At 68.9% G+C, this 56276-nt stretch carries 49 protein-coding genes; 13 read left to right on the top strand and 36 right to left on the bottom strand.

Annotated features, from left to right (window positions below):
* Positions 1-12: 12 nt before the first annotated feature.
* A complete protein-coding gene (locus H5407_RS17250) occupies positions 13-1239 on the bottom strand; it encodes an NnrS family protein (RefSeq protein WP_183105720.1) in 1227 nt (408 codons plus the stop codon).
* A gap of 396 nt (positions 1240-1635) precedes the next feature.
* Here H5407_RS17250 and H5407_RS17245 point away from each other — a divergent pair, with 396 nt between their 5' ends.
* Positions 1636-1842, top strand: a complete 207-nt coding sequence (locus tag H5407_RS17245) for a cold-shock protein (RefSeq protein ID WP_269630551.1) — start codon at positions 1636-1638, stop codon at positions 1840-1842.
* Positions 1843-2069: 227 nt separating this feature from the next.
* A complete protein-coding gene (locus H5407_RS17240; protein ID WP_183105718.1) occupies positions 2070-2288 on the top strand; it encodes a hypothetical protein in 219 nt (72 codons plus the stop codon).
* Positions 2289-2803: 515 nt separating this feature from the next.
* On the opposite strand, the gene H5407_RS17235 is transcribed toward H5407_RS17240, so the two are convergent.
* The 6 genes from H5407_RS17235 to H5407_RS17210 all read right to left on the bottom strand — a co-directional run bounded on the left by H5407_RS17235 (position 2804) and on the right by H5407_RS17210 (position 11407).
* Positions 2804-3853, bottom strand: a complete 1050-nt coding sequence (locus H5407_RS17235; RefSeq protein ID WP_220800658.1) for an MvdC/MvdD family ATP grasp protein — start codon at positions 3851-3853, stop codon at positions 2804-2806.
* Between the two features lie 18 nt (positions 3854-3871).
* The gene (locus H5407_RS17230; RefSeq protein ID WP_183105717.1) at positions 3872-4870 is read right to left on the bottom strand and encodes an MvdC/MvdD family ATP grasp protein; all 999 of its coding nucleotides are present in this window, start codon (positions 4868-4870) and stop codon (positions 3872-3874) included.
* A gap of 112 nt (positions 4871-4982) precedes the next feature.
* Positions 4983-5240: a microviridin/marinostatin family tricyclic proteinase inhibitor gene (locus tag H5407_RS17225; RefSeq protein ID WP_183105716.1), complete on the bottom strand. Its 258-nt coding sequence runs from the start codon at positions 5238-5240 to the stop codon at positions 4983-4985.
* A gap of 253 nt (positions 5241-5493) precedes the next feature.
* A complete protein-coding gene (locus H5407_RS17220) occupies positions 5494-6891 on the bottom strand; it encodes an efflux transporter outer membrane subunit (RefSeq protein WP_183105715.1) in 1398 nt (465 codons plus the stop codon).
* Positions 6892-6973: 82 nt separating this feature from the next.
* Complete coding sequence (locus H5407_RS17215) at positions 6974-10132, bottom strand: efflux RND transporter permease subunit (RefSeq protein WP_183105714.1); 3159 nt, start codon at positions 10130-10132, stop codon at positions 6974-6976.
* Positions 10133-10147: 15 nt separating this feature from the next.
* Positions 10148-11407 carry an efflux RND transporter periplasmic adaptor subunit gene (locus H5407_RS17210; RefSeq protein ID WP_255501296.1) on the bottom strand — a complete coding sequence of 420 codons (1260 nt, stop codon included), beginning with the start codon at positions 11405-11407 and terminating at the stop codon, positions 10148-10150.
* 244 nt (positions 11408-11651) lie between these two features.
* On the opposite strand from H5407_RS17210, the gene H5407_RS17205 reads away from it, so the two are divergent.
* Positions 11652-12392, top strand: a complete 741-nt coding sequence (locus H5407_RS17205; protein ID WP_183105713.1) for a TetR family transcriptional regulator — start codon at positions 11652-11654, stop codon at positions 12390-12392.
* Positions 12393-12516: 124 nt separating this feature from the next.
* Entirely contained in the window at positions 12517-14958 is a 2442-nt protein-coding gene (locus H5407_RS17200; protein ID WP_183105712.1) for a YgiQ family radical SAM protein, read from the top strand.
* A 115-nt stretch (positions 14959-15073) separates the two neighbouring features.
* On the opposite strand, the gene H5407_RS17195 is transcribed toward H5407_RS17200, so the two are convergent.
* Complete coding sequence (locus H5407_RS17195) at positions 15074-15517, bottom strand: hypothetical protein (RefSeq protein ID WP_183105711.1); 444 nt, start codon at positions 15515-15517, stop codon at positions 15074-15076.
* The gene (locus H5407_RS17190) at positions 15510-15914 is read right to left on the bottom strand and encodes a phage holin family protein (RefSeq protein WP_183105710.1); all 405 of its coding nucleotides are present in this window, start codon (positions 15912-15914) and stop codon (positions 15510-15512) included. Before H5407_RS17190 ends, H5407_RS17195 begins: the two co-directional genes overlap by 8 nt.
* Positions 15915-16319: 405 nt before the next feature.
* Between H5407_RS17190 and H5407_RS17185 the strand changes: the two genes are divergently transcribed.
* Positions 16320-18569 (top strand): bifunctional diguanylate cyclase/phosphodiesterase, encoded by a 2250-nt coding sequence (locus H5407_RS17185; RefSeq protein WP_183105709.1) that lies wholly within the window; start codon positions 16320-16322, stop codon positions 18567-18569.
* Between the two features lie 63 nt (positions 18570-18632).
* Here H5407_RS17185 and H5407_RS17180 read toward each other — a convergent pair whose 3' ends face one another.
* The 3 genes from H5407_RS17180 to H5407_RS17170 all read right to left on the bottom strand — a co-directional run bounded on the left by H5407_RS17180 (position 18633) and on the right by H5407_RS17170 (position 21249).
* Positions 18633-18932, bottom strand: coding sequence for a DUF883 family protein (locus H5407_RS17180; RefSeq protein WP_183105708.1), 300 nt, complete (start codon positions 18930-18932; stop codon positions 18633-18635).
* 113 nt (positions 18933-19045) lie between these two features.
* Positions 19046-19756 (bottom strand): response regulator, encoded by a 711-nt coding sequence (locus tag H5407_RS17175; protein WP_183105707.1) that lies wholly within the window; start codon positions 19754-19756, stop codon positions 19046-19048.
* Positions 19753-21249 carry an ATP-binding protein gene (locus H5407_RS17170; protein ID WP_183105706.1) on the bottom strand — a complete coding sequence of 499 codons (1497 nt, stop codon included), beginning with the start codon at positions 21247-21249 and terminating at the stop codon, positions 19753-19755. Before H5407_RS17170 ends, H5407_RS17175 begins: the two co-directional genes overlap by 4 nt.
* 118 nt (positions 21250-21367) lie before the next feature.
* Between H5407_RS17170 and H5407_RS17165 the strand changes: the two genes are divergently transcribed.
* Together H5407_RS17165 and H5407_RS17160 are read left to right on the top strand one after the other, a co-directional pair.
* Positions 21368-21829: a hypothetical protein gene (locus tag H5407_RS17165; RefSeq protein WP_183105705.1), complete on the top strand. Its 462-nt coding sequence runs from the start codon at positions 21368-21370 to the stop codon at positions 21827-21829.
* Between the two features lie 51 nt (positions 21830-21880).
* Positions 21881-23155 (top strand): cytochrome-c peroxidase, encoded by a 1275-nt coding sequence (locus H5407_RS17160; protein WP_183105704.1) that lies wholly within the window; start codon positions 21881-21883, stop codon positions 23153-23155.
* A gap of 14 nt (positions 23156-23169) precedes the next feature.
* On the opposite strand, the gene H5407_RS17155 is transcribed toward H5407_RS17160, so the two are convergent.
* From H5407_RS17155 to H5407_RS17140, 4 genes are all read right to left on the bottom strand, one after another.
* Complete coding sequence (locus tag H5407_RS17155) at positions 23170-24447, bottom strand: GNAT family N-acetyltransferase (protein WP_183105703.1); 1278 nt, start codon at positions 24445-24447, stop codon at positions 23170-23172.
* A 371-nt stretch (positions 24448-24818) separates the two neighbouring features.
* The gene (ald, locus tag H5407_RS17150) at positions 24819-25934 is read right to left on the bottom strand and encodes an alanine dehydrogenase (RefSeq protein WP_183105702.1); all 1116 of its coding nucleotides are present in this window, start codon (positions 25932-25934) and stop codon (positions 24819-24821) included.
* A gap of 159 nt (positions 25935-26093) precedes the next feature.
* Positions 26094-26339: a hypothetical protein gene (locus tag H5407_RS17145; RefSeq protein WP_183105701.1), complete on the bottom strand. Its 246-nt coding sequence runs from the start codon at positions 26337-26339 to the stop codon at positions 26094-26096.
* A gap of 9 nt (positions 26340-26348) precedes the next feature.
* The gene (locus H5407_RS17140; protein WP_183105700.1) at positions 26349-27860 is read right to left on the bottom strand and encodes a C25 family cysteine peptidase; all 1512 of its coding nucleotides are present in this window, start codon (positions 27858-27860) and stop codon (positions 26349-26351) included.
* Between the two features lie 231 nt (positions 27861-28091).
* On the opposite strand from H5407_RS17140, the gene H5407_RS17135 reads away from it, so the two are divergent.
* The gene (locus H5407_RS17135; RefSeq protein WP_183105699.1) at positions 28092-28616 is read left to right on the top strand and encodes a hypothetical protein; all 525 of its coding nucleotides are present in this window, start codon (positions 28092-28094) and stop codon (positions 28614-28616) included.
* A gap of 45 nt (positions 28617-28661) precedes the next feature.
* Here H5407_RS17135 and H5407_RS17130 read toward each other — a convergent pair whose 3' ends face one another.
* The 11 genes from H5407_RS17130 to H5407_RS17080 form a co-directional block, all read right to left on the bottom strand.
* On the bottom strand, positions 28662-29435 hold the full coding sequence (locus H5407_RS17130; RefSeq protein WP_183105698.1) for an ABC transporter substrate-binding protein: 774 nt from the start codon (positions 29433-29435) through the stop codon (positions 28662-28664).
* Positions 29436-29604: 169 nt separating this feature from the next.
* Positions 29605-30516 carry a hydroxymethylglutaryl-CoA lyase gene (locus tag H5407_RS17125; protein WP_183105697.1) on the bottom strand — a complete coding sequence of 304 codons (912 nt, stop codon included), beginning with the start codon at positions 30514-30516 and terminating at the stop codon, positions 29605-29607.
* Between the two features lie 19 nt (positions 30517-30535).
* A complete protein-coding gene (locus H5407_RS17120) occupies positions 30536-32536 on the bottom strand; it encodes an acetyl/propionyl/methylcrotonyl-CoA carboxylase subunit alpha (RefSeq protein ID WP_183105696.1) in 2001 nt (666 codons plus the stop codon).
* Between the two features lie 216 nt (positions 32537-32752).
* On the bottom strand, positions 32753-33853 hold the full coding sequence (gene bioB / locus H5407_RS17115; protein ID WP_183105695.1) for a biotin synthase BioB: 1101 nt from the start codon (positions 33851-33853) through the stop codon (positions 32753-32755).
* Between the two features lie 2 nt (positions 33854-33855).
* Positions 33856-34578: a dethiobiotin synthase gene (gene bioD / locus H5407_RS17110; RefSeq protein ID WP_183105694.1), complete on the bottom strand. Its 723-nt coding sequence runs from the start codon at positions 34576-34578 to the stop codon at positions 33856-33858.
* The gene (locus H5407_RS17105) at positions 34575-35804 is read right to left on the bottom strand and encodes an 8-amino-7-oxononanoate synthase (RefSeq protein WP_183105693.1); all 1230 of its coding nucleotides are present in this window, start codon (positions 35802-35804) and stop codon (positions 34575-34577) included. The genes bioD and H5407_RS17105 overlap by 4 nt, the downstream gene beginning before the upstream one ends.
* Complete coding sequence (gene bioA, locus H5407_RS17100; protein ID WP_183105692.1) at positions 35794-37125, bottom strand: adenosylmethionine--8-amino-7-oxononanoate transaminase; 1332 nt, start codon at positions 37123-37125, stop codon at positions 35794-35796. Before bioA ends, H5407_RS17105 begins: the two co-directional genes overlap by 11 nt.
* A gap of 9 nt (positions 37126-37134) precedes the next feature.
* A complete protein-coding gene (locus H5407_RS17095) occupies positions 37135-37917 on the bottom strand; it encodes an enoyl-CoA hydratase/isomerase family protein (RefSeq protein ID WP_183105691.1) in 783 nt (260 codons plus the stop codon).
* A 12-nt stretch (positions 37918-37929) separates the two neighbouring features.
* Positions 37930-38331, bottom strand: a complete 402-nt coding sequence (locus H5407_RS17090; RefSeq protein ID WP_183105690.1) for a PIN domain nuclease — start codon at positions 38329-38331, stop codon at positions 37930-37932.
* Positions 38318-38572: a type II toxin-antitoxin system VapB family antitoxin gene (locus tag H5407_RS17085; RefSeq protein WP_183105689.1), complete on the bottom strand. Its 255-nt coding sequence runs from the start codon at positions 38570-38572 to the stop codon at positions 38318-38320. The genes H5407_RS17090 and H5407_RS17085 overlap by 14 nt, the downstream gene beginning before the upstream one ends.
* A 39-nt stretch (positions 38573-38611) precedes the next feature.
* Entirely contained in the window at positions 38612-40219 is a 1608-nt protein-coding gene (locus H5407_RS17080; protein WP_183105688.1) for a carboxyl transferase domain-containing protein, read from the bottom strand.
* A gap of 173 nt (positions 40220-40392) precedes the next feature.
* On the opposite strand from H5407_RS17080, the gene H5407_RS17075 reads away from it, so the two are divergent.
* A complete protein-coding gene (locus H5407_RS17075; protein ID WP_183105687.1) occupies positions 40393-41124 on the top strand; it encodes a TetR/AcrR family transcriptional regulator in 732 nt (243 codons plus the stop codon).
* Between the two features lie 76 nt (positions 41125-41200).
* Here H5407_RS17075 and H5407_RS17070 read toward each other — a convergent pair whose 3' ends face one another.
* Positions 41201-41794 (bottom strand): chalcone isomerase family protein, encoded by a 594-nt coding sequence (locus H5407_RS17070; protein ID WP_183105686.1) that lies wholly within the window; start codon positions 41792-41794, stop codon positions 41201-41203.
* Positions 41795-42060: 266 nt separating this feature from the next.
* On the opposite strand from H5407_RS17070, the gene H5407_RS17065 reads away from it, so the two are divergent.
* Positions 42061-43065 carry a transporter gene (locus H5407_RS17065; protein ID WP_183105685.1) on the top strand — a complete coding sequence of 335 codons (1005 nt, stop codon included), beginning with the start codon at positions 42061-42063 and terminating at the stop codon, positions 43063-43065.
* Positions 43066-43195: 130 nt separating this feature from the next.
* Here the strand turns inward: H5407_RS17065 and H5407_RS17060 are convergent, their stop codons facing one another.
* Positions 43196-46048: a TonB-dependent receptor domain-containing protein gene (locus H5407_RS17060; protein ID WP_183105684.1), complete on the bottom strand. Its 2853-nt coding sequence runs from the start codon at positions 46046-46048 to the stop codon at positions 43196-43198.
* A 280-nt stretch (positions 46049-46328) separates the two neighbouring features.
* Positions 46329-46526: a heavy-metal-associated domain-containing protein gene (locus tag H5407_RS17055; RefSeq protein ID WP_183105683.1), complete on the bottom strand. Its 198-nt coding sequence runs from the start codon at positions 46524-46526 to the stop codon at positions 46329-46331.
* 146 nt (positions 46527-46672) lie between these two features.
* Here H5407_RS17055 and H5407_RS17050 point away from each other — a divergent pair, with 146 nt between their 5' ends.
* A complete protein-coding gene (locus tag H5407_RS17050) occupies positions 46673-49093 on the top strand; it encodes a heavy metal translocating P-type ATPase (RefSeq protein WP_183105682.1) in 2421 nt (806 codons plus the stop codon).
* The gene (gene cueR / locus H5407_RS17045) at positions 49090-49503 is read left to right on the top strand and encodes a Cu(I)-responsive transcriptional regulator (RefSeq protein ID WP_183105681.1); all 414 of its coding nucleotides are present in this window, start codon (positions 49090-49092) and stop codon (positions 49501-49503) included. The genes H5407_RS17050 and cueR overlap by 4 nt, the downstream gene beginning before the upstream one ends.
* Before the next feature lie 42 nt (positions 49504-49545).
* On the opposite strand, the gene H5407_RS17040 is transcribed toward cueR, so the two are convergent.
* The 5 genes from H5407_RS17040 to H5407_RS17020 all read right to left on the bottom strand — a co-directional run bounded on the left by H5407_RS17040 (position 49546) and on the right by H5407_RS17020 (position 54783).
* Entirely contained in the window at positions 49546-50565 is a 1020-nt protein-coding gene (locus H5407_RS17040; protein ID WP_183105680.1) for a hypothetical protein, read from the bottom strand.
* A 28-nt stretch (positions 50566-50593) separates the two neighbouring features.
* On the bottom strand, positions 50594-52561 hold the full coding sequence (locus tag H5407_RS17035; protein WP_183105679.1) for a GspE/PulE family protein: 1968 nt from the start codon (positions 52559-52561) through the stop codon (positions 50594-50596).
* 136 nt (positions 52562-52697) lie between these two features.
* Positions 52698-53552: a pirin family protein gene (locus tag H5407_RS17030; RefSeq protein ID WP_404935640.1), complete on the bottom strand. Its 855-nt coding sequence runs from the start codon at positions 53550-53552 to the stop codon at positions 52698-52700.
* Positions 53553-53634: 82 nt separating this feature from the next.
* Positions 53635-54054 (bottom strand): DoxX family protein, encoded by a 420-nt coding sequence (locus H5407_RS17025; protein ID WP_183105677.1) that lies wholly within the window; start codon positions 54052-54054, stop codon positions 53635-53637.
* A gap of 99 nt (positions 54055-54153) precedes the next feature.
* On the bottom strand, positions 54154-54783 hold the full coding sequence (locus H5407_RS17020) for an FMN-dependent NADH-azoreductase (protein WP_183105676.1): 630 nt from the start codon (positions 54781-54783) through the stop codon (positions 54154-54156).
* 121 nt (positions 54784-54904) lie between these two features.
* Between H5407_RS17020 and H5407_RS17015 the strand changes: the two genes are divergently transcribed.
* Complete coding sequence (locus H5407_RS17015) at positions 54905-55831, top strand: LysR family transcriptional regulator (protein ID WP_183105675.1); 927 nt, start codon at positions 54905-54907, stop codon at positions 55829-55831.
* Positions 55832-55849: 18 nt separating this feature from the next.
* Here the strand turns inward: H5407_RS17015 and H5407_RS17010 are convergent.
* Positions 55850-56276: TonB family protein (locus H5407_RS17010; RefSeq protein WP_183105674.1), on the bottom strand; the 427-nt coding region annotated here is incomplete at its 5' end.

The following is a 56276-nucleotide window of genomic DNA, read 5'->3' as shown; positions in this document are numbered from 1 at the left end:
AATGCCTGAAGCTCAGACAGCACGCCCCCGCCTCAGCCAACCCCGCAGACGCAGCGCCCAGCCGCTCATGCACAAGGCCCACAGCAAGGCCGCCAGGGCCAGCGCGCCGGTCGGCTCCGACGGCCCCAGCGCGGCCCACAGCCGCAGCAGCACGGCGAGCTGCAGCAGGAGAAAGAGGGCCATTAAGGGCCGGTCCACCGCCAGCGGCCGACCGGCATGCGCGCTGCTGACGCGGCTCACCTGGGCCATCATCAAGCTCGCCAGGCCCCCCGCCAGAACGGCATGCAGGGGCGCCAGCCCCAGGCCTGGTCGCCCAAGAGCCAGCAGCCCCGCCGACAGGGCCGACAACCCCGCCCCCAGCGCCAGCCACAGCCCGCCGCACAGCATCATTGCCATCAGGGGCAGCCGGGCCATGTGCCGCCAATGCCAGGCTTGCTTCAGCAGCAGCAAGGCCACGCCGCCCTCCAAGCCGGCCCGCAGCGCCCAGGCCCAGGGCGGCATGAAACTGGGGCCCAGCACCTGCCAGGCCCCGCCCCAGGCACAGCCCGCCAGCCCGGCCCACAGCAGGGTCCGTTCGGACGCAGGCAGGCGCCCGGCCGCCTGCAGCCAGACCGCCGGCTCGGCGAACATGGGCACCATGCGATGCAGGGCGATCAAGAAGACGGGCAGCAGGCTCCACCACAGCACAGCCTGCAGGGATGCGCGGGCCCAGTCCTCGCGCCCCGCCATCAGGCTGGCGCCCGTGAGGGCCATGCCGCAAAGCCCCAGGAGCCAAGCGCCGTGTACACCGCTCAGGTGCAGACGATCCGGCTCCTTGCTGGCAACAAGCATGCGCCGGGCCAGCCGCCACGATGCGGCCCACGCCAGCATCAGCAACATCAGGCCGAGACCCGCCAGCGGCGCCGCGGCATGCAGCCCAAGAAGGATCAGCAGGCCACCCAGCCCCGCCAGCCCGAGCGGAAGGTGCAGGGCCTGGGTCTGCGGGCCCGGTACGCGCAGCCAACGCGGCCCGGCCGTGAAAAAGAAGCCGGTGATGAACTGCGGCATGGCGCCCAGCCCGAACAGCAGGCCATGGGCTAAGCCTGGAGACACCGCCCAGGGCAACGCCCGCCCCTGCCAGCGGGCCAGCAAGACAAGGCACCACCACAGGCCGGACAGGGCCAGCATCAGCAATCCCAGTCGGAAGAAGGGGGCATGCGGCGCGGCTGGCCCGCCGGCAGGGGTCCGTCGTTCAGGCATGGAGGAGGTCCGGCATGGGGTGCGATCTTGTGACCCAAAGCGGGGCTGGCGATTGCGCAAGGGCAAAGCTCAAGGATTAGCCCAGCACATTGAGAACATTGGTGCTAGAATATGCCTCTATACATTCGCTCAAGACCGTTTCTTCAAGGTCTTTGCAGTGGTCTCCGGCATCAGACTCACACGATGCCGGCCCGCCCATCAGCCTCCAGCGCCATCACTCGGGATAGGCAGATTTCGCATCTGGCCCCCCCGCCTGAAGCGCCCGCCCCCAAGCGATCCGCTGGGTGGCTTCAATCACCGGCTTGATCTCTCTTGCGTGTCTGTACGTCCCCCCGTGTGTCGCCGCTCGCGCGCACGGCTCCTTCTTCTTTTCGGAAAGAAAACACCATGAGCAGCATCCAGAACGGTATCGTCAAGTGGTTCGACGACGGCAAGGGCTTCGGTTTCATCACCCCCGCCGACGGCAGCAAGGACCTCTTCGCCCACCACAGCGAAATCCGCAACGGTGGCGGCTTCCGCAGCCTGGCTGAAGGCCAGCAGGTCGAATTCGAAGTGAAGCAAGGCCCCAAGGGCCTGCAGGCTTCGAACATCAAGCCCCTGTAAAGCACTTCCTCCAGGCCTGGGAAGGCCTGGGCCGTCTCCCTGGACGGCCCATCCCGAACGGCCGTGGTCCCCGCGGATCACGGCTTCAGGTGCCCGACTCTCACCGGGCACCCGCTTCCGCGCCAGGCATTGCGCCTGCCCCGGACTTCATCACCATCCGCGCCAAGACGGCTCTCTGGACCTCCACGCAGGGACGGCTCCTTCAAGGCGCACACCTCGAGACAACCATGCAAAAGAACAGCATCGAGGTGGGGCGATTCCTTGTCTCACCTTTCATCAAGACTTCTGAGGACGGTGGCATCTATGCCAGCGTCTCCATCCGCTCCGGGCAAGGCTCAGCCAACCATGACCGCGTGATGCGCTTCACCCCGCGCTTCACCGGGCGCCGCCAGGCGCTGAACTACGCCCAGGCACAAGGCCGCGCATGGGTGGCGGCGCAAGATTGACGCCCCCTACCGACTTCGCCAGCCCTGCAGGCCGTGCCAGACCAGAGCCCAGGCCCTTGGGGAGGCACAAACCGCTCGCCGTTTGCGTCCGGCCTCAGCCCCCACAAGGGGGCACGCTTGGCTGCCCGGCAGCGCCGGATCAGCCTGAGTCGCTCTGAGCGAGAAGGCCCGGCTGCTGTGCAGTGGGTCTTTTCTTTTTTCTTGACCTCGCTGTGACCGGAGCCCACACCCCTGCGCGCGACATGCGCCACGTCAAGGGGCAAGGTGGGCGGTCCGGCAGAGCCAGGTCAACGTGAGTCGATCTAGGCGAAAAGGCCACGGCCCGGTTTTGCCGGGGCCGAGAGGCGTTGCCCCCTCCTTCATGGGACCATTCCGCCGGCAGGCCCGATTCCCCCATGCCCGGTCGATGCCACGCGCCCTTGGACCTCGCGATGCGGCCAAAGGCAAGCCAGTTCAAACGCGGGGGGACTGTGAGCCGGCCTGGGGGCCGGCAGTACGACCGGGCCTCAGGCGGCTCAGGCAGCCTGCGCTTCCTGAGCCCGCTTGCGGCCAGCAAAGAAGTCAGGGGCCAGGAGGCCCGGCACGCCTCGGCGCGGGGCATGCCCGATCAGCACGTCGGCCAGGGCATCGGCGATGGGCAGGCCAGGGTGCTGCTCCAGCCACATGAACTCGCCGGCCGGATTGAGCTCGAGGAAAACGTGGCGACCGTCCGGCGTCAGGATGAGGTCAATGGCGCCGTAGTTGAGCCCGAAGGCATCCATCAGGGCCAGCAGCCGGGCCTGGATGTCTGCGGGCAGGACGTGGTGCTGCCAGTCCCGCAGCATGCGACGACCCTCGCGGCGCCAGTCGGTCCGGGCGCGCTCATTGGCCTGGGAGTCGATGGCCGCGGCGAAGACCTGCTCGCCCACGATGGTCACCCGCAGTTCCAGGGCCTTGGGCACCAGGGCCTGGAAGGTCATGGGGCCGTGCCGGAGGGCGTCCAGGTGGTCCAGATCCTCGGGGCGGATGCGATTGGTGAACATCACCTTCTCCTGCCCCTGCTCGTAGATGGCAAAGGAGCTGAGCATCTTTCCCACGATGCCCTGAGGATGCGTCCCGAAGAACTCGCGCACGGCCTGCGGGTCATTGGTGGAGAGGCTGTCCGGAATCTCCAGCCCCAGATGGGCCGCGGTCTTGAGCTGCAGCTGCTTGTGATCGGCCCGGCGCACCTTCTCGTAGCCGTCCAGCTGGAAGCAGTCCAGGCTGTGCAGCAGGCCCAGGACCTGGGCCCGGCTCTCCTTCTGTGCGGCCTCGCGGTAGACGCCGGGCACGGTGTCCGGGATGGCGCCGCCGATGCGCAGACGGCGGTAGTAGCAGGCCTGCAGCTCGGCCAGGTCCAGCTGCCCCAGGGGCGTCTGCAGCAGCAGGGTCTGCTGCTGACTGTCGGCATGCAGGCTCAGCTGCACGGACGAGGGGAACAGGTCGGTCTCGAAGCACCACGCCGTGGCGCCGCGGGCCATCAGGGCCCGGGTGATCAGGGGGGTGCAGTGGTGGTCGCGGGAATGGGTAACGATCAGGACATTCATGGCATCAGGCTCGGGTATTCAGACAGAGGGCGCCGCAGCGCAGAGGACGGGAGCATCGGCGAGCAGGGCATCGGCCAGGGCATCGGCAATGGGCAGTCCCAGCTCGCGTTGCAGCATGCCCCACTCGCCGCAGGCGTTGACTTCCAGGAAGACCCAGTCGTCATCCGGGGTGTGGATGAAGTCCGCGGCCCCGTAGCGAAGTCCCAGCCGGCGCATCAGGTCGAGGAATCTAGCGGCCACGGCTTCTGGCAGTTGGGCCGGCATCCATGCCAACCCGGCCTGCGGGCGCCAGTCGTCCACACGTCCCGCCCCGGCCTGCGGTCGGATGGCACCGCAGAACAGGTGCCCATCGACGGCGATCACCCGCAGCTCCTCGGCCTTGGCGATGCGCTCCTGGAACAGCGGCGGGCACAGGGCCAGGCCGCGATCGTCCTGCAGGTCCGCGGACTCGATGACCGTGGTGTAGAGATTGCCCGCACCTCCGCGCATGCCCGGTGCCAGCACGGTCTGCATCTTCATCACCACGCCCCGCGGCTGGCGGGCATGGAAGGCGCGGACGGCGGCGGGATCGTTGCTGCAAAGCGTGTCTGGCACGCGCAGGCCGGCCTCGCGGGCCAGGCGCAGCTGCCGCAGCTTGGCCCCGGCGCGCTCCACCTGCGCAAGGCCGTTGACCCAGCGGGCGCCTTCCAGCCGGTCCCACAAGGCACGCAGGACATGGCGGCATTCCTGGACACAGGACGCCCGATAGCGCTCGTCGATGGCGTCGCCCAGGGCCGGCGGCAGCAGTTGGCGCAGCCAGACGGCCTGCACAGCCTCCAGGGCATGCGTGCGCCCCTGCAGGCACAGGAAGCCGCCGTCATCGCCCCCCTCCAGGCCCAGGCCCAGCTGCCAGTCCAGCGGAAAACGATCGGTGTCCACGCGCAGGGGTTGAGCGCCACGGCGCAGCAAGGCGTCGGCCACCCAATCGACGGTGGTGTGGTCGGCGGCGTGGGTCAGCAGGAGAACGAGAGGCGACACATCGATTCCAGGCAGGCAAGCAATACCGCCCCGCTCCCCCGGAAAAAACGGGGTGGACGGGGCGGACAGGGAACGCAGGCGCCGGCCCGAGGGCGCGGCGCCGAAGGCACGTTCAGACTTCGTTGCCGAGGTGGTCGTCGCCGTCGGAGGGGTACTTCAGAGTAACGACGATGTCGTCCTTGAGCGGACTGGTGCTGGTGGCGTCGGCCGACAGAGTCTCGGGCAGGTGGTCATCCCCATCGGAGGGGTACTTCATGGTTTGCTCGGGCTGGTCCAGGGTCTTGGAGGTGGCAGAAGCGCCACCGCCGCTGACGGCGTCCAGTTCCTGGGCTTCCAGGAAGCGGGCGAAGAAAGGCAGTTTTTCGGACATGGGTCATTCCTCCATCGGTTGCTGAAATCAGCGGCTGGCGCCGGACCTCCCGATCCGCGTGTGACAGCCGCTGCGCATCATAGGAGCGATGCCGCCCATGGATAACCGTTATTCATCAGTGCCAACCCTGGATTGCATCAGATAGCGCCCAGCGATTGTGTCGATATGAAAAAAGGGCAGGCCCACAGGCCTACCCTTGTCATACGTCTGACACACCCGGCCCGTGCCACGGCGCCGGGGTTCTGGGGCGTCGTCAGCGCTGGGCGCGCAGCTCGGCTGCTGCGCCGCCGCCCAGGGCCTTGTAGAGCTGCACGCCCGAATGCAGCGTCGCCAGGCGCACCTGCAGGGCAGCCTGCTGCGCGGCGAAGCTGCCGCGCTGGGCGTCCAGCAGCTCCAGGCTGCTGGAGGCGCCATTGGCGAAGCGCAACTCCACCAGGCGCAGGCGCTCGGCCTCGGCTGCGGCCTGAGCTTCCTGGGCGCGCAGCTGCTCGGCCAGCGTGCTGCGGGCGGCAAGCGCATCGGCCACCTCGCGGAATGCCTGCTGGATGGACTTCTCGTACTGCGCCACGGCGATCTCACGGGCGGCCTGCGTGGCCTTGAGGTTGGCGCTGTTGCGGCCCGCGTCGAAGACCGGCATCAGCGCCTGGCTGGCGAAGCTCCAGGCCGTGTTCTTGAACAGGCCCGACAGCTCCGAGCTGGCACTTCCGATGCTGGTGCTCAGGGTGATGCTGGGGAAGAAGGCGGCGCGGGCGGCGCCCACATTGGCCTCGGCAGCCACGAGCAGGGCCTCCGACTGGCGCACGTCCGGCCGCTCGAGCAGCACGCTGGACTTCACACCCGCGGCCAGCGGTGCCAGAGCCTGGCCAGCCAGCGGGGCGCCGGCCGGCAGGTCCTGGGGCAGGGGCTGGCCGAGCAGCAGCACCAGGGCGTTCTCGTCCTGGCTGCGCTGGCGCTGGGCCTGGGCCTGGGCAGCACGGGCAGCCTCCAGCGCCGAGATCGCGCCTTGCAGCTCCAGGCTGGAAGCTGCGCCCTGGTCGAAGCGCAGGCGGATCAGACGGTGGCTGTCCTCGCGGCTGGTCAGGGTCTTGCGGGCGTAGTCCAGCAGCGCCTCGTCGATCTGCAGCGCATAGTGCGCCGAGGCCACGCCGGCGACGAGGCTCAGCTGGGCAGCACGGGCGCCGTCCTCGCTGGCCAGGTAGCGGGCCTGGGCGGCGTCGCTCTGGTTGCGCAGCTTGCCCCAGAGGTCCAGCTCGTAGGCCGTCACCTGCAGGCCGGCCTGGTAGCTGGCGGTGATGGTGTCGTCCCTGGCATTGGGCTGGCGGCTGCTGATGAGGCCGGCGGCCACGGTCGGCCAGCGGTTGGCATCGCTGACGCGGGCCAGGGCCGCGGCCTGGTCCACGCTGCGCAACGCGACCCGCAGGTCGCGGTTGTTGCGCAGGGCGATGTCAACCAGGGCCTGCAGGCGCGCATCGGCATAGAAGTCGCGCCAGGCCGGCAGGGTCAGGTCTTGCGCGCCCGACGCGCCCAGCTGCTCAGCCACCGGCAGGGCCGGCCGCTCATGCTGGGGCGCGAGATTCGCGCAGGCCGTCAGCGCGGCCAGGGCCACGACGCTGAGGCCGAGGCGCAGTCGAGAAAGTTGTGTCTGATTCATATCGCTTGCTCCGTTGCTTGCGCAACTCCTAGCAGGGCATCCCGCAGACCGGATGACAGCCGGTAGGGGGTGGGATGCTCGGTCAGTGGCCTTCTGCAGCATGACCAATCCCGTGGGCGTGCTGGGCATCAAACGCCTTCTGGCGCTCGCTCGGCTTGAACAGCTTGCGCACCACCAGGAAGAACACCGGCACGAAGAGCACCGCCAGCACCGTGGCCGAGATCATCCCGGACATCACACCCGTGCCGATGGCCCGCTGGCTGGCGGAACCGGCACCACTGGCGAACACCAGGGGCAGAACGCCCAGGATGAAGGCCATGGAGGTCATGATGATGGGACGGAAGCGCAGGTGGCAGGCCTCCAGGATCGCCTCCACCAGGCTGCGGCCTTCGGCCTGCAGGTCCTTGGCGAACTCGATGATCAGGATGGCGTTCTTGGCCGAGAGGCCGATGATGGTGATCAGGCCCACCTTGAAGAACACGTCGTTGGGCATGCCCCGCATCGTGGCCCCCATCAGCGCGCCGAAAAGGCCCAGGGGCACCACCAGCAGCACAGCGAAGGGAATCGACCAGCTCTCGTACAGCGCGGCCAGGCACAGGAACACGGCCAGCAGCGAGAACAGCAGCAACACGGTGGCCTGCGAGCCGGATATCTTCTCCTCGCGCGACAGCCCCGTCCACTCGTAGCCGATTCCCGGCGGCAGCTGGGCCACCATCTTCTCCAGCTCGGCCATGGCTGCACCGGTCGAGGCGCCGGGTGCGGCATCGCCAGCCAGGCGCATCGCGGGATAGCCGTTGTAGCGCACGGCCTGCATCTGGCCCGTGATCCACTTGGTCGTCGCGAAGCTGGACAGCGGCACGCTCTGGCCCTTGTTGTTGACGACGTTCAGGCGCAGCAGGTCCTGCGGCTGCATGCGAGCACCGGCCTCGGCCTGCACCACGACACGCTGCAGGCGGCCGTTGCTGGGGAAGTCGTTCACATAGGCCGAGCCCAGCTGGGTGCCGATGACGGTGCCCAGGTTGTCGAAGCTCACCCCCAGGGCATTGGCCTTGTCGCGGTCGATGTCCAGCTGCAGCTGGGGCGCGTCCTCCAGGCCATCCGGGCGCATGCCGGTGATGACCTTGCTCTGGCTGGCCATGCCCATCAGCTGATTGCGGGCGTTCAGCAGGGCCTCATGGCCCAGGCCGCCGCGGTCCTGCAGGCGCAGGGCGAAGCCGGTGGCCGTGCCCAGCTCAGGGATGGGCGGCGGCGAGAGCGGGAAGATAAAGGCATCGCGCACGGCCATGAAGGCGCCGAAGGCTCGGCCCGCCAGCGCCTGCGCGCTGTGCTGCGCACCCTTGCGCTCCTCCCAGGGCTTGAGCGGCACGAACACCAGCGCGGCATTCTGGCCCTGCCCCGAGAAGGAGAAGCCGATCACGCCCACGGTGTTCTGCACCTCGGGCTGCTTGAGCATGAAGTCCTCGACCTGCTTGACGGCCGCCTCGGTGCGGTTGGCCGTGGCGCCCGGGGGCAGCTGCACGTTGACGATCAGGTAGCCCTGGTCTTCATTGGGCAGGAAGGAGGTGGGCATGCGCAGGTAGACCCAGCCCACGACCGCGATCACGGCGACATAGGCGATCAGCATGCGGCCGCTGCGCTTGAGCAACCGGGCCACCCAGCTCTCGTAGCCTTTGGCCGTGGCCGAGAAACCGCGGTTGAACCATCCGAAGAAACCGCTCTTGGCATGCGCCTCGCCCTGCTTGACGGGGCGCAGCAGCGTGGCGCACAGGGCCGGCGTCAGGCTCAGGGCCATGAAGGCCGACAGCAGCATGGACGCCACCATGGCCAGCGAGAACTGGCGATAGATGTTGCCCACCGAGCCGGCGAAGAAGGCCATGGGCACGAAGACCGAGACCAGCACCACGGTGATGCCGATGATGGCGCCGGAGATCTGGCCCATCGCCTTCTTGGTGGCCTCCAGCGGCGAGCGCCCCTCCTCGTTCATGATGCGCTCGACGTTCTCGACCACCACGATGGCATCGTCCACCAGGATGCCGATGGCCAGCACCATGCCGAACAGGGTCAGCACGTTGATCGAGAAACCCATCCACAACATGATGGCGAAGGTGCCCAGCAGGGCGATCGGCACCACGATGGTCGGGATGAGGGTGTAGCGCCAGTTTTGCAGGAACAGGAACATCACCAGGAACACGAGGATGATGGCCTCGACCAGGGTCTCGACAACTTGCTCGATGGAGATCTTCACGAACTTCGAGGAGTCGTAGGGGATCTCGTAGACCACGCCTTCGGGGAAGAAGCGCTGCAGCTCGACCATGCGGTCCTTGACGGCCTGCGCGGACGCGAGCGCGTTGCCGCTGGGCGAGAGCTGGATGCCGATGCCGGTGCTGGGCTTGCCGTTCAGGCGCGAGTAGGAGCCGTAGCCCTGCCCGCCCAGCTCCACGCGGGCAACGTCCTTGAGCCGCACGGTGGAGCCGTCAGGGTTGGCGCGCAGCACGATGGACTTGAACTGCTCCACCGACTCCAGTTGGCCCTTGACCACCACGGTGGCGGACATGGTCTGCGTGCTCAGATTGGGCAGCTCGCCGATGGAGCCGGCCGGCACCAGCGCGTTCTGCGCGCGGATGGCGACGTTGACCTCGGCCGGGCTGATGTTGAAGGACTGCAGCTTGGCCGGATCCAGCCAGATGCGCATCGCGCGTTCCGTGCCGAAGAGCTGGGCCTGGCCGATGCCGGGCAGGCGCTGCAGTTCGGGAATGATGGCGCGCGAGGCATAGTCTCCCAGGGCGATGGGGTCCAGGCTGCCGGCCTTGCTGGACAGGGTCACGAACAGCAGGAAGTTGTTGCGCGCCTTGTCCACCCGCACGCCCTGCTGCACCACCGAAGCCGGAAGACGCGGCGCGGCGCGCGAGATGCGGTTCTGCACCTCGACCTGGGCCAGGTCAATATTGGTGCCGGGCTCGAAGGTCACGGTGATGGCGCCGGTGCCATTAGCCTGCGAAACGGACTCGATGTAGGCCAGATTGGGCGAGCCGTTGAGTTCCTGCTCCAGCACGGAGATGACGCTCTCGTCCAGGGTCTGGGCGGAGGCGCCGGGATAGGCGGCGCTGACCACGAGGGAGGGCGGAGCCACCGTGGGGTACTGCGCCACCGGCAGCTTGGTGATGGACACCGCGCCGAACACCAGGATGAACAGTGCGATCACCCAGGCAAAGATCGGCCGATCGATGAAGAAGCGTGACATGCCTTCTCCTTGGGATCAGTGGGCCGCGCCGGAGGCCGGCGAGGCGGGGGCGGCTGGCGCGGACGCCGCGCTGGCCGACCACGGCACCGGCGACACCGGCGCGCCCGGCACGAACATCTTCTGGAAGCCATCGACGATGACCTGATCGCCCGGCTTCAGCCCGTCCAGCACCACCCAGTGACTGCCCTGGGCGCCGCCCAGCTTGACCATGCGGGGCTCGGGCTTGTTGCCGGCGCCGATCACCAGGACGGTGTCGCCCTGCGTGCCGCGCTTGACACCCTGCTGGGGCACCAGCATGCCGGAGGGCATCTCGCCCTGGGCCAGGCGCACGCGCACATACTGGCCGGGCATGAGCTGGCCGTCGTCGTTGGGCATCTCGGCGCGCAGCAGCACCTGGCCGGAGCCGGGGTCCACGCTCAGGTCGGTGAACAGCAGCTTGCCGGCCTTGGCCGATTCATGGCCGTCGTCCATCACGGCGCGCACCTGGGCGGCCGCGCCGTCCTTGCCGGCGGCACGCAGCTGACCCGAGGCCAGAGCGCGGCGCAGCCCCTGCACTTCATTGGCACTCTGGGTGAAGTTGACGTAGACCTTGTCGGTCTGCTGGATCAGGGCCAGTTGGGTCGCCTCGACGGCGCTGACCAGGGCGCCCTCGGTGACCAAGGCACGCCCGATGCGACCTGAGATGGGGGCGCGCACGCTGGCGTACTCCAGGTTCAGGCGAGCCGTCTGCACGGCGGCCTTGGCGGCAGCCACGTCAGCCTCGGCCCCCTTGGCGGCAGCGACGGACGCCAGGTATTCCTGCTGGCTGATGGCCTTGGCATCGACGAGCGGCTTGTTGCGCTCGGCCTGGGCCACGGCCTGGCTGACGTTGGCCTGGGCCTTGGCCAATTGGGCATTGGCGCTGTCCAGCGCGGCCTGGTAGGGGGCGGGATCGATCTGGAACAGGGGCTGGCCTTCCTTCACGAGGCCGCCTTCGGTGAACAGGCGCTTTTGCACCACGCCATTGACGCGGGCACGGACCTGCGCGGTGCGCAGGGCCTCCACGCGGCCGGGCAGCTCCACCTGCAGGGTCACGGCCTGGGGTTCAACCTTGATCACGCCCACCTGCGGCGGAGGCATGCCGCCGGGGCCGCCCTGGGCACCGGCCTGGCCGCCGCCACAGCCCACCAGGGCCGCGGCGAGCGCCACCACCAGGGGCAGCAGGTACAGGGCGCGCGCCCCGGGGGAAATCGACAAATGCGAGGCCGTCACGGCGGCCATCTTGTTCTGGGACATCACGAGCAGTCCTTTCTGGGGCAATCACAGCCCCCAGTGTCGGAGGCAGCAAACAAAAAACTGTCAGGAGGGCTGCCGGCACGCCTGGCGCCGGCATGGCAGGGGGCGAAGCGCCGCATCTTGATGAACATCCCGCCTCACCGGCACGACGAACAGGCCTTGGCCACTTCGCCAACAATGGCACGCAGTATACATACATTCGTGTATGTATGTTTGAAAAGACCTGATCTACAATGCGCACACCATGGTCCGCAAAACCAAGCAAGAAGCCCTTGAAACCCGCCACCGCCTGCTCGACGCCGCGGAACAGCTCTTTCATGAGCGAGGCGTTTCCCGCACCTCCTTGCAGGACATCGCCAGCGCAGCCGGCGTCACCCGGGGCGCCGTGTACTGGCACTTCCAGGACAAGGTCGAGCTCTTCGCCGCCATGATGGACCGGGCCACCATGCCCCTGGAGGAAGGCCTGCTGCCGCAGGAGGCGGCCAGCCAGCCCATCACCCTGACCGATCTTCGCTGGGGCCTGCTCAACGTCTTTCACAGCTGCAGCCACAGCGAGCGCACCCGCCGCGTCTTCGAGATCGCGATGAAGAAGGTGGAGTTCAGCGGTGAGATGCAGGCCCTGCACGCCCGCAAGCTGGCCAACCACCGCGCCTGGCGCAGCCAGAACGAGGCCTGCTTCCTGGCCGCGCAGGCAGCCGGCCAACTGCCAGCAGGACTGGACACCTCGGCCGCCGCCATTGCCCTCGTGGCCTTGGTGGACGGCCTGATCCACCAATGGATCATGGACCCCAGCGCCTTCGACCTGATGGCCATGGGCGAGACCGCCATCGAGCGCTTCATGGACAGCCTGCTCCAGCCCGGCGCCCCCCTGCTACCCCCGGTCAGCGCCGAGGAGCGCGCCCGGCTGGGCACGCAGGCCATCTGCCGGCCGACGCAAGACGGCCTGCTCATCGCCACCCCCGGCGCCCGAAAAGCGGACAACTGAGCCAGATTCACGCGGGCAATCTCCCGCGGCACATGGGGCCATGTGCCGCATTCGATCTTGACCCGCGACAATAGCAGGTTGCCCGCGAGGGCTGCCCCTCGTCCGCTCCCCGAACCACGCACCGATGTCCGCCCACGCCACCATCACCCCTCCGAAGCCCGCCCGGCTGCTCAGCGGCTACAAGCCCTTCTGGGCCAAGCGCTTCGGACCGGCCCCCTTCCTGCCCATGAGCCGGCAGGAGATGGAGCAGCTCGGCTGGGATTCCTGCGACATCATCATCGTCACCGGCGACGCCTATGTGGACCACCCCAGCTTCGGCATGGCGGTGATCGGGCGCACGCTGGAGGCGCAGGGCTTCCGCGTGGGCATCATCGCCCAGCCCGAGTGGAACTCGGCCGAGCCCTTCAAGGCCCTGGGCAAGCCCAATCTGTTCTTCGGCGTGGCGGCCGGGAACATGGATTCGATGATCAACCACTACACCGCGGACCGGAAGATCCGCAGTGACGACGCCTACACCCCCGGCGGCGAGGCCGGCAAGCGGCCCGACCGCGCCAGCCTGGTCTACACCCAGCGCTGCCGCGAAGCCTACAAGGAGGTGCCGGTGGTGATCGGCGGCATCGAGGCCTCGCTGCGTCGCATCGCCCATTACGACTACTGGCAGGACAAGGTCCGCCGCTCGGTACTGATCGACTCCAAGGCCGACCTGCTGGTCTTTGGCAATGCCGAGCGCGCCATCGTCGAGATCGCCCACCGCCTGGCGCGGCGCCAGCCCATCGAGTCCATCACCGACGTGCGCGGCACCGCCTTCATGCGCCAGCCGGACGACCCGGCCCTGGCCGGCTGGTTCGAGCTGGACTCCACGACCGTGGACGCCCCGGGCCGCATCGACGAAATCCTCAACCCCTACGCAACGACCGAGGAGACGGCCGAGGCCAAGGGCGCCAGCTGCGCCAAGGCCGAGGGCGATGCCGCAGGCCAGGTGGGCGCCGCCGTCCAGCCCATCCAGATCGTGCGCCGCACCGTCTCGCGCGATGACGGCCGTGCCGTCACCACTCCGCGCGATCGCACCGTGATCCGCCTGCCCGCCTTCGAGCAGGTCAGGAGCGACCCGGTGCTGTACGCCCACGCGAACCGCGTGCTGCATCTGGAGACCAACCCCGGCAACGCCCGCGCGCTCGTGCAGCGCCACGGCGACCGCGACGTCTGGCTGAACCCGCCGCCCCTGCCGCTCTCGACGCCCGAGATGGATCTGGTCTTCGACCTGCCCTATGCCCGCAGCCCGCACCCGCGCTACGCTGACGAGAACGGCAGCCACGACCACGGCACCAAGATCCCCGCCTGGGAGATGATCCGTTTCAGCGTGAACATCATGCGCGGCTGCTTCGGCGGCTGCACCTTCTGCTCCATCACCGAGCATGAGGGCCGCATCATCCAGAGCCGCTCTGAAGACTCCGTGATCCGCGAGATCGAGGAAATGCGCGACAAGGTCAAGGGCTTCACCGGCATCGTCTCCGACCTCGGTGGACCCACGGCCAACATGTACCGCCTGGGCTGCAAGTCGCCCGAGATCGAGGCGGCATGCCGCAAGCCCAGCTGCGTCTTCCCCGGCATCTGCCAGAACCTGCACACCGACCACGACCCGTTGATCAAGATGTACCGCCGGGCCCGTGCGCTGCCTGGTGTCAAGAAGATCCTGATCGGCTCCGGCCTGCGCTACGACCTGGCCATCCAGAGCCCCGAGTACATCCAGGAGCTGGTCACCCACCACGTGGGCGGCTACCTCAAGATCGCGCCGGAGCACACCGAGGCCGGCCCGCTGTCCAAGATGATGAAACCGGGCATCGGCACCTACGACCGCTTCAAGCAGCTCTTTGAGGCCGCCAGCGAGGCCGCAGGCAAGAAGCAGTTCCTGATCCCCTACTTCATCGCCGCCCACCCGGGCACCTCAGACGAGGACATGATGAACCTGGCCGTCTGGCTCAAGCGCAACGGCTTCCGCGCCGACCAGGTCCAGACCTTCTACCCCAGCCCCATGGCCACCGCGACGGCCATGTACCACTCCAGCAAGAACCCGCTGAAGAAGGTCACCCGAGACAGCGAGGCCGTGGACATCGTGCGCGGTGAGCGCCGCCGCCGCCTGCACAAGGCCTTCCTGCGCTACCACGACCCCAACAACTGGCCCCTGCTGCGCGAGGCGCTCAAGGAGATGGGCCGGGCCGACCTGATCGGCAACGGCAAGCACCACCTGATCCCGACCTTCCAGCCATCGACCGACGGCAGCTACCAGAGCGCACGGCGCAAGAACTCGACACCGGTGGGCGTGAAGACTTCGGTAGCCAAGCCGCTGGCCAAGGCGGCGAGCCCGCATGCCGCCTCGCCACGCGGTTGCGGCTCCGCCCCTCGCAAGGGCCAGATCCTGACCCAGCACACCGGCCTGCCGCCCCGGGTGACCGGTGCCGCCAAGCCGGGCGTGAGCCGCACGACGGGCTTCAAGCCCACCGCAGCAGCAGGCGCCAGGCCCGCTGCGAAGCCGGCCGCACGCCCCGCGGGCAAGAAGCCGCGCTGAGTAAGCGCCGCGATGGCGCTCTCGGCCAGGGGCGTCGGAGGCCCGGCGATGACCTGCCAATGACCCGGCAATGGGCTTCGCCGAGCCCTTGCCGTGCGCGAGGATGCGGGCCCGCTCAGGGGCCGGGCGGCGTGCCGGTCGCCATCGAAGGCGATGCGGCAGGAGTTTCAGGAGCTGCGGAGGCGGCCTCGGTCGCCGCCGCGTTCACGGCGTCCCTTCCTGCGCCGTTCTCCCTTGCCGGAGACCCGCCATCCCAGGCCCGCCACAGCCCGTAGGCCGCGCGCCCCAGCCTCAGCCAGGGCAGCCAGCGGCGCCAGCGCCTTTGGGCAGAACGGGCTCCCAGGCCAGCCAGCAGGCCCAGGCCCATCGCACTCCAGCGGCCGGCCGGCGCCTGCGTCCAGGAACGCCAGCGGTGCCAGACCCCAATGCCCAGGTCGCCGATGGTCAGCGCGGGCCGCAGCCGCGCCGCATCGGCCGCCAGTTCTGTGCGCAGCTCGGCTTGACGCAGGCGCAGCTCCAGCTGCCGCTGCTTCAGGGCCAATCGGCGGGCCTCAAACATCGGGACCTCCGCGCAGCAGGGCGCGGTCACGCTGGAGTTCAGCCAGACTCTGCTCGAACAGGCCGCTGGGCGCCGACAGTTTCACCAGGGCCCAACGCCAGGCGGCCCAGGCCCCCAGGCCATAGAGGATGGCCAGCCCCAAGGCCATCAGCCACTGCCAGGGCGCCGGCAGCAACCAGACCAGAGCCAGACTCAGCAATCCCAAAGCCACGGCGCCCAGCACCAGGCACATCAGCAGTCCGGCGAGACCGGAGAACAGGCGCAGCTTCTCGGCCTCCCATTCGGTACCCAGCAGGGCCAGGCGCAGTTGCAGGCTCTCCAGCACGCGGTCCAGGCTGCGGCGCAGCTGGCTCTCAAGGCCGGCGGACGGATTCTCGGGCGGGGCGTCCAGGGACATGCGGGGAGCGGACGCAGCGGTCCGCAGCAATAGCAACGATGTCATTGTGCGCCGCCCGACGGCCGGCCCGGCGCCACTGTGGCGCACAGGACGCAGCAAGCCCCGCGCGACCCACCGGACAAACCCTGAAGCAGCGCTGCCTGGGGCGAACGCCACTGGGGCGATCCCCGAGGCCGTTCTGCTTTGCAGCCCCGGTGCTTTGCGAGATAGTCCGGGCTATGCGGTCTGTCGACTCCTCGCCGAATGCGGCACAACTCCACGCGCCATGGATGCCGGAAGCGCGGCCTTCGCGTGTAAGCTCAGCCCAGCCGTCGCCGCATGCTGCCCGACCAGGCTGCCCCACCCATCGCAGGACTCGGGGCTGGCAGCGCAACGACATCGTTTCCGCCGTACAGGATCCGCTTCATGCCTGAGAACAACAGCCTGGCACCCGCAGCCGGCGTCCCCGTGGACGACGATGACCTGCTCGAGTTTCTGGACGGTCCCGAACACCATGACGAGCTTGAGGCTGGCGATGACCTGCCTCCCTGGCGCATCCTGATCGTCGATGACGACGCCGACGTCCACAAGGCCACCGAGCTGGCCATGCAGGGGCTGCGGGTCGAGGGCGTGCCCCTGAGCTTCCTGCATGCCGACTCGGCCGCCGCCGCGCGCGACATGCTGGCCCGCGAGCCCGACCTGGCCGTGGTGCTGCTGGATGTGGTGATGGAATCCGAGGACGCCGGCCTGCAGTTGGTGCGCTTCATCCGCGACGAGCTCAAGCTGCGCGCCGTGCGCATCGTGCTGCGCACCGGCCAGCCGGGCTATGCGCCGGAGATCGAGACGGTCCAGTCCTACGACATCAACGACTACAAGACCAAGTCCGAGCTGACCCGCACCCGCCTCTACACGGTACTGACGGCCGCGATCCGTTCCTACCGCCAGATCCGCGCCCTCGAGTCCAACCGCAAGGGCCTGGAGTTGATCGTCGAGGCCAGTACTGAACTGAGCCGACTGCACGGCATCAATCGTTTCGCCGAAGGCGTGGTGACCCAGCTCTGCGCCCTGCTGGGCATCCTGCCCGAAGGCCTGGTCTGCGCCCACATGAGCAACGATGAGCGCCAACCCGCGCGCGTCATCGGCGCCGCCGGCCAGTACAGCAGCCTGATCAACTCCCCGCTCAGCGCGGTGAAGGTCAGCCGCATCCGCGAGATGCTGGAGCGCTGCCTGCAGGAGAAGCGCAGCCTCTACGAAGACGTCACCTGCCTCTACTTCGGCCTCAGCGACGGCCGGGCCATGGCGGCCATGGTCGATGTCGGCCGGCCGCTGGAGGAGCTGGACCAGCAGCTGCTGCGGGCCTTCTGCTCCAACATCGCCGTGGGCTTCGAGAACGTCGTGCTCTACGGCCAGTTGCTGGACCACGCCTACAACGACCAGCTGCTGCACCTGCCCAACCGCACCCGCTTCATCGAGGTGCTGGAGCAGAACCTCAAGGCGCCCGAGGGTGTGACCCTGGCCCTGATCGACCTCGACGACTTCGCCGAGATCAACGACGCCTTCGGCCACCGATTTGGCGACCAGGTCCTGCAGGCCGTAGTGCAGCGCATGAGTGCCCAGCTCGGCTTCAACACCTCCATGGCCCGCATCTCCTCGGATGCCTTCGGCCTGCTGGGGCCGGAGAGCCTGGTCAACGGCGAGCGCATCCGCGCGCTGTTCGTGGAGCCTTTCGTGGTCGCCGGCGAACGCCTGCAGCTCTCTGCCACCACTGGCCTGGTGCGGCTGACCGATTCGGAGTCCATCGGCTCCGAGCTGCTGCTCGATGCCCAGATCGCGCTCAAGCGCGCCAAGGTGCAGCACCGCGGTTCCTCGCAGTACTTCTCCTCCGCGATGGGCGTCGATGCCCGCGAGCGCTTCAAGCTGCTCAAGGGTCTGCGCGCCAGCTTCGAGGAGCGCCGCCTCTTCGTGGTCTACCAGCCGCAGGTGGACCTGACCACCGGTCGGCCCATCGCCGCCGAGGCCCTGCTGCGCTGGCGCACGGCCGAGGGTCAGTTCGTGCCGCCGGACCAGTTCATCCCGCTGGCCGAGCAGTCGGGCCTGATCATCAGCATCGGAGACTTCGTGCTGCGCACCTCCTGCCACCAGGTGCGCCGCCTGATCGACCAGGGCCATCGCGACTTCCGCATCGCGGTGAACATCTCCTTGGCCCAGTTCCGCCATCCCTGCTTCATCGACACCTTGAAGGCCGCGCTGACCGATGCCGGCATCAAGGGCGGCAACCTGGAGCTGGAGATCACGGAGTCCATGGCCATGGAGGACATCGCCACCGTGCTGCGCGTGCTGGCCGATATCCGCGAGACCGGCGCCTCGGTGGCCATCGACGACTTCGGCACCGGCTTCTCCTCGCTGAGCCAGCTGCGCCAGCTGCAGGTAGAGCGCCTCAAGATCGACCGCGCCTTCGTCCGCGAGGCCCAGCACTCCAGCGCAGGCAGCACCATCGCGCAGATGGTGGTGAACCTGGGCTGCGGCCTGGGCATGCGGGTGATCGCCGAGGGCATCGAGACCGAGGAGCAGCGCCAGCAACTCCTGGCCCTGGGTTGCCATGAGGGCCAGGGTTGGCTCTTCGCCAAGCCCATGCTCTCGGATGACCTTGAACGCTGGCTGCAGCAGCCGCACTGACACCGCTCACCCGCCCTCCCGGGCCGCGAGTAGGCAGCGCCCATCAGGCGCTGCCATCCCCGCTCAGCGACGCGCGATCAGCATGCCCAGCAGCAGGCCCACACCGGCCGCCACGCCGATGGCCTGCCAGGGCTTCTCGTGCACATAGGCGTCGGCGGCCTTGGCCTTCTCGACTGCGGTGGCCTGCAGGTCCTGCAAGCCACGCCGTGCACGATCCAGCGTGGCCTGCACCTTGGCGCGCAGCTCGGCGGCGCCAGCGCCGGTCTGGTCCGCCGTGGCGCGCAGCAAGGACTCGGCCTCGGCAACCACTGCATGCAGATCCGCCATCAGGCGGTCCTTCTGGCCTTGACTCATCTCGCTCATCGTCGGCTCCTCATGAATCCCGTGGGACTGTGTTTGTACACCCGGGGCCGAGCCTGCGGTAGCCCGATGCCTCGGCGTCGGCAGGGCCTCTTGTCCTGGCTCAAGCGCGGCGATCAGAGATCCAGGCGATAGCCCACGCCATAGACCGCACTGACGGGCTCCTGGGGCGGGCTCAGCTGCGCCAGCTTGCGCCGGATGTTCTTCACATGGCTGTCGATGACGCGGTCGCTGACGTCGCGGAAGTCCTCGTGCAGCTGCTCCAGCAGCTGGGCCCGGCTGAAGACCCGCCCCGGATGACGCAGCAGCAGGCGCAGCAGGCGGAACTCCAGCGGCGTCAGCTGCAGGGCCTGCCCCTGCCAGAAGAGGCGCTGCCCGGCCTCATCCACTGCATAGCCGCCCTCCATTGCCTGCGGGCCCGGCGCGACCAGCCCAGGCAGGCGGCCCTGGGCGCGACGCAGCAGGGCCCTGACCCGCGCCACCGCCTCGCGTGGGCTGAAGGGCTTGCAGAGATAGTCATCAGCCCCCAGCTCCAGGCCCAGCAGGCGGTCCAGCTCGTCCACACGAGCGCTGACCATCAGCACCGGCAGGGCCGAGAACTGGCGCAACTCGCGGCAAAGGCTAAGCCCGTCCAGGCCCGGCAGCATGAGATCCAGCACCAGCAGGGCCGGTGGCGACTGGCGCAGCAGGGGCAGCGCTTGCGCCCCGTCGCCCAGGACCTGGGTCTCGTAGCCTGCGGCCTGAAGATAGTCAGCCAGCAGGGCCGCGATCTTGGCCTCGTCCTCGACGATGAGAATGCGCTGCGGGCTCAGGTCAGGCGTGTTCATGCCGCGTCTCCGGTACGGGCCACGAGCGGCAGGCTCAGGCATTGAGCCAGTCCGCCTAGCGCGGAGACCTCCGCCTGCAAGCTGCCCCCATGACTCAAGGCCAGTGCCCGCGCGATGCTCAGGCCCAGGCCGCTGCCCCCGCTGGCACGGCTGCGCGAGGCCTCGGCACGGAACAGGGGATCGAAGAGCTGACGCAGCTGCTGAGGCGGCAGGCCCGGCGCGCTGTCCTCGACCACGATCTGCACCGACTCGCCGCGCCGCCGCGCCCGCAGCAGCACGCGGCCCGGCGCGTCGGTGTAACGCAGGCTGTTCTCCAGCAGATTGCCCAGCAACTGGCCGATGCGCTCGCCATCCCAGCGGGCCGTACCCAGCGAATCGTCCAGGTCCAGCTGCAGCTGCAGGCCCTTGACCCGCATGCGCTCTTCCACCCGCTGGCCGGCCTGGCGCAGCAGGGCCGCCACGTCCACGGGTTCGAACTGGCAGGGCAGGCGGCGCAGGTCGGACATGGCCAGCAGGTGAAAGTCCTCGATCAGGCGGTGCAATCGCTGCACTTCATCCTGCAGCGAGGCCAGCGCCGCGGCACTCCAGGGCCGCACGCCATCGGCGAGCGCCTCCAGCTCACCGCGCAGGATGGCCAGGGGCGTGCGCAGCTCGTGCGAGAGCTGTGCGATCCACCGCCGGCGCTCGCCGTCGGTCTGCTGCAGGGACGCTGCCATGGCGTTGAGGTCCCGCATCAGGGCGCCGATCTCGTCGGCCCGGTCCTGTGGCACGCGAACGCCCAGTTCGCCCAGGGCCATGCGACGGGCCGCCTGCTGGGCCTGCTGCAGGGGGCGCAGCCAGCGCCGGGCCAGCAAAAGAGCCAGCGTCAGAGCCACCAGCAGGCTGAGGCCGGCAACGGCCGCGATGCCCAGAGTCTGGCGGCGCAGGAACTGGCCATCGACGTCGTCGTGGACCTCGCTGCGATCGGCCAGGAAGAGGTATGCCTGCGTCAGCCCCTGGCGCTTCAGCGCGCGGCGCTGCCCGGCCTGCTGCAGAGCCTCCGGGCGCCCGGCCAGCCACCGGCCCTGGGCATCCAGCAGGACCAGGCGCTGGCCCAGCCGGGCCGGATCACGCGGCGGGCGCGGCGGGCGCGGCGGTGGCGGCGGAGCCTGCAGGGGCCGTGGGTGGCGCAGCTGGTCGGGCGGTGCCTGGGTCTCGAGGGCGCGTGGAGCGGGCTCGTCGGTCAGGAGCTCGGCGTCCAACTGCGGGGACGTGCGCTCCAGCCATTGATGCATGAAGCCGCGCAGCTCGCGGGGAGAAAGGCCGTCCAGCCGGTCGAGGTCGGCCTCCGCAGCCTGCATCAGCCTGTCCAGGACCACGCCGTCCTGCAAGCGCAGGTAGTCGCTGAAGCCGCGCCTCAAGTTCCAGACCTGCAGGCTGGCCATGGCTCCAACCGCCAGCAGCACGGTCAGCGCCATCAGCAGGGCCAGCTGGTGCACGAGTCGCAATCGCATGGCGGCATCTTAGGCGGGCAGGCCGGCCAAATTGTGGAGCCCGTCTCCACAGTTTCTCCATGCTCGCTGCCCAATCGGCGCGCAGGCTGAAGGCCTTGCCAACCATTGAGGATCGACCATGCATTCCCATCCCACCCGCCGCATCGCCGTCGCGGCCTTGCTGGCCCTGTGGCCCCTGCTGCAGGCCCAGGCCCAGACGCCGTCCGGCCCGCCAGAAGCCTCGTCCGTGCATTGTGCGCGGCCGCCCCATCCGCCCCATCCGCCACGCCCGCCCCGGCCGACAGCCGAGCAGCGTGAGCGGCATCTTCAGAAGTCCCTGGCCCTGAACGCCGAACAGGCAAAACAGCTCGACGCCCTGCTGAGTCAGGCCCTCGAGCAGGGGCAGCCGCCCGACGAGGCCCGCCTGGCCCAGCTGCTGAACGCCGAACAGCGCCAGCGTCTGCGCGAGCTTCAGCCCCCCGCACCGCCCCCTTTGCCGCCGATGCCGGAGGCCCCCGCGGGCTGCGAGCAGCGGGCACGCGCAACGCCGCCGGCACAGCCCGCGCCCAAGGCCTCGTCCGCCGCCAAGCCTGCGGGTTGAGCGCCGGCGCTGCACCTGCCCCCATCCTCGCCACCTCGACAGGAGTCCTCCATGCCTACCCTGCCCTCAGCCCTGCGCCACGGCGCGCTGGCCTTTGCCACCCTCTTGCTCGTCGCCTGCGGCGGGGGCAGCCCCGGCACCGGGTCGGGGCCTGACAGCAGCGCCACCGCGGCCGGCAGCGGCGATGCCGAAGCCCGCGAGCAGGCCGAAGCCCTGCGCAGCCCGCCCCCCAGCCTGTCCAGCGTGGGCGAGAGGCTGTTCAATGAGCCCCGGCTCTCGGCCAGCGGCCGGCTGTCCTGCGCCGGCTGCCATGTGGCGGCGCAGGCCCATGCCGACAGGGCCGGCAGCTTCCTGCCCGTCGGCGGGCTCAGCGTGGACCAGCAGGGCCTGCGCAGCAGCCCCAGCCTGCGCTACCTCAATGGCACGCCCGCCTTCAGCATCGACGCTCAGGGGCGCCCCCATGGCGGCCTGTTCTGGGATGGCCGGGCCAATGACCGTGCGGCCCAGGCCCGCGGCCCGCTCTTCGCCGCCAATGAGATGGCCAACGCTGATGTGGCCAGCTATGTGCGCCGCCTTCGCACGGCCCCCGCCTTTGCCGACCTGCTGTCCGCCAGCGGCCTTCCCGCATCTGCTACCGATGCCCAGCTGCTGGACGCCAGCCTTCAGGCCCTGGCCCGCTACCAGCAGCAGGACCCGGCCTTCGCACCCTTCAGCAGCAAATTCGACGCCGTACAGGACGGACGGGCCCGCTTCAGCGAGCAGGAGGCACGCGGCTTCGCGGCCTTCACCGACCCTCGCAAGGGCAACTGCGCGGCCTGCCACAGTACCAGCCCGCCACCCAATGCGCCGGCCGGCGCCCGGGCCCTGTTCACCAACCATGCCTACTTCGCCCTGGGCGTGCCCCGCAACCGCAGCGTCGCAACGCAGGACCCAACCTTCTTCGACCTGGGCCTGTGCGGCCCGCAGCGCAAGGACCTCAGCGCGCAAACCACGCTATGCGGCAAGTTCCGCGTTCCCAGCCTGCGCAATGTGGCCCTGACGGCGCCCTACTTCCACAACGCCCGCTTCCAGACGCTGGAGGAGGTGGTGGGCTTCTACGCGACGCGCGAGCTGGACCCGGCGCGCTGGTACCCGGTGCTCAACGGGCAGGTGCAGCGCTACGACGATCTCCCGGCCGTCTACCAGGCCAATGTGCACCGCGGCCCGCCCTTCGACCGCCGCCCCGGCCAGCTGCCGGCCCTGGGCCCGCAGGATGTCAGCGACATCGTCAGCTTCCTGAAGACGCTCAGCGACGGCTTCCAAGCGCCGGCCGCAACGCAGCAATGAGCGAAAGGGGCGGCTCAGGCGGCCTTCGCGGCCTTGGCCGCCCGCCGCGCGCGCCAGCCCTTCACGGCCTGGTGCCAGCCCTTGGCCCGCTCCAGCCACTCGCCGAACAGGCGTTCCGCCGAACACAGGGCCGAGGTCCGCAGGCTGGACTTGTACAGCAGGAGATGCCCCCGCATCTCGACCCGGTTGGAAGACTGGTGGCTGTGCGAGGGCGAGCTGTAGCCCAGGTCGATGGCACTGAAGCGCCCTTCGCTGCTGAGGTCCTCGATGGCCAGGTACAGGATGGAGGTGCCGACCGAAAAGCGCAGCATGGCCGGGTCGGTCAGCACGTTGTGCAGGTGCAGGGTCTCGCCATACTGCGTGGCCACCAGGGCCGCCACGGGCATGCCGCCCGACTGCAGCACATAGCAGCGCAGCAGCCCCTGGCGGGCCATGACCACGAACTTCTCGTTTGAGATCAGTGCCGCCTTGACCTCGGACGGCGCCAGCCTCTCGATGGCCACGGCCAACTGATCGACGGCGCCGGGCTGGTCGATGCGCAGCAGCTCCAGGGGTGCATGCTCGCGCAACAGGCGGATCTGGCGCTTGAGGTTGTAGCGGTGCTTGCTGCCGAACTGGGCCAGGTAGGCGTTGAAGTCGCCGGGCAGTGGGATCTTGTGGCATTCGCGCCAGCCGTTCAGCATGCAGGCGACGAGGCCGCGCTGGCTGCTCGCCACCGCGTGCAGGCTCAGCTGGCAGGCGCTGTGCTGGGGCAGGGCCGGCAGGGATAGCCCCACCACGCGCGGCCGCTCGGACAGCAGGAAGCGCACCAGGCTCTCCAGCACGGCCGGAGATTCCTCGCCCAGCATTGCGCTGCCCATCACCGTGCCCACATGCAGCGAGCCCAGCTTCATCCGCCAGTGCCGGACCTGCAGGCCTATGGCCAGGTCACGGTAGCGGATGGGCGTCAGGGCCAGCAAGCGGCCATCGCCCGCATCACGCACGGTGAGGATCTCCACCTCCGCGGGGTCCTGGCTGGTGGCCCGGATGTACTGCAGGAACTCGGGGGACTGGTAGATGGGCTCCGGGCCGCTGCTGGCCGCCAGCAGGGACCGCCATTCGCGCAGGAACACGGGATCATGCTCGCGCTCGGTCTCCCACTGGACACGATAGGGCTGTAGCCGGGCGGACGCCCCTGCGCCGAAACGGCGGGGCCCGGCCTGCGGCGCGGCAGGCGCTTCCGTGCGGCACGCCCATGCGCCCACTTCCGCACTTGAGATGTCGACCTGCTTCAGCACCTTTGCCCCACCCATTACCATCTTCTGACTGGCAGCCTCGCCCTTGCGCGCCGGCTGCACCTCCCCTGTCCTTGCGTCTGCGGCCTCGCGGGCCCGCAGTGCTGCCGTCTCCCAGAAACAAAGGGAAACGCTTTGGCAGTGGCGGCGATGATATGCGCGCCGAGCTCCCCTGCAGCCACAGCAAAGGACCCGTCCCTTCATTCGAGGGGACTCCACCTTGTGCAAGTCCGCACACTTGATGCGGGAATGCGTCCGGGCAGCGGATGGTAGCCTTCGCAGAACCTTAGCACCCTGGTGAAACGCAAACTTTCAAACAGCTTTCAGCCCCCCCCTGAGAACGAAAAAAGCCGGGCGGACCCGGCTTCGTCTTGCAGGCTGCAAGCTGCTCAGGCAAGCAGTGCATCGGCCGCAACATAGTCGTAGCCCAGGTCGCGGGCCACGGCTTCGTAGGTGACCTTGCCCTCGGCCACGTTGAGGCCGGCCTTGAGATGGGCGTTGTCCCGAAGGGCCTGGCGCCAGCCCTTGTCGGCCAGGGCCACGGCATGGCCGATGGTGGCGTTGTTCAACGCGAAGGTGGAGGTGCGGGCCACGGCGCCGGGCATATTGGCCACGCAGTAGTGCACCACGCCATCCACAAGGTAGGTGGGCTCAGCATGGGTGGTGGCGTGAGAGGTCTCGAAGCAGCCGCCTTGGTCGATGGCCACGTCCACCACGACGGCGCCCTTCTTCATGCGCGAGACCATGTCGCGGGTCACCAGCTTGGGGGCGGCGGCACCGGGAATCAGTACGCCACCGATGACGAGGTCGGCCGCCAGCACGGACTCCTCCACGCTCTGGGCATTGGAGTACAGCGTGGTGATGCGATTGCCGAAGACCAGGTCGAGCTGGCGCAGGCGGTCCACGCTCTTGTCCAGCACGGTGACGCGGGCGCCCAGGCCCACGGCCATCTGCAGTGCGTGGGTACCGACCACGCCGGCACCGATGATGGTCACGTGAGCCGGCGCCACGCCTGGCACACCGCCCAACAGCACGCCCATGCCGCCCTTGCTCTTCTCCAGGTGGGCTGCACCGGCCTGGATGGACATACGCCCGGCGACCTCGCTCATGGGTGCCAGCAGGGGCAGGCCGCCGCCGGGGCCGGTGATGGTCTCGTAGGCAATGCAGATCGCGCCGCTCTTGACCAGCGCTGCGGTCTGCTCGGGGTCCGGCGCCAGGTGCAGGTAGGTGTAGAGAATCTGCCCTTCACGCAGCATCGCGCATTCCTGCGGCTGCGGTTCCTTGACCTTGACGATCATGTCGCTCTGGGCGAAAACGGTCGCGGCGTCCGGGGCGATCTGCGCGCCGGCGGCGACGTACTGCTCGTCGCTCAGGCCAATGGCGGCACCGGCCTGCGTCTGCACCAGCACGCGGTGGCCGCGGCTGGTCAGCTCGCGCACGCTGGCCGGGGTCAGCCCGACGCGGTACTCATGGTTCTTGATTTCTTTCGGGCATCCGATCTGCATGGCTTGTCTCCTTGTGGGGCCTTTTGAGCCTTGATTCAGAAGCCCTGGGTTTTACGACCGCCGCCTGCACCCCCGCAAGCGCCATTCACCGATCTCGGCCCTTATTAGCCGCGCTTATGGCGCAGCGCAGCATGGGCTGCGGGCGCCTTGGGCCTGCGCTCAGGCCATCGTCCACGACTCGATCTGCAGCACCCCGCTTTGCAACTGGCGGGCCTGCACCTGCAGGCGCTGCCCGAGCAGGGCCTGCAGCGCCTCGTCGCGGTAGTCATTGCCTCCCAGGCGGCGCACAGGCAAGACCTGCCCCCCGTCCAGGCGCAGCACGAGGCCCTGACGCTCGCTCTTGCTGCCGGCAGCAAGCAGGCGGCGTTCCAGCACGCCGGTCCAGGTCTGCAGGGGCAGGCTCATGCGGCGCCCTCACCCACCACGGGCGTGCAGGCGGCGGACATGCAGCAGCTCACCCCCCTGCTCCGTGGCCACCAGGGTGATGAGCTGGCCGTTGGTGCGCCGGCCCTTGAGCATATGGATGCTGCGGGCCGGCACTTTCGGGCCTTGCTTGGCTGCCTGCAGCACATAGCTGCGCCGGCGTACCTGGCGGATGTCCAGGCCGCTTTCCTTCGCCATGGCGCGCAGCACCTTCTCGACCGACGCGGCCGGCGCCTGCTGACTGTCCCGCAGCCGGGGCAGCGAGCGGCCCAGGTTCAGCCCCTCGCGCTCCAGCCGCTCGCGGCGCAGGCCGCGCACGCCACGGTCCTGCACCTTGGCGAAGGCCGCCTTGAAGGCACGGGTCTTGGCCAGGGCATGGCTGGCGAAGCCCACCGGCTGCAGCGAGGGATCGCCCAGCAGGTAGAACTGCGCCAGGGTCTTGAGGTCCACAGGGTCGAGGTGGGTGCGCTCGCCTGCAAACCTTTGCCGGGCCTCCAGGGCTGCTCGGCCCAGTGAGGCGCCGGCCAGCACGCGCTGCAGGAAGTACTGGCAGATCAGGTCCGCGGAACCATTGCCCTCGCTGGGGCCGTAGGCGATGGTGGTGCTGCCGAAAAAGCCCGTGGCGCCGTCGGCCAGGTAGCTCAGTGCGATGCCCAGATGCCCTCCCGCGTCCTTGGGGTCGTAGAGTTGCGCGCCATAGCAGCACTCGGCGGCAATCACCGTGCCCGCGCTGATGCGGCCGCGCAGCAGGCTGGCCCGGTGCGCCACCGGGTAGTCGTCGCCGTGCTGGCCCAGGTACTCGGGGCTGGTGTCACCGCCATGACAGTTGATGAAATGCACCCGCGGCGCCAGTTCGGCCTTGCTCCAGCGGGGGCCCTGGGACGGCGCCAGCTTGAGCTGCTCGGCCTGCCCGAACAGATTGCGGAGGCTCAAGCGCGTGGAGGCCTGCCACTGCGCGGCACTGAGCCCGAAAAAGGTGTGGAACTGCTCGCGCGGCAAGGGTTCGGCGCGGGCCGCGGCACGGATCAGCTGCAGCAGCAGATCCGGCTTGCTCGCGCCGGGGGGGTCCGGCAGCCGCCCCACCACACGGCTTGGGCCCTGGAAGCGCGCGGGGTCAGTGCTGTAGGGCGCCTCACAGGCATAGGGGAGGTCGCTGGGCACGGTCTTGTCGGCGTCGCCGTCATCGCCGGTGTAGGCCGGGTTGACCAGGGGCACCAGGGGCAGCACATCCTGTGCGCCCAGCAGCAAAAAATAATGGGGCGCCAGCTTGCCGGCCAGGCCGTCGATGGCGGCCTTGAGCGACTTCGCGTCCGTGCGAGCCACGGGTGCCAGGCCCTGCGCCTTCATCGCGGCCGCCTCGTCCACGCTCAGCACCAGGGTATCGATGCCGCGGCGTCGATCCGCCGTCACCAGAGCCCTGAGTGCGGCGTCGATGCGCGCAAGGCCGGCCGTGCCGTACTTGCTCTTCAGTGCAGCGCCATGACGAAGAATCAGTTTGTCCATGCGAGGAGCTCCCGGTGCGTCGAAGCGGGCATTGTTGCGGTCACGCCCCTGTCAGGACAAGGACCACGCCCTAGTTCGTCCGGAAGCCGCCGGGCAGCGTCAACGGCGCGGCACGGGACGGCCACATGGCGCAGGCCCTGTCACCGGGGCATCAAAGTCGCTGGGCATCATGCGGGCTCCGACGGTTCCCCACGCAGGGGGATTTCCCACCCACCCTCGCCCTGGACTCCCATGAGACTGCAAAAGACCGATCTGGCCCGCCAGTTGCTGGGCAACCCCCGCCGCGATCTGCCGGCCGGCCATCGCATGCTGCTGATCACGGTGGACGGCCGCCGTGACCTGCGACAGCTGCGTGAGCTCGCCCGCAATATGGGACTGAACCCCAGCGTCGTCGAGGACCTCTACGGCCGCGGACTGATCGCCCCGGTGGAGGCCGATCTGCTGGCGCAGCAGGACGCCCACCGTGCCGCGGAACTCGAACGCGCCCAGCGCGAGGCCCTGGCGCGCCAGCAGGCCGCCGTGCAGCAGGCCCGGCGCCTGGCGCGGGCCAAGCTCTATGCCCTGGACTTGGTGGCCCGCATGCTGGTCGGGCAGGATGGCGAGTTGCGCGCCCTCGCCCGCCACATCGACAGCGAGGACGGACTGCAGCTCTGGATCGAGGCCGCCGCCCAGCAGATCCGCGAGCGTTCCAGCGACGAGCGGGCCGAGCGTTTCAAAGAGCGCGTGCAGGAGGAGCTGGGGCTGGCGCTGGCCTGACCGGGGCGATCAGCAACAGGTGCTCGGGAGCCCCTGGTCCGGCACTCAGCGACCGGCCAGGCGCTCCTGGGCGGCCCGCTCCTGCAGGGTCTTGAGTTCTCCGGAGCTGCGCAGCGTCTCGAAGGCCGCGGCAAAGCGTCTGAACAGCGCCTCGTTGACCTGGCGATTGAAGGCGAAGTAGCAGCCATAGCCCTTCTGCAGCACATGGGCCACCGTCAACTGGCCCGCATCCAGGCCCAGGCGGGACGCCTGATGCTGGTAGGGCAGGGACAGGCCCGCGACCATGTCCAGGTGGCCGGCGTAGAGCATTCGCGTGGAGGTTTCGCTGCCGGGGGTCTGGTAGATGCTGCGTTCAGGCATGCCGGCCTCTCGCACCATTTTGCCCGCGGGCGAGCCCTTGACCACACCGATGCGCAGAACCCGGGCGTCCGCCGCATGGGGGCTGAATTCCATGCCGCTGCTGCGCAGGGTGAGCACCACCACATCGCAGTCGTCCAGCGGCCCCACCCAGCGATACAGCGGCTCGCGAGCCGGCGTGCGAACGACGACGTAGAGGAAGCTGTTGGGCAGGTCCTCCACCGTCTTCAGGCCGCGGGCAAAGGGTTGGATGCTGCGCTGCACACGCAGGCCGCTCTGCGCGGCCACGCGGTCCAGGACCTCATTGGCCAGGCCGACGAAACGTCCGCCATCCAGGTAGGAAAAGGGCGGGACGTCCTCGGTGACGCCCAGAAGGTCCCCGGCCTGCACCTGGGTCCCTGCGCAGAGCGTCAGCGCAGTGGCGGCGGCAAGCAGCGCCTGGCGCCATGCATGGACTTCCATCACGACCTCCCTGGGCGTCCGGATTGCGCCCACACCGCATTGGGCGCCAGCGGCCGACCGCAGTCAATCGCAGGTGGGCTCCAGTGTCGGCGGAGCCACGGTGCGGCAGGAACCGTGAGGGAACGGCCGGACGAGTCAGGCCGCCGAAGCGAGGGGGGCTGCTCGGCGCTCAGCCCTGGCGCCTGGCCAGCAGTGCGCGCGCCACGCGGGACACTGGCGGGCGGCCCAGCTGTTCCGAGATGAAGGCGCCGGCATCGACCAGCCGGTCCAGGTCGATGCCCGTCTCGATGCCCAGCCCGTTGAGCAGGAAGACCACGTCCTCGGTCGCCACATTGCCGGTGGCGCCCCGGGCGTAGGGACAGCCGCCCAGGCCGGCCACGCTGGCGTCGAAGGTGTGGATGCCCATCTCCAGGCAGGCGTAGATATTGGACAGGGCCTGGCCGTAGGTGTCGTGGAAATGGCCGCTGACCTCATGCAGCGGGTAGTGCTTCAGCGCCCGCTCCATCGCGGCCTGGATGCGGCGCGGCGTGCCGACGCCGATGGTGTCCGCCACGCCCAGGTGATCGACGCCGATGTCCTTCATCAGCCTCACCACGCGCTCGACCTGGTCCGGCGAGATGTCGCCCTCGTAGGGGCAGCCCACCGCGCAGGACAGGGCGCCCCGCACCTTGAGGCCGGCGGCATGCGCTGCATCGACCACCGGGGCGAAGCGCTCGATGCTCTCGGCCACGCTGCAGTTGATGTTCTTCTGGCTGAAGGCTTCGGAGGCCGCACCGAAGACGACGATCTCGTCGGGCTGCGTGGGCAGGGCCGCTTCCAGACCTTTCATGTTCGGCGTCAGCACGCTGTAGCGCACGCCGGGGCGGCGCTCGATGGCAGCCATCACCGCAGTGTTGTCGCCCATCTGCGGCACCCACTTGGGGCTGACGAAGCTGGTGACCTCGATGTTCTTCAGGCCGGCGTCCTGCAGCATCGCCACGAGACGCGCCTTGTGCTCAGTGGCGACGGGTTGCTTTTCGTTCTGCAGGCCGTCGCGGGGGCCCACATCGACCAGGGTGACGCGGTGAGGCAAGGTGCTCATGAAGGTCTCCTTTGCAGACTTACTCGGCGGCCTTGAGCTTCAGCAACTCGGCGCCATCGCCCACCTGATCGCCCACGGCGAACAGCAGCTCGGCCACCACGCCGTCGCGGGGGGCGGTGATGGTGTGCTCCATCTTCATGGCCTCCATCACGGCCAGGGGCTGGCCCTTGGTGACGGCATCACCGGGCTGGGCCAGGAAGGCCACCAGCTTGCCGGGCATGGGGGCCGTCAGGCGGCCACCCTCGCCCTGCCCTTCACCGGCATGGGCGATCACGTCGACCTCGGTCAGCAGGGCCGAGCCCGCGTCAGCGAACACGGCCACCTGCTCGCCGCGCTTGTAGGTCTTCACGGTGACGCGCGACAGGCCCAGGCCCTCGCCCAGCAGCAGCACGTGCTGCTCGGTGCCGGTGGAACGCACGGCAAACGCGACGGTCTCCCCGCCCACCGTGAGGGCCATGCCGCCCTGATGATGGCGGGACAGCAGCACCTCGTGATGCGCCTCGCCTTCGGCCAGGTCGAAGCGGCGGGCCGAGGCGCCGAAGAGGCGCCAGCCGTCGCGGCGGCTCCAGGGATCGCTGCCCACGGTCTGGGCTTCCTCGGCCAGGGTGTGGGCCACGACAGCCGCAGCGGCCACGCGCAGGGGCAGGCCCGGCTGGCCGAAGAGGACGGCCTTCTCGCGCTCGATCAGCGCGGTGTCCAGGTCGGCACCGGCGAAGGAAGCGGTCGCGGCGCAGCGGCGCAGGAAGGCCACATTGGTCTGCAGGCCGACGATGTGGGTGTCGCGCAGGCTGGCATCCAGGCGGGCCAGGGCCTGCTCGCGGTTCTCGCCCCAGACGATGAGCTTGGCGACCATGGAGTCGTAGAAGGGGCTGATCTCGTCGCCCTCGTCCACGCCGGAGTCGATACGGACTTCGCCTCGCTGAAACTTCACATGCGCCGGCCAGCGGGCGACGTCCAGGCGGCCGGTAGCGGGCAGGAAACCAGCCTCGGGGTTCTCAGCGCAGATGCGGGCCTCGATGGCATGGCCGTGCATGCGCAGCTCGTGCTGCTTGAGCGGCAGGGGCTCGCCCGAGGCCACGCGCAGCTGCCACTCGACCAGGTCCTGCCCAGTGATGGCTTCGGTCACCGGGTGCTCGACCTGCAGGCGCGTGTTCATCTCCATGAAGTAGAAGCGGCCATCCTGCTCGGCAATGAACTCGACAGTGCCCGCGCCCACATAGCCCACGGCCAGGGCCGCGGCGACGGCGGCCTCGCCCATCTCGCGGCGGCGGGCCTCGCTCATGCCGGGCGCGGGGGCCTCCTCCAGCACCTTCTGGTGGCGACGCTGCACCGAGCAGTCGCGCTCGAAGAGGTAGACGCACTGGCCGTGGCTGTCACCGAAGACCTGGATCTCGATGTGGCGCGGGCGCTGCACATAGCGCTCGATCAGCACGGCATCGTCGCCGAAGCTGTTGATGGCCTCGCGCTTGCAAGAGGCCAGGGCCGCGTCGAATTCCTCGGCCGCATGGACGGCACGCATGCCCTTGCCGCCGCCGCCGGCGCTGGCCTTGATCAGCACGGGGTAGCCGATGCGGTCGGCCTCCTTCTTCAGCAGGGCCGGGTCCTGGTCTGCACCGTGGTAGCCGGGCACCAGGGGCACGCCGGCTTGCTCCATCAGGCGCTTGGACTCGGCCTTGAGGCCCATGGCCTGGATGGCCGAGGCCGGCGGGCCGATGAACACGAGGCCCGCGGCCGCGCAGGCCTGGGCGAAGTCCTCGTTCTCGGACAGGAATCCATAGCCCGGGTGGATGGCTTCGGCGCCGGTGGCCTTGGCGGCCTCGATGATGCGCTGCCACTGCAGGTAGGAGTCCTTGGGCGCCGGACCGCCGATCAGCACCGCCTCGTCGCAGGCCTGCACATGGCGGGCGCGCGCATCGGCCTCGGAATAGACCGCCACGGTCTTGACGCCCAGCCGGCGTGCGGTGGCCGCGACGCGGCAGGCGATTTCGCCGCGATTGGCGATAAGGATCTTCTTGAACATGGCGGTGACTCCGGTTTTCTTTTGATCAGCTGGCGGCCGGTAAGCCGCAGTGTGCATCTGAAGGGCTGGATGGCCTCTTGGATCCAAAGACTCAGTTCGAGTTGCAGAACAGCTTGCCAAGCGCTGACTTGAGTCCAGCGGCGCCCGAGGGTCCGGCTTTGCCGGGCCTACGGGCGCACCCCCTCGAGGGGGTCGGCGAAGCCGGTAGGGGGAGGGTCAAGCCGCGGCGCTGCAGCCGCGCAGGGTGCCGACAGGGGCCGGTTCCGCGGCATTGAGGCGGATCTTGGCTTCCTTGCCGTGGCCTTCCGACAGCTCCGCCTCCGTGGCGCAGTGCATGCCCAGGCGATCCAGCAGGGCGCGGTCCTTCTCGGCCTGCGGGTTGGAGGTGGTCAGCAGCTTGTCGCCGTAGAACATGCTGTTGGCGCCAGCCAGGAAGCACAGGGCCTGCAGGCTCTCGGGCATCTCCTCGCGGCCGGCCGACAGGCGGACCATGGCGCGCGGCATGATGATGCGGGCAACCGCAATGGTGCGCACGAACTCGAAGGGGTCAAGCTGTGCCGTTCCCGACAGCGGCGTGCCCTCGACCTGCACCAGATTGTTGATGGGCACGGACTCCGGATACGGGTCCAGATTCGCCAGTTGCACCAGCAGGCCGGCGCGCTCGCGGCGGGTCTCGCCCAGGCCGACGATGCCACCCGAGCAGACCTTCAGACCCTGGGCCCGCACGCGCTCCAGCGTGTCCAGGCGGTCCTGGTAGGTGCGGGTGGTGATGATCTGACCGTAGAACTCGGGCGACGTGTCGAGGTTGTGGTTGTAGTAGTCCAGGCCGGCTTCCTTGAGCTTCTCGGCCTGGCCATCGGCCAGCATGCCGGCGGTGAGGCAGGTCTCCAGGCCCAGGGCCTTGACCTCGCTGATCATCTCGCCGATGGCCTCGATGTGGCGCTCCTTGGGCGAGCGCCAGGCGGCGCCCATGCAGAAGCGGGTCGCGCCATTGGCCTTGGCGGCACGGGCGGCTTCCATCACCTCCTGCAGCGGAATCAGCTTCTCGGCCTTGAGGCCGGTGTCGAAATGGGCCGACTGCGGGCAATAGGCGCAGTCCTCCTCGCAACCGCCCGTCTTGATGGACAGCAGCGTGGAGAGCTGGATGGCATTGGCGTCGAAGTGCTCGCGGTGCACCTGCTGGGCGCGGAAGAGCAGGTCGTTGAAGGGCAGCTCGAAGAGCGCCGCGACCTCGTTGACCGTCCAGGGCTTGGCGTTGCGGCGCTCGGCGTCGGTGGTGGGCGTCAGCGACTGGATCTGGTTGGTGGTCTGGGTCATGGTCAGGGTTCCTGGACTTGCCGCACAGCCTGCAGCAGGGCCGCTGGCGTCAGCGAGAAATGCGCGGCGACGGCCGCGGGAGAAGGATGCGAAAGGCGGGGCACCTGGCCCCAGCAGGGCACACCCAGGCGGGCGGCCAGCGCGGCGACATTGTCGGCCACATGCGACTGATGCGGGTCGGCAGTATTGGCCACCCAGCCGGCCAGGCGCAGGCCGCGGGCGCGCACGGCCTCGGCCGTCAGCAGGGCATGGTTGATACAGCCCAGGCGCAGGCCCACGACCAGCAGCACGGGTAGCGCGAGATCTGCGGCGAGGTCGGCGGTGTCGTAATCGTCATTGAGCGGCACGCGGAAGCCGCCCACGCCCTCGACCAGGGCCAGCTCGCCCAGCTGCGCGCTGGCGCGGATGGCAGCCAGCAGCGGCTCGCGCGCCAGCGTCTGGCCTTCGAGGCGAGCGGCGATGTGGGGCGCGCAGGCCTCGCGGAACTGCACCGGGCCGACCTGCGCGGGCGTGAGCCCCAGGCGCTGGGCGGAATGCAACTGCAGCACGTCCTCGTTGACCCACTGGCCTTGCGCGTCCTGCTCCTGGCCCGCGGCCAGGGACTTCACCGGCACCACGCGCGCACCGGCTTCGGCCAGGGCGTGCGTCAGCCCGGCGGTGACGCAGGTCTTGCCGATCTCGGTGTCGGTGCCTGTGATGAACAGGCCTTGCAGGCGCGTGCTCATGCTGCGGCGCGCTCCATGTCGGCCGCCGCGGTTTCGAGGGCGGCGAGCAAGCGATCGACGTCGGCCGCGGTGTGCGTGGCGCACAGCGTGATGCGCAGGCGCGCCTCGCCCACGGCGACAGTCGGCGGCCGGATGCCCGGCACGCGCAGGCCTTCGCGCTCCAGGCGCGCGGCCAGCTGCATCACCTCGGCATTGCCGCCCACGATTAGGGGGCGCACGGGCGTCTCGCTGGGTGCCAGGCGCCAGGGCAGGCCGCGGTGGCGCTTGAGGAGGGCTTTGATGCCCTGGGCCAGCTGCTGCTGCAGGGCCTTCAGGTGCTCGCGGCGCGCCTGACCGATCTCGCTCTCGATGAGGTCGAAGCTCGTCAGCAGCGCATGCTCCACGGCAGGCGGCGAGGCGGTCGAGAAGATGTAGTTGCGCGCGGCCTGCAGCAGGTACTCGGTGATGGTCTCGTGCGCGACCACGAAGGCGCCGGCCAGGCCCGCAGCCTTGCCCAGGGTGCCGACGAGGATGAGACGCTCGCTGCACAGGTCGAAGTGCTCCAGCGAGCCCCGCCCCTTCTGCCCCAGCACGCCGAAGCCATGGGCATCGTCCACGATGAGCCAGGCGTCGAATTCCTCTGCCAGGGCCAGCAGCTCGGGCAGCGGGGCGATGTCGCCGTCCATGCTGAAGACGGCGTCGGTGACGATGAGCTTGACCTTGGCCGTGCTCGCGGCCAGCAGGGCGCGCAGGCCCGCGACGTCGGCGTGGCCGTAGCGCAGGGTCCGGGCGCGGGCCAGGCGGGTGCCATCGATCAGGGAGGCGTGGTTGAGGCTCTCGGAGAAGATCTCTGCCTCGACGTCGCCCAGCGCCGTCACCACCGCCAAATTCGCCATGTAGCCGGTGCAAAAGCCCAGGGCGCGGGCGTGGGGGATGTGGGGCGAGAACCAGTCGGCCAGGGTGTCGGTCACGCGCTTGTGCGCGACCGAATGGCCGCTGACCAGGGGCGAGGCCCCGCTGCCGCCGCCATAGAGCCGCGCGCCCTCGGCCAGCGCTTCGGCGATGCGCGGGTGGGCGGCCAGGCCCAGGTAGTCATTGCTGCAGAACATCAGCAGCTCTCTGGCGATGCCGTCGGCACCGCGTACGGTCTGGTGCGGCGCGGTGGGGCTTTCCGCCTCGCGCAGGAAACGGGTCAGGGACTGCGCTTCGATGGCGCGCAGCTTGGAACTCAGGTGATCAAGCAACATCGGATTCAGGGAAGAGATCGGCCAGGGTGCGACGCACCGCCTCCGCCAGCCAACGCGCCACGTGGGCGTCGATCAGGTAGGGCGGCATCAGGTAGACCGTGCGGCCAATCGGGCGGATCAGCAGCTCATGCCGCCGCGCGGCCAGGTGGAAGGCCTCGGCAAAGCCCGCAGGCGCCGCCTCCACGTCAAAGGCCAGAATCATGCCCTGCTGCCGCAGATGGGCCACGCGCGCATGCTTCGCCAGCGGGGCAAAGGCCTCGGCCAATTGCGAAGCCTGTTCTGCGTTGTGCTGGAGCTGGCCGGCATCGAAGCGGTCCAGCACGGCGTTGGCCGCGGCGCAGGCAAGCGCATTGCCGGTGTAGGAGTGCGAATGCAGGAAGCCGCGGGTGACGTCCTCGGACCAGAAGGCGCGGTAGACGGCGTCGGTGGTGAGCACGAGCGACAGCGGCAGCGTGCCGGCCGTGATCCCCTTGGACAGCAGGATGAAATCGGGCCACTGGTCAGCCGATGCCGGCTGTGTGTGCTGCCACGCAAAGAACTGCCCCGTCCGCCCGCAGCCCACAGCGATCTCGTCGGCGATCAAGTGCACGCCGAATTCGCGGGTCATCGCCCGCACCTGGCGCAGGTAGTCCGGCGAATGCATCACCATGCCGGCCGCGCCCTGCACCAGTGGCTCCAGGATCACGGCGGCGATGTGGGCATGGCGCTCGGCCAGCAGCGTGCGCAGCGCGGTCAGTGCCGCGGCCTCGTTGCCCAGGCGGCTGTCGGGCGAGTCCACGATGTGGGCGCGCATCAGCAGGGGGTCGTAGGCATCGCGGAAGATGGCGACGTCGGTCACGGCCAGCGCACCGATGGTCTCGCCGTGGTAGCCGTTCCTGAGGCACACGAACTCGCGCTTCTCGGACTGGCCGAGGTTGCGCCAGCTGTGGAAGCTCTGCTTGAGCGCGATCTCCACGGCGCTGGCGCCATCGCTGCCGAAGAAGACATGGCCCAGTGCGCCGCCGGTGCGTGCGCTCAGGCGCTCGGCCAGGCGGATGGCGGGCTCGTGCGTGCAACCGGCCAGCATCACGTGCGGCAGGGTGTCCAGCTGCTTCTTGATGGCGGCGTTGATGCCGATATCCGCATGACCGAAGAGGTTGACCCACCAGGAGCTGTTGGCGTCGAAGTAGCGGTGGCCATCGAAGTCGAAGAGCCAGGGCCCGTCGCCACGCGCGATGGGCAGCGGCGGCACGCGCTCGGCGCGTGCCATCTGCGTGCAGGGGTGCCACACCGCGTCGAGGCTGCGGCGTTGCAAGGCGGCGGTGGAGCGGTCGTCGGCCATGGTGCAGGGTCAGGCCAGCCAGCTGGGCTTGCTCTTGTTCAGGAAGCTCTGCACGCCCTCGCGGCCCTCGGCCGAGGCGCGGATGTCGGCAATGCGGCGGGCCGTTTCGTCGCGCAGCTGCGGCGTGATCTCGCGGTGCGCCACGTCCTGCACCAGCTTCTTGCAGGCCCGCACGGCGGCCGGGCCGTTGACGCACAGGGCATCGAGCAGGCCCTGCACCTTGGCGTCCAGGGTCTCCGGCGTGGCCAGCTCGTGCACCAGCCCCAGGCGGTGGGCCTCGGCGGCACCGAAGCGCTCGGCGCTCACGAAGTAGCGGCGCGAGGCCTGCTCACCCAGCGCGCGAACCACATAGGGGCCGATGGTGGCCGGCAGCAGGCCCAGCTTGGCCTCGGACAGGCAGAAGCCCGCGCCCTCCACCGCCACCACCATGTCGCACACCGAAACCAGGCCCACGCCGCCGGCATAGACATCGCCCTGCACGCGGGCGACCACGGGCACCGGGCAGCTGTAGATCGTCCACAGCATTTCGGCCAGGCGGCTGGCGTCGGCGTGGTTCTCGTCCCAGCTGTAGCCAGCCATGGCCTTCATCCAGTTGAGATCGGCCCCCGCGCAGAAGGCCTTGCCCTCGGCGGCGAGCACGATGGCGCGCAGGGTCAGGTCTTGCCCCAACGTGGCGAAGGCCTCGGTCAGCTCGGCGATGACGCCCTCATTGAAGGCGTTGCGAACCTCGGGGCGATTGAGGGTGACGCGGGCCACGTGACCCTGGCGTTCGATCTTGAGCATGCTCGTCATGGGATTCTCTCGTCAGTGCTTCCAGACCTTGAGGCCGCGGTGGACCTCCAGGGCGTCGAAGTCGCGGTCCTTGTGCAGCAGGGCGTAGTCGTTCTCGATGCAGAAGGTGGCCAGCAGCACGTCGATGGGGCTGCACACCGTGTAGCCCTGGGCGCGCAGGCTGCGGTAGTGATCGACAGCGGCCATGGCCAGCGCCTCGCCGCCGGTGGTCTCGACGGCCAGGCTCTGCATCAGCAGCGTGGCCTGCCGCAATTCGCGCGGATGGCGGAAGCCGCGCAGGACCTCGAACAGCACCAGATCCGGCACGACCAGGCGCAGCTCGCCCTGCTCCAGCAGCGCAGCCAGTTGATCGACGGCCGGGTGCGAGGCACCCGAGAAGAAGTCGATCCAGACGCTGGAATCAACGACCAGCACGGCGCTTCCCCGGAGCCGGTTCGTGGACGGACAGGGGCGTGGACTCGGGCGCGGCCGCCCAATCGACGTCATCACCGCCTTCCCACTTGAGCTTGCCGCGCCACTTGAGCAGCTCGCGGTAGGCCGCCTGCCGCGCCAGCAGCTTCAGCCCCGCCTCGACCGCTTCCTTCTTGGTCTTGAAGGGGCCGGCCTGCAGGGCTTTCGCCATCAGCTCGTCATCGATCTCGATATTGGTGCGCATGATGTGTACGTTTTCCTGAAGGAGCACACACTGTATACATCACATGCGGAAGACACCGAACTTGGCGTCCGGGATGGGCGCGTTCAGCGAAGCGGAAAGACCCAGGGCCAGCACGCGGCGGGTGTCGGCCGGGTCGATGACGCCGTCGTCCCACAGGCGGGCACTGGCGTAGTAGGGGTGCCCCTGGTCCTCGTACTGCTGGCGGATGGGGGCCTTGAAGGCCTCCTCTTCCTCGGCGCTCCACTGGCCGCCCTTGGCCTCAATGCCGTCACGCTTGACCGTGGCCAGCACGCTGGCCGCCTGCTCGCCGCCCATCACGGAGATGCGGGCGTTGGGCCACATCCACAGGAAGCGCGGGCTGTAGGCGCGGCCGCACATGCCGTAGTTCCCAGCGCCAAACGAGCCGCCGATGATCACGGTGAACTTCGGCACATTGGCGCAGGCCACGGCCGTCACCATCTTGGCGCCGGCGCGGGCGATGCCTTCGTTCTCGTACTTGCGGCCCACCATGAAGCCGGTGATGTTCTGGAGGAAGACCAGCGGGATCTTGCGCTGGCAGCACAACTCGATGAAGTGGGCGCCCTTGTTGGCGCTCTCGGCGAAGAGGATGCCGTTGTTGGCCACGATGCCCACAGGCATCCCCTCGATGTGAGCGAAGCCGCAGACCAGGGTGTTGCCATAGCGGGCCTTGAACTCGTCGAAGGCGGAACCATCGACGATGCGGGCGATGACCTCGCGCACGTCGAAGGGCTTGCGGGTGTCGGTGGGGATCACGCCGTGCAGCTCGGCCGGATCGAACAGCGGCGCCTGAGGTGCCTGCAGGCGCAGGGGCTGGGGCTTGCTGCGGTTCAGGCTGGCCACCACGTTGCGGGCCAGTGCCAGGGCGTGGGTGTCGTTCTCGGCCAGGTGGTCGGCCACGCCGGAAAGGCGGGTGTGGACGTCGCCGCCCCCCAGGTCCTCGGCGCTCACCACTTCGCCGGTGGCTGCCTTCACCAGCGGTGGGCCGCCCAGGAAGATGGTGCCCTGGTTCTTGACGATGATGGTCTCGTCGCTCATGGCCGGCACATAGGCGCCGCCCGCCGTGCAGGAGCCCATCACCACGGCGATCTGCGGAATGCCCTGGGCCGAGAGGTTGGCCTGGTTGTAGAAGATGCGGCCAAAGTGGTCGCGGTCCGGGAAGACCTCGTCCTGGTTGGGCAGGTTGGCGCCGCCAGAGTCCACGAGGTAGACGCAGGGCAGCTTGTTCTGCTCGGCGATCTCCTGGGCGCGCAGGTGCTTCTTGACGGTGACGGGGTAGTAGGTGCCACCCTTGACGGTGGCGTCATTGCAGACGATCACGCACTCCACGCCATTGACGCGACCGATGCCGGCAATCATGCCGCCGCCGGGCGCGGCGTTGTCATACATGTCCAGGCCGGCCAGGGGCGCGATCTCCAGGAAGGGCGTGCCGGGGTCCAGCAGCATCTCCACGCGGTCGCGCGGCAGCAGCTTGCCGCGGGCCGTGTGCTTGGCGCGGGCCGCCTCGCCACCGCCTTCGGCGATCTTGGCCAGCCGGGCGTTGAGGTCGGCGATCAGGGCCTGCATGGCCTCGGCATTGGCCTTGAAATCGGCCGAGCGCGCGTTGAGCTTGCTGTGCAGCACGGACATGGTGTCTCCTGGCGGACGGGGTGCGGAGCCTGATCTGAGTCAAGCTCAATTCATCATGTGAAACCCATTGAACCGCGTTCGCAGGGCTCGCGAAACCGTGAGGATACGACAGAGGAATGACCCCAGCAAGCAAGACTTGAGTTCGACTCAGAAATTCAGGGAAAATGGACCGCATGAGCTTCCCCGCCGACACCCCCGCCGCCACGCCGCCCGCCATGCAGCGCCGCGCTCCTGCGGGCGCCAAGGCCGAGCAGCGGGTGCGGGACATCCTGCGCGCGGGCCGCGAGGTCTTCGCCGCCAAGGGCTACGAGCGCGCCACCACCACCGAGATCGCCAAGCGCCTGGGCATCTCCGAGGCCACGGTCTTCACCTATTTCCGCGGCAAGCGCGAGCTGTGCATGCGAGTGATCGCCGACTGGTACGACGAGATCATCGAGGCCATCGAGCAGGGCCTGCCCCGCGAGGCCCCCATCCGCGAGCAGCTGGAGTTCGTGGTCCACACCCATCTGCGGCTGTTCCTTATCCAGGGCACAGGCCTGTGCGAGCTGGTGCTTTCCGAGGGCCGCAAGCGTGAGGCCGACATCACCGGCGGCAGCGAGTTTGGCGAGGCCTTCATCGAACTGCAGCGCCGCTACACCGCGCCGCTGATGGAACTGCTTTCGCGCGGCCAGCAGCGCGGCCAGGTGCGGCAGGACATCCCCCTGCGCATGCTGCGCTCCCTGGTCTTCGGACCCATGGAACACATGCTGTGGGAGGTGATCATCGCGGGGCGGCAGATCAATGTGGACCAGAGTGCGCGCGACCTTGTCGCCCTGCTGTGGCCCGCTCTGCAGGCGCCAAACGAGGAGCTGCTGCGCCTGCGCGGCCTGAAGGACACGCTGCAGCGCGCCCTCGATCAGGCCTGATCTGGTGCCGCGTCTCCATGAAAAAACGCCCCGGGCGGGGCGACTATCGATCAAGGCGCGGCGTAAGGCGGGGGGCTCAGCCTTCGAGCTTGGTGAGGCCCAGCAGGCCGTCCCGGGTGGAGTCGCGCACCTTGGGGCCGATCCACACCTTCATCATCATGGGAAAGAAAGCCTCGCCGGCAATTGGATCACCCAGGCGTTTGCCGTTGAGGGTGAACTCGGTGAGCTTCTCCGCCGGGTTGTAGTCGATCACCACCAGATCGCCCTTGTTGACCTTGCTGCGCTGGCCGAACAGAGCGCCCAGCTGCGAGGTGGCGATCACATTGGCCGAGAACTCCTCGGTCGTCACGTTCTGGCGGATGCGGTCCAGCATGGCATTGGCCAGGTCCCTGGCCGACACAGCACGCAGCATGTAGAACTGGATGCGCTTGGGGCCCTTGACGCCGGTGGCGCTCTCCATGGTCGTCTGCTTGCTGGGCAGGTAGAAGGCCACGACGGTGGAGCGCGTCGAGAGAATGCTGGACGCCGCCACACCGTTGAGGACCAGGTTTTGGTTGCCCACGGTCGCCGTGGCGGGGAAATCAAAGCCCTCGAACTTGACATCGCTCGCCTGGGCGGCTCCCGCCAGCACCAGCAGGCCCATCGCGAGGGGTCGCAGGAATTGCAGCATCTTGTCTCCTTGGCATGCGGCAGCGCCACATCGGAAAGGTACTGCCAGGGCGCGGATCATAAAGAAGTGCGCCTCGACACGCAGCAGACAGGAGCGGCAAGATTGCGCAAGGCGCGGCGATTCGGCAGTCCTCTCTAGGCCGATCGCTGTGCATTTCACGCCAAGGCTGGCAGCATCCGGCCCATTCCCCCCCGCTGCCGCCCGGCGCCGCCCTGTGCCGGCGTCGGCGGCTGCATGGTTTCCAAACCCGGCTTTCAGGACCACCCATGAAGAAGTACCCCCTGGCCCTCCTCGCTGCCCTGGCCCCCATGGGCTCCGCACTGGCCACCGAAAACGGCCAGCTGCGCGCGCTGCTGGGCGCTCCCAGCTACGAACTCGCCACGCCCCAGTTCCCCGGCTGGTACGGCCAGCTCTGGCTGCAGCACTACAGCGCCAAGCGCCTCAAGGGCGACGACGGCCAGGCCCTGCAGACCCAGGCCGCCACGCCGCTGGGCACGCTGCCGGTGCAAATCCAGGGCGAGATTGAGGCTGATGTTTTCGTGGCCCGCGGCACCTGGGTCACCGAGAAGCTGGTGGCTGACGGCCGCCTGGGCTTCTCCGCCACCCTGCCCCTGGTGCGCCAGCGCAATGACGTCCGCCTGAGCGCCACCCTGCCCGCCGGCGCGCCGGCGGGCGCCGCCACGGCCGTGCAGAACCTGCTGGACCAGCAGGGCGCCCAGCGCTCCGGCAGCAAGAGCGGCCAGGGCGACCTGGACCTCGCAGGCTTCGTGGACTGGCAACAGGACGACAGCCGCCTGGTGCTGGGCCTGAGCGTGGTTGCCCCCACCGGCACCTACGACGCCAAACAGGCCGTGAACCCCGGCGCCGGCAAGTTCTGGACCGTGCGCCCCCTGCTGCTGGCCTCCAAGGTCTGGGAGAACGGCGTGGAGCTGGGCCTGCGCGCCACCTACTCTGTCAACACCCGCAACACCGCCACCGACGTGCGCTCCGGCCAGTACCTGCATGCCGACTACGCCGCCATGTACCGCGTCAACGACGAATGGCGCCTGGGCCTGCAGGGCTATCTGGTCGAGCAGACCACCAAGGACGACGGCCCCGGCGTCGCTGCCAGCGGCAATAAGGCCCGCGTGCGGGCCCTGGGCCCGATGCTGGCCTATGTGTCGGAAGACGGCGTGTGGTCGGCCGACGTGAAGGTGCTGAAGGAATTCGCCGTGCGCAACCGGCCGCAGGGCACGACCACCTGGGTGCGCCTGAACTTGCGCCTGGACTGAGCCCGACAGGGGCGCCTCATGTGGGCTCCATGAGGGCTCCATAGGGGCTCCATTTGAACGAAAAAGGCCGGGCAGATGCCCGGCCTTTGCCTTTCGAGGGCCGCGAAGCTGCGGCCCCCTCGGGAATGGATCAATAGAAGGTGTACTCGGCGCTCAGGCGCAGCAGGCGGCCCTGCACGTCCTCGCGATCCGGCGGAACGATGCCGCCGACGCCGAAGCCGCGGTAGTCCACCGGCGGGCGGGTGTTCAGCAGGTTGCGGACGTTGGCACTCAGGCGCAGCGCCTTGATGGGGCTGTAGCTGATGTTGTAGTCCACGCGCGAGTAGGCAGCGAAGCGGCACTGGTCAGCCTGCAGGCCCTTGGTCTTGGCGCAGTCCGCCTCGGTCCAGGCCGTCGAGTTGAAGTCGCTGTTGAGCGCCGTGCTGTTCTGGTAGTGGAAGCTCAGCTGTTGAGCCACCTTGCCTGCCGAGTGGGACAGCGCCAGCTTGGACTTCCAGCGCGGATAGCTGTAGCGACCGGCCAGGTTGTCGCCATAGCCGCCATTGGCGCCCAGCAGCGGGCTCCAGTTCTTCAACTGGATCAGGTAGGTCAGGTCCAGGTCCAGGCCCAGGGTGCCGATGTCGGTCGAGCGCTGTGCCTTGAAGCCCAGGTCGATGCCCGAGGTCTTGGTGCGGAACAGGTTCTCGAAGCTCGCCACCACCGAAGCCAGGCGGCCTGCCGTCACGCCATACTTGGTCTGAGCTGCCGCGTCGAAGATGGGATCGTTCGCCAGGCTGTCGCGGTTGACGATGCCGGGAGCCAGCGTGTCCTCGACGTTCAGCAGGTCATTGGTGCTCTTGCGGCCGATCTCGTCCTTGCGCACGATGTGCCAGTAGTCGATGGTCATCGACACATCCTTGGCCGGCGAGAAGGCCATGCCGAAGGTGCGGCTCACCGAGGTCTCGGGCTTCAGGTCCGGGTTGTGGGCCACGATGCTGGCCACGCCACGCGAGCATTCGCCCACGACGTTGTCGGCCCTGGCGATCAGCAGCTGCTTGTTCGGATCGCTGTTGGGCAGCTTGGCGGCATCGGCCTTCAGGTCGCGTGCGTAGTCCGTGGCGGCCTTACAGCGCTTCGGGTCATTGACGCCGTTGTTGAAGGCGAATTTGGTTGAGGGGGCGCTCTCGGTCAGGTTGGGCGCGCGGAAGCCGCTCTCGATCGTGGCGCGCAGCAGCAGGTCACGGGTCGGCTGGAAGCGGGCGCTCAGCTTGGGCGAGAAGTGGGCCGAGATGCCGGGGAACTTGTCCACTCGGCCAGCGGCCTGCAGTTCCAGGGACTTGAGCACCGGGAAGCTCGCTTCGCCGAAGAAGGCGGAGTAGCTGCGCGATGCGTTGGCACTCACCGAGCCGTAGCCGACGATGTCGCCGCCCTGCAGGCCGCCGGTGGGCGTGATCTTCATTTCCTCGCGGCGCAGCTCGGCACCGGCGGCGAAGCCGATGGGGCCGGCCGGCAGGTTGCCCACTTCACCCGACACGCGGCCGTCGATGAAGTACTGCGTGACGCGGGCGTCGTACCCGAACACCGGGAACAGCTTGCCCAGCACCTCGGCGCTGTTCTCCTGGCCGATCTTGTAGCCGTTGGGCTTGTTGAAGAAGTCGGCGTCCAGCACGGGCTTTGTGTAGTCGCCGATGACTTCCTTGAAGCCCTTCACGCTGAAGGTGCCGCGCTGGTCCGAACGGGTCTTGCCCCCCATGGCGCCAACAGCGGTCTCCCAGTCGTAGTTGCCCGTCGTGCCCTTCAGGCCAGCCAGCACGCGGTACTGGTCGGTGGTGGCCTTCTTGCCGGTGTCGGCGTCGGCGAAGCGGTAGCGGAACTCGGCCTCGGCGCCGGTGTTGTTCAGCGGGTGGCCGGCGGGCAGGCCGCGGTCACGGTAGCTCAGCAGGCCGTTGGTGCTGGGGTCACCCCACACGGTGGCAGGCTGGCTGGAGCCGTAGGCCGGGAAGGCGCTCTTGTAGGCCGTCTTGTTGCGGGCGAACACAGCCTCGGCAAAGCCTTGCAGGTCCGCGTTGAACTGGTACTTGCCCGAGATGATGCCGGTGACGCGATCCGAAGCGGGCTGGGCCTCGAAGCGCTCGTAGCGGTTGTACTGGCACAGGCCGTTTACGATGTTGGACTCGGCGCAGCCCTTCGCCGGCACCAGGCCCAGCTTGCCGTTGGGCAGCTTGGCCATCACATTGCCCGGATAGGAATAGCTCGAGGGCGTGCCAAAGCCGCTGGAGTACTTGCCGTAGGCCGGATTCACATCATCCAGCACCTCGTTCCACATCACCGTCTCGCGGGTGTAGACGTCGATGTTGGCCAGCACGTTGAAGCGGTCCTTGGCCAGGTCGCCATAGCCTGCGGTCAGGGTGACGGCCTTGTTGTCGAAACGCTGGTTCTGCAGCGAGGTCTCGCTGGTGACCTTGCCGATCACGCCCTGGAAGTCGCGGCGGGTGATGATGTTGATCACACCGGCCACGGCATCCGAACCGTACAGCGCGGAGCCGCCGCTACGCAGGATTTCGACGCGCTCGACGGCTTCCACCGGCAGAGTGTCGATGTTGGTGAAGACCTGGTTGTAGTCGGCCAGCGGGTACGAGGCCACGCGGCGGAAGTTCAGCAGAATCAGGGTGGACTGCTTGCCCAGGTTGCGCAGCGAGGCCGAGCTGGCACCGCCAGCGAAGCTGTTGCTGCCGCCGAGGTCGCTCAGGCTGCCGGTGCTGGCGGCCAACTGGCCGATCAGTTCACGCACGGTGCCGGCGCCGCTCTTGGCGATGTCCTCGCGACGCACCACTTGGACGGGGGACGAGCCCTCGGCATCCACACGCTTGATGTGGCTGCCGATGATTTCAACCCGTTCCAGCTGCTGCGGCTCGGCGGCGCTGGCTGCACCGCAGCTCAGGCTGCTGGCGATGGCAATGCTGGTCAGGGCCAGCTTGCCCTGACGATCGATATAGCGAGACATGGGAAACCCTCTGTTCAACGGGCCCCTCGCAGCAGCGAGGGGCGTTTTTGGTGTTGCGCCAGCCGGCGCCATCAAAGGAGCCTCGACGCTGAGCGAGGGCCAATTGTTTCACCAGCTTTACAAAACGCGCATCACGTCGACACAAAGAGCCGAATTTCGATGCGTGTTAGCTACATGCAAACCCTATGCATCACTATCCGAACACCCAATCAAGGGCAAACCCTGAGCGCGCAAGGCGGCAGAGCGGCCGCAGGCGGCCCGGCCCCGCCGCTGCGGGCGCTCAGCCAGCGGCCGGCGGGTAGCCGGCCTCGCTCAGCAAGGCGGCCAAGCGCGCATCGTCCAACCGGCTCTGGACCTGCACCGTGCGGGCCTCGCGCTGGAACTCCAGGCGAACTTCGGGATCCGCGGCCTTCAGTGCCTCGGTGATGGCGGCCACGCAATGGCCACAGCTCATGTCGGGAAGGTGGAAGCTGCTCATATCGAGTTCCTTGCTTGTTCGATGACGGGGCCAGCTTAATCATTCCCATGATGGAAAGGTCAAGCGCACCGGCTCCAACCGCACTGACCGAACGGACATGGCCGCCCGCTTGACCTTACCATCAGGTGAAGCTTGAGACTGAGGCCATGAACACATCCCCCACCCTGAGCCTGCCCGTCACGGGCATGAGTTGCGCGTCCTGCGTCAAGCGAGTCGAACGACTGCTGGGCCAGGTGCCCGGCGTCAGCGCGGTCACGGTCAACCTCGCGACCGAGCAGGCCGACCTCAGCGGCCAGCCCAGTCTGCAGGACCTGGCCCAGGCCCTGCGCAAGGGCGGCTTCGGCCTGCGCGAGCGGCAATGGCAGCTGCACATCACGGGCATGACGTGCGCGTCCTGCGCCGGCCGCATCGAGAAGGTGCTGCGCAAGCTGCCGGGGGTGCTGGAAGCCAGCGTCAACCTCGCCACCGAGACCGCCAGCGTGCGCTCCCTGGCCTGCGCCGACAGCGACGCCCTCATCGCCGCGATCACCCAAGCCGGCTATGGCGCGCGGCTGATCGACGACGGCAGCCAGGCTGACGCCGAGGCGCAGCCACAGACCCTATGGCAGCAGCTGCAGGAAGGCCGGCTGGGCCTGGTCCTGGCCGTGCTGCTGAGCCTGCCCCTGATCCTGCCCATGGCGGGTCTGCTGTGGGGCGCGCACTGGATGCTCAACGGCTGGATCCAGTTGGCCCTGGCCACGCCGGTGCAGTTCGTGCTGGGTGCGCGCTTCTACCGCAAGGGCTGGGCCGCGCTGAAGGCGGGCAGCGGCACCATGGACCTGCTGGTCGCCCTGGGCACCAGCGCGGCCTACGGGCTCTCGGTCTACGAGCTGCTGCGCCACGGGCCCATGAGCATGTCCCTGTACTTCGAGTCGGCCGCGGTGGTCATCACCCTGGTCCTGCTGGGCAAGCACCTGGAGGCCCGTGCCAAGCACCAGACCACCGAGGCCATCCGTGCCCTGCGCGAGCTGCGCCCCGAGACCGCACGCAAGCGCCGCGCCGACGGCAGTGAGCAGGAACTGCCCGTGGCCGCCCTGATGCTGGGCGACCGCGTCGTGGTGCGGCCGGGCGAGCGCATCCCCGTGGACGGCACCGTGCTGGAAGGCACCAGCCATGTGGACGAATCCCTGATCACCGGCGAGAGCCTGCCCGTGGCTCGCGGCGTGGGCGAGGCCGTCATCGGCGGTGCCGTCAATGGCGAGGGCCTGCTGCTGCTGGAGGTGCGCGCGCTCGGCGCGGAGTCCACACTGTCGCGCATCGTGCGCCTCGTGGAGTCGGCGCAGGCGGGCAAGGCGCCCATCCAGCGCCTGGTCGATCAGGTCAGCGCCGTCTTCGTGCCGGTGGTGGTGGTCCTGGCCCTGATGACCCTGCTGGCCTGGGGCCTGGGCACCGGCGACTGGGAGCGAGCCCTGCTGCATGCGGTGGCGGTGCTGGTCATCGCCTGCCCCTGCGCCCTGGGCCTGGCCACGCCGGCCGCGCTGATGGCCGGCACCGGCGTTGCGGCTCGGCGCGGCCTGCTGATCAAGGACGCCGAAGCCCTGGAGCTGGCCCGCAAGCTTGAGGTCGTGGCCTTCGACAAGACAGGCACCCTGACCGAAGGCCATCCGAAACTGCTGGACCTTCAGGCCAGCACCCTCATCGACGACCTCGGCCTGCTGCGCCTGGCCGCCCTGTTGCAGCAGGGCAGCGAGCATCCGCTGGCCAAGGCCGTGCTGTCGGCCTGGCGGGAACGCACCGCCGGCGAGGGGCAGGTCTTGCCCAAGCCCGCCGACTTCCGGGCCGTGGCAGGCCGAGGGCTGGAGGCATCGCTGGAGAACGTGCAGCTGATGCTGGGCAGCAGTCGCTACATGCAGGAGCTGGGCGTAGATCTCGGCCCCCTGCAGGACCGGGCCCAGGCCCAGCAGTCACAGGGGCGCACCCTGTCCTGGCTGGCCCGGCGCACCGCGGCGGGCGCAGCCCCCGAACTGCTGGGCCTGCTGGCTTTCGGCGACCCGATCAAGCCCAGCTCGCGTGAGGCCATCACCCAACTGCGCCAGTTGGGCGTGCGCACCGTGCTGCTGAGCGGTGACAACCGCGGCGCTGCCGAGGCCGTGGGCCGCGAGCTGGGCATGGACGAGGTGCACGCCGAGGTGCTGCCCGAGCACAAGGCCCAGCAGGTGGCGGCCCTCAAGGCCGGCGGCAAGTGCGTGGCCATGGTGGGCGACGGCATCAACGACGCGCCGGCTCTCGCCGCCGCCGATGTGGGCCTGGCCATGGGCAGCGGCACCGATGTGGCCATGCATGCGGCCGGCATCACGCTGATGCGCTCGGACCCGCGCCTGGTGGCCGAGGCCATCGCCCTGTCGCGCCGCACCGTGGCCAAGATCCGCCAGAACCTCTTCTGGGCCTTTGCCTACAACGTGGTGGGCATCCCTTTGGCGGCCCTGGGTCTGCTCAGCCCGGTGATCGCAGGCGCGGCCATGGCCCTGTCCAGCGTCACCGTGATCAGCAATGCACTGCTGCTGCAGCGCTGGAGGCCGCGCGCATGAACGGACTGCTCAATATCGGCGAGGCCGCGGCCCGCTCCGGCGTCTCGGCCAAGATGCTGCGCCACTACGAAAGCCTGGGGCTGCTGGGCGAGGTGTCGCGCACGGACGCCGGATACCGCCAGTACAGCGAGCGCGAGGTCCACATCCTGCGCTTCATCCGCCGCGGCCGGGATCTCGGCTTCTCCATGGCCGAGATCGCCGAGCTGCTGAAGCTGTGGCAGGACCGGCGCCGCGCCAGCAGCCAGGTCAAGAAGATCGCGCAGGCCCACATCGCCGACCTGGACCGCCGCCTGGCCGAGATGCAGGCCATGCGCCAGACACTTCTGCAGCTGACCCAGTGCTGCCATGGGGATGAGCGCCCCGACTGCCCCATCCTGGACGGCCTGGCCGGGGGGCCGGCCGCGGAATGAGCCCGTGCGGCAGTGCCCCGATGCGGCCCAGCGGCCGCTGACTCAGCCGGCCAGCGCGGGCAGCAAGGTGTTCTGCAGGTCCTGCCGACCCAGGCGCGCTGGGCGCAAACCGCCGGGCACGGCGATGTCGAACCGGTAGTCCTCGTCCACCAGCTCGATCCAGCGGCTCAAGCCGTAGCGCTCGCGCAGCTGGGCGGCAAAGTCCGCCATGCCGGGCGCGTCGGCGGCGATGCCCGAGACCAGGGCGGTCCAGCCCGGATCCGCGGCGGCGAGCAGCTCTCGCGCCTGGTCCAGATTGGCCAGGCAGTCGCAGGCCAGGCCCGCCTGGCCCAGCAGGCGGGCACTCTCCACACGGCTGGGCTCATGCGGATCCAGAACCAGCACCCGCAGCGCCCGGTCCAGGCGGCGGCGGGGCAGGTGCTCCTCGTCAATGCCCTCGGGCTCTGCGGCGAGCCGCCCCAGGATCAGGGTCAGATCAAGCGTGCCGGCCTGTTGCCCCTCCCGCCGCTCCAGCCCCCAGCCGCGCGCCCGGGCCAGCAGACGCAGCAGCTGCCAGTGCAGCTCGTCCTCGCCGGCCGCCTGGCCCACCCCCGAGAGACGCAGTACCTGAAGCCCCTCGCCGAGGGGCTCCACGCCGAGGCGCACATCGTGCCCTCCAGCCAGGCCATGCCCAAGCAGCAGGTCCAGGGCGTGCTGCAGCAAGCCCGCATCCAACGCCTGGACCACGGCCGGGCCGGCCTGCAGTTCGACCCGCTGCCGCGCCTGCTGCCAGGCCGGCTGCCACTGTGCCAGGGCCTGCGCGGCCGCGGCCTGCAGGTCCAGGGGTTCGGCCGCTGCCGGACGCGCGCCGCGCAGGGCGTGAACCAGAGCCTGCATCTCCAGGCCCAACTGCTCCAGCTCGGCGCCCGCCTGCAGGACGCGCGCCGGATCGTCGGCGGCTGCCTGCAGGCGCAGGGCGTGGCTTGCCAGCCATTCGCCCAGGCTGCTGAGCAGGAGTGCGGGCACTTCGAGGCTCAGGGGGCCGACCGGGAGGGCGAGGGCGGGGGCGAGGGACGTCTTCATGGGGAATCCTCCTGTGTTCACGAGCCCTTCACTGATTGCTGGCGGCCAGCACCTCGGGGAGGTCGGTCAAGCCTGCCAGTACCTTCTCGATGCCGTCTTGGCGCAGGGTGCGCATGCCCGACTGCAGGGCCAACTGGAACATCTCGGCGGCCGAGGCGCGGCGCCGCACCAGGGTGCGCAGGGCGTCGTCGGCCACCAGCAGCTCGTGGATGCCCAGGCGCCCGCGGTATCCCGTGCCACCGCAGGCATCGCAGCCATGGTGGCGGTACTGCATCAGCTGACCGCTCACGCCGAAGCGCTCGCGCCAGTGGGCCAGCAGGGTGTCGGGCGACAGCCCCGGCAGCGGCGTCTGCAGATAGAGCTGGGCCAGGGAATGCGCGGCCCGCTCGTCCAGGGCTTCCATCACGCGGCAGTCCCGGCAGAGGCGGCGAACGAGGCGCTGTGCCAGCACGGCCAGCAGGGAGTCGGAGAACATGAAGGGGTCCAGGCCAATCTCCAGCAGCCGCGTCACACTTTCGGGCGCCGAGTTGGTGTGCAGAGTGGACATCACCAGATGACCCGTCAACGAGGCCTCGATGGCGATGCGCGCCGTCTCCTCGTCGCGCATCTCGCCGATCATGATCACGTCCGGATCGGCCCGCAGGAAGGTGCGCATGGCCGCCGCAAAAGTCCAGCCGATGCGGGCATTGACCTGCACCTGGCGCAGGCCTTCCTGGGTGATCTCGATGGGGTCCTCGGCCGTCCAGATCTTGCGCTTGTCCTCGTTGAGCTCACGCATCACCGAATGCAGGGTGGTGGTCTTGCCACAGCCTGTGGGGCCGCAGATCAGCAGCAGGCCGTAGGACTTGGCCATCACGCGCCGCAGACCCTCGAGGTTGCCCTGAGACAAGCCGACCTCATCCAGCGGCAGCGGCTTCATGCCGCCCAGCAGACGCAGCACCACGTCCTCCAGGCCGGTATTGGTGGGTACCGTCACCAGGCGCAGCTCCACCGGCGAGCCGCCAAAACGGCTGAAGTCAATCTTGCCGTCCTGCGGGCGGCGATGCTCGGAGATGTCCAGGTCCGCCATGATCTTCAGGCGGGCCACCAGGGCGAAGCGCACGCGGCTGGGGAGCTCCAGGTAGCGGACCAGGTCGCCGTCGATGCGCAGGCGGATGCGCACAGGCCGCGGCGTGTCCGAGGCCTCGATGTGGATGTCCGAGGCGCCCAGCTCAATGGCATCGGTAATCAGGCGGTTGACCAGGCGCACAAGGGTGTTGTCCGACTCGGCCACCACGCCCACCTCGGTGTCGCCCGATACGCTCTCGGCCTCCGCCAGTTGCTGGGCCAGCTCGCGAATGGTCGTGGCCTGGACGGCGGGGGCGAGGGCCTTGTCAGTGCTCTCCCCCGGGGCCTTGACCACGCCGGCCAGGTTCTGCTGGTAGGCCTGCGCGATGGCGGGCAGCAGGGTGCCCGGGCGTGCCAGCACCGGCCTTACATGCAGCTCGGAGACGAAGCGCAGCACCTCCAGCAGATGCTGGTCCCAGGGATCGGCCACCGCGACCACGAGCACGTCAGCCCGCACCATCAGCGGGCAGACCGACTCGCGCAGCGCAATCATGCGGGGGATCTGGGCCAGGGCATCGGCTTCGGGCCTCACGCAGCCCAGGTCCACGGTGGGCACGCCCTGCCAGGCGGCCAGCATCTGGCGCAGCTGGGCCGGGGTCAGCACGCCGTCCTTGACCAGTTGTTCACCGATGGGCACATGGGGCACCGCGCCCAGCTGCCGCCCCAGGGCCCGTTGCAGTTGCGGGCGGCTCAGCAGGCCGGCCTCGATCAGGGCTTCCCCCAGGCGCGCCGCCCGGGCCACATGGCCGACTTGCATCTGCTGCCAGAGCTGGTTGAGGTCGGTATGGACCTGGGTGCCAGCTTTGGGGCGGCCGGGCGAGGCGGCATGGGCCAGGGCATCCAGGGCGGCGGGGACGGTGTCGTGCTCGTACTGCAAGTTCGGGTTCATGCAACAAAGTGTGAATGCGTGGGCGCAGATCGCACAATGTGCAAACTGCACTCGCGCCACGACTCGCTGCACAAGCCTCGCGGTTCTTGAGCATCGTCAATACCGGCGGGCTGCCTCCGGCCCGTCCCGCACTGGCTCAGGCCAGGCGGCCGCTCTGGAAGTCCCGCACCGCCTGCATCAGCTCGGCCTGAGTGTTCATCACGAAGGGGCCGTACTGGGCGATGGGCTCGCCCAGAGGCCGGCCGGCGATCAGCAGCAGCCGCGCGCCCTCCTCGCCCGCCTTCAGGCGCACGCCGTCGCTGCCCGGCGTGTTGGCCAGGATGGCCATGCGCTGCCGGGGCACGGAGCAGCCGCTGTCGAAGCGCACGGCGCCGCGGTAGACATAGACGAAGGCGTTGTGGCTGTCCGGCAGGGTCTGCTCGAAGCGGGCGCCTGGCGGCAGGTGCACGTCCAGGTAGAGCGGCTCGGTGTGCTCGCGCTGCACTGCGCCGGCCACGCCGCGGTGCTCCCCGGCGATGACGCGGACCACCATGCCCTCGCCTTCCCACTGCGGGATCTCGCTGCTGGGGATGTCGCGGTACCAGGGCTCGCAGAGCTTGTTCCGAGCCGGCAGGTTGAGCCAGAGCTGGAAGCCTTCCATGCGGCCCTCCTCCTGCTCCGGCAGCTCGGAATGGATCACCCCGCGGCCGGCCGTCATCCACTGCACGCCGCCACTCTGCAGCAGGCCTTCGTGGCCGGCCGAGTCACGATGGCGCACGCGGCCTTCCAGCATGTAGGTGATGGTCTCGAAGCCGCGGTGAGGGTGATCGGGGAAGCCGGCGATGTAGTCGTTGGCCTGGTCCGAGCCGAAAGCGTCCAGCATCAGGAAGGGGTCCAGGCGCTGCTGCAGGGTGTGGGGCAGCACCCGGGTCAGCTTGACGCCTGCGCCATCGCTGGTGGGCTGGCCGGCGACCAGGCGTTCAACAGCGCGCGGCTGGGTCAGGTTGTGCAGCGGGGTTTGCATGAGGAATCTCCGTTCAGTTCATCCTGCGGCCTCATGCCGTCCCGCGACGGGACGTACCCAGGGGCCGCACTCAGGGACCACGATGCCGGGGCCAGTGAGCCCAGGCGACGGCACAGAGGCAGCTGATCATCAGCACGCTGAACTCCATGCCACCGGCTCCCGGGCCAACGACGTACCAGCCCAGGGGGTAATGGAACACGACGATGCCGGTCAGCAGCACCACCATGTGGGCCGCGCAGGCCGGCACCACCAGACGCCCCGCCAGCATCAGCAGGCTGGCGGCCGTTTGGGTCAGCAGGACCGCCCAGGCCAGAGCCCCGCCAAGCGGGAAGCCCAGCGAGGACAGGTACTCGCCGAAGCGCGGAATGTTCTCCGCGTGAAGAAAGCCGTGCAGCGGGTGCATCAGGATGACGAGGGCCACGGCCCATCGCACCAATGCCACGCTGACATGAGCCTGCTGGGGCTCGCTGCGGATCCAGGCTGCCATCATCTTGCGCTCCTTCTCGCGGACATCGGGTCCCCGTTGAAATGCGCGCGATGGTGACATGCCCGGCTGCGGCGATCCGCCTGTTCAGGCCGGGACTTTCCCTCAGGCCGGCTGCTCTTCACCCTGCAGCAGGGCCACGATCTGCCCCCGGGCAGCGGCCAGGCCGGCGGCCTCGGCGTCCGGGCCCATGGCCAGGCCCTCGGCGTAGATGAAGTGCAGATCCGTCATGCCCAGGAAGCCCAGCACGGTCTTCAGGTAGGGCACCATGGTGTCGCTGGGCTGGTCGCGGTAGACGCCGCCGCGGGCCAGCACGATGTAGACCTTCTTGCCCAGCAGCAGGCCTTCGGGGCCGTTGGCGGTGTAGCGGAAGGTCACGCCGGCCTTGGCGATGGCATCGATCCAGTGCTTCAACTGGGTCGGGATACCGAAGTTGATCATGGGCACGGCCAGCACCAGCACGTCCTGTGCCTTGACTTGCTCGATCAGGGCCATGTCCTGCGCCACGCGGGCGGCCTGGGCCTCGCTGCGCTGCTCGGCCGGGGTGAACAGGGCCTGCAGGGTGGCTTCGTCCAGCGCGGGCAAGGTCTGCTGGCCCAGGTCCAACACGGACAGGGTGGCAGGCTCGCGTTCCTGCAGGGCGGCGACCAGCTCATTGGCCAGACGGGTGGAGTGGGAGCCCTGGCCGTTTTCTTGCAGGCGGCGGGCGCTGGTGTTGATTTGCAGAATGTTCATACCGGGCTCCTTGGTCACCGCGGCGCGGCGTATTGATGGCATGGCTGAACTGTATTGATCTCCGCAAAGCACCAGAAGCCCACTGAATGGATAATATTGTTCCGCCAAAGGAACAATACCCATGAGCCTGGAAGCCGACGATCTGCTGCTCTTTGCCCGCGTGATGGAGGCCGGCAGCTTCAGCCGGGCGGCGGAGCGCCTGCACCTGCCCAAGTCCACGGTGTCGCGCCGCATCGCCGCACTGGAGGAGCGCCTGGGCGAGAAGCTCCTGCAGCGCTCCACGCGGCGGCTGGCGCTCACTGAGTTCGGTCAGGGCGTGCTGGAACATGCGCGGGTGGTGGCGTCCGAGGTCGATGGCGCCCTGGCCCTGGCCCTGCACCGCCAGCAGCGGCCGCGCGGCCGGCTCAAGGTCTCCATGCCCGGGGACTTCGCCCAGCAGGCCCTGCCGGACATGCTCTCCCGCTTCGTGCGCGACAACCCCGAGGTGCAGTTGGAACTGGACCTCTCACCCCGCCGCGTGGACCTGATCGCCGAGGGCTTCGACCTCGCCATCCGCATGGGCGCCCTGCCGGAAGATTCGCAGTTGGCCGCGCGGCGCCTGGCCCTCATCGGCACCGGGCTCTATGCCTCGCCTGGCTACCTGGCCCGGCACGGCGAGCCGCAGCTGCCCGAGGCACTCAGCAGCATGCACGGGCTGATGATCCTGAGTCGCCACGGCGACGCCCAGCCCTGGAAGCTGCGCCGCGGCATGGAAGGGCGCTGGGAGCACTGGGAAGGCCTGCCGCAACTCAAGACGCTCGTGAATGCGCCCGACATGCTGCTGCGCATGGCCTGTGCCGACGTTGGCATCACGGCCGTGGGCTCGCACTTCGCCCAGCCCTTCGTGGACAGGGGCGAGCTGGTCCGGGTACTGCCCGGTTGGGAACTGCCGCCGGTGCCCTGCTGGGCCGTCTTCCCGGAACGGCGGCTGATGCCCTTACGCACCCGGGCCTTTCTCGACGCCATGGTGGAGGTGCTCAGCCGCTGTCCCGCGGAGGTGGCGGGCTGAGCGGCGGCAGGCGCAGGCTCAGTCCAGCTTGAAGCCGATCTCGACCGTGGCCTCGCGCTGCTTGGGAATGGGTGCGAATTTCCATTGCTGGACTGCCGCAATCGCGCTGGCGGCCAGTCGCTTGTTGGCATTGCCCAGACTCTCGACCTTGGTGGTCGTGCCGTCCGGCTTGACCTGGAATCTCACCATCACCGAGCCGCTGCGGACACTGCTGGCCAGCTGGCGCGGGATATCGGGATCGACCTTCTGGATCAGGCGCAGGGCCGCCTCATCCTCCGGCTCCGGCTGGGGCACGGCACGGGTGGGCTCGGTGGGCGGCGGCGCGGGCGGTGTGGCCGGCGCGGCCGCCATCAGCTCGGGCTTGGGTGCCGGGGCTTCAGGCTCTCGGGCAGCGGCAAGTTGCTGCTCCTGGCTGGCCGCCGGAGCGGGCACGGAGGCCGCGGCC

Origin of the sequence: Mitsuaria sp. WAJ17, from assembly GCF_014174515.1 — a bacterium.
Lineage (GTDB): Bacteria > Pseudomonadota > Gammaproteobacteria > Burkholderiales > Burkholderiaceae_C > Roseateles_B.
Note: the sequence above shows the minus strand (reverse complement) of the source record. Positions and strands in the feature narration are given on the sequence as shown.

Bases quoted from the DNA above. Each gene is read 5' to 3' on its own strand.
- H5407_RS17250 (WP_183105720.1), bottom strand. From the start codon at position 1,239: ATGCCTGAACGACGGACCCCTGCCGGCGGGCCAGCCGCGCCGCATGCC.
- H5407_RS17240 (WP_183105718.1), top strand. From the start codon at position 2,070: ATGCAAAAGAACAGCATCGAGGTGGGGCGATTCCTTGTCTCACCTTTC.
- H5407_RS17235 (WP_220800658.1), bottom strand. From the start codon at position 3,853: ATGAATGTCCTGATCGTTACCCATTCCCGCGACCACCACTGCACCCCC.
- H5407_RS17225 (WP_183105716.1), bottom strand. From the start codon at position 5,240: ATGTCCGAAAAACTGCCTTTCTTCGCCCGCTTCCTGGAAGCCCAGGAA.
- H5407_RS17220 (WP_183105715.1), bottom strand. From the start codon at position 6,891: ATGAATCAGACACAACTTTCTCGACTGCGCCTCGGCCTCAGCGTCGTG.
- H5407_RS17215 (WP_183105714.1), bottom strand. From the start codon at position 10,132: ATGTCACGCTTCTTCATCGATCGGCCGATCTTTGCCTGGGTGATCGCA.
- H5407_RS17210 (WP_255501296.1), bottom strand. From the start codon at position 11,407: ATGTCCCAGAACAAGATGGCCGCCGTGACGGCCTCGCATTTGTCGATT.
- H5407_RS17205 (WP_183105713.1), top strand. From the start codon at position 11,652: ATGGTCCGCAAAACCAAGCAAGAAGCCCTTGAAACCCGCCACCGCCTG.
- H5407_RS17200 (WP_183105712.1), top strand. From the start codon at position 12,517: ATGTCCGCCCACGCCACCATCACCCCTCCGAAGCCCGCCCGGCTGCTC.
- H5407_RS17195 (WP_183105711.1), bottom strand. From the start codon at position 15,517: ATGTTTGAGGCCCGCCGATTGGCCCTGAAGCAGCGGCAGCTGGAGCTG.
- H5407_RS17190 (WP_183105710.1), bottom strand. From the start codon at position 15,914: ATGTCCCTGGACGCCCCGCCCGAGAATCCGTCCGCCGGCCTTGAGAGC.
- H5407_RS17185 (WP_183105709.1), top strand. From the start codon at position 16,320: ATGCCTGAGAACAACAGCCTGGCACCCGCAGCCGGCGTCCCCGTGGAC.
- H5407_RS17180 (WP_183105708.1), bottom strand. From the start codon at position 18,932: ATGAGCGAGATGAGTCAAGGCCAGAAGGACCGCCTGATGGCGGATCTG.
- H5407_RS17175 (WP_183105707.1), bottom strand. From the start codon at position 19,756: ATGAACACGCCTGACCTGAGCCCGCAGCGCATTCTCATCGTCGAGGAC.
- H5407_RS17170 (WP_183105706.1), bottom strand. From the start codon at position 21,249: ATGCGATTGCGACTCGTGCACCAGCTGGCCCTGCTGATGGCGCTGACC.
- H5407_RS17165 (WP_183105705.1), top strand. From the start codon at position 21,368: ATGCATTCCCATCCCACCCGCCGCATCGCCGTCGCGGCCTTGCTGGCC.
- H5407_RS17160 (WP_183105704.1), top strand. From the start codon at position 21,881: ATGCCTACCCTGCCCTCAGCCCTGCGCCACGGCGCGCTGGCCTTTGCC.
- H5407_RS17155 (WP_183105703.1), bottom strand. From the start codon at position 24,447: ATGGGTGGGGCAAAGGTGCTGAAGCAGGTCGACATCTCAAGTGCGGAA.
- ald (WP_183105702.1), bottom strand. From the start codon at position 25,934: ATGCAGATCGGATGCCCGAAAGAAATCAAGAACCATGAGTACCGCGTC.
- H5407_RS17145 (WP_183105701.1), bottom strand. From the start codon at position 26,339: ATGAGCCTGCCCCTGCAGACCTGGACCGGCGTGCTGGAACGCCGCCTG.
- H5407_RS17140 (WP_183105700.1), bottom strand. From the start codon at position 27,860: ATGGACAAACTGATTCTTCGTCATGGCGCTGCACTGAAGAGCAAGTAC.
- H5407_RS17135 (WP_183105699.1), top strand. From the start codon at position 28,092: ATGAGACTGCAAAAGACCGATCTGGCCCGCCAGTTGCTGGGCAACCCC.
- H5407_RS17130 (WP_183105698.1), bottom strand. From the start codon at position 29,435: ATGGAAGTCCATGCATGGCGCCAGGCGCTGCTTGCCGCCGCCACTGCG.
- H5407_RS17125 (WP_183105697.1), bottom strand. From the start codon at position 30,516: ATGAGCACCTTGCCTCACCGCGTCACCCTGGTCGATGTGGGCCCCCGC.
- H5407_RS17120 (WP_183105696.1), bottom strand. From the start codon at position 32,536: ATGTTCAAGAAGATCCTTATCGCCAATCGCGGCGAAATCGCCTGCCGC.
- bioB (WP_183105695.1), bottom strand. From the start codon at position 33,853: ATGACCCAGACCACCAACCAGATCCAGTCGCTGACGCCCACCACCGAC.
- bioD (WP_183105694.1), bottom strand. From the start codon at position 34,578: ATGAGCACGCGCCTGCAAGGCCTGTTCATCACAGGCACCGACACCGAG.
- H5407_RS17105 (WP_183105693.1), bottom strand. From the start codon at position 35,804: ATGTTGCTTGATCACCTGAGTTCCAAGCTGCGCGCCATCGAAGCGCAG.
- bioA (WP_183105692.1), bottom strand. From the start codon at position 37,125: ATGGCCGACGACCGCTCCACCGCCGCCTTGCAACGCCGCAGCCTCGAC.
- H5407_RS17095 (WP_183105691.1), bottom strand. From the start codon at position 37,917: ATGACGAGCATGCTCAAGATCGAACGCCAGGGTCACGTGGCCCGCGTC.
- H5407_RS17085 (WP_183105689.1), bottom strand. From the start codon at position 38,572: ATGCGCACCAATATCGAGATCGATGACGAGCTGATGGCGAAAGCCCTG.
- H5407_RS17080 (WP_183105688.1), bottom strand. From the start codon at position 40,219: ATGTCCGTGCTGCACAGCAAGCTCAACGCGCGCTCGGCCGATTTCAAG.
- H5407_RS17075 (WP_183105687.1), top strand. From the start codon at position 40,393: ATGAGCTTCCCCGCCGACACCCCCGCCGCCACGCCGCCCGCCATGCAG.
- H5407_RS17070 (WP_183105686.1), bottom strand. From the start codon at position 41,794: ATGCTGCAATTCCTGCGACCCCTCGCGATGGGCCTGCTGGTGCTGGCG.
- H5407_RS17065 (WP_183105685.1), top strand. From the start codon at position 42,061: ATGAAGAAGTACCCCCTGGCCCTCCTCGCTGCCCTGGCCCCCATGGGC.
- H5407_RS17060 (WP_183105684.1), bottom strand. From the start codon at position 46,048: ATGTCTCGCTATATCGATCGTCAGGGCAAGCTGGCCCTGACCAGCATT.
- H5407_RS17055 (WP_183105683.1), bottom strand. From the start codon at position 46,526: ATGAGCAGCTTCCACCTTCCCGACATGAGCTGTGGCCATTGCGTGGCC.
- H5407_RS17050 (WP_183105682.1), top strand. From the start codon at position 46,673: ATGAACACATCCCCCACCCTGAGCCTGCCCGTCACGGGCATGAGTTGC.
- cueR (WP_183105681.1), top strand. From the start codon at position 49,090: ATGAACGGACTGCTCAATATCGGCGAGGCCGCGGCCCGCTCCGGCGTC.
- H5407_RS17040 (WP_183105680.1), bottom strand. From the start codon at position 50,565: ATGAAGACGTCCCTCGCCCCCGCCCTCGCCCTCCCGGTCGGCCCCCTG.
- H5407_RS17035 (WP_183105679.1), bottom strand. From the start codon at position 52,561: ATGAACCCGAACTTGCAGTACGAGCACGACACCGTCCCCGCCGCCCTG.
- H5407_RS17025 (WP_183105677.1), bottom strand. From the start codon at position 54,054: ATGATGGCAGCCTGGATCCGCAGCGAGCCCCAGCAGGCTCATGTCAGC.
- H5407_RS17020 (WP_183105676.1), bottom strand. From the start codon at position 54,783: ATGAACATTCTGCAAATCAACACCAGCGCCCGCCGCCTGCAAGAAAAC.
- H5407_RS17015 (WP_183105675.1), top strand. From the start codon at position 54,905: ATGAGCCTGGAAGCCGACGATCTGCTGCTCTTTGCCCGCGTGATGGAG.